Below are 55,866 nucleotides of genomic sequence, written 5' to 3' on the forward strand. Positions count from 1 at the left end.
GCCCCGCGCCATCGGCCGCGGGCTGGGCACGCGTGCATGGCGAGCGCTGGCGCGTCGCGAGCAGCGTGCCGCTCGCCGCGGGCTCCCGCGTGCGCGTCACCGGCCGCCAGGGATTGCTGCTCACCGTCTCACCGCTCTACGACGTGCCGGCTCAGGAACAACAACACCACGGAGAACCAACAAACGGGCGTTCCGGCTCAGGCGGCGATGGCTTGCCGGGCGGCCCGTCCCGGCTCGATTCCAAGTGCAGCAAACGTTTGCGGATCGATGTCGATCCAGCACGCGACAACCAGACGACCGTCCACCTGCTTCGGCGGCCCTGCCCGGTGCGCGTGCACGCCGATCCGGCGGAACAGCCGCTCCATGCTCGCGAACGTCACGCCGATCAGCTGCCGCGCGCCCAGCTGCGCCGCGCATTCGACGACCGCGGCGAGCATCGGGCGGACGGCCCACTCGGCATTGCCCGGACCGCCTTCGTCGCCGGTCGCCGCGAACCGCGACAGCTCCCAGACGGCAGCCGATTGCGGCAGCGGGACGCCTTCGGCGACCAGGTCGGCGAACAGCGACTTCAGCAGATACGGGCGGGTGGTCGGCAACAGGCGCGCACATCCGCACACGTCGCCGCCGGCGTTTCTCGCGAACACGTAGACGGTATCGTCGCGATCGAACTGATCGCGCTCGAAACTCTCGTTCGCCGACGGAAGCGCCCAACCGAGCTGTTCGACGAATACACGACGCCGATAGCGCCCTAAATCCGCTGCAAGTTCGTGCGGCAACCGCCCTTCCTCGTGAACGAAGGTTCGCATGGCCTTGGTTGACGGTTTTCTTGAGCTGGAACGCTCAAGTGGAAAATTGGAGTGGAGCGCCATCCTGCAGAAGATGGCGAGCGACCTTGGATTCTCGAAGATCCTGTTCGGCCTGTTGCCTAAGGACAGCCAGGACTACGAGAACGCCTTCATCGTCGGCAACTACCCGGCCGCCTGGCGCGAGCATTACGACCGGGCTGGCTACGCGCGGGTCGACCCGACGGTCAGTCACTGTACCCAGAGCGTACTGCCGATTTTCTGGGAACCGTCCATCTACCAGACGCGAAAGCAGCACGAGTTCTTCGAGGAAGCCTCGGCCGCCGGCCTGGTGTATGGGCTGACCATGCCGCTGCATGGTGCTCGCGGCGAACTCGGCGCGCTGAGCCTCAGCGTGGAAGCGGAAAACCGGGCCGAGGCCAACCGTTTCATAGAGTCGGTCCTGCCGACCCTGTGGATGCTCAAGGACTACGCACTGCAGAGCGGTGCCGGACTGGCCTTCGAACATCCGGTCAGCAAACCGGTGGTTCTGACCAGCCGGGAGAAGGAAGTGTTGCAGTGGTGCGCCATCGGCAAGACCAGTTGGGAGATATCGGTTATCTGCAACTGCTCGGAAGCCAATGTGAACTTCCATATGGGAAATATTCGGCGGAAGTTCGGTGTGACCTCCCGCCGCGTAGCGGCCATTATGGCCGTTAATTTGGGTCTTATTACTCTCTGAATGGGTGTCCTCGGATTGATCTTTGTATGCACGCATTACAGCGCGCGTCCCGAGGAGGCGGTAACTGGTAACTCTTACAGGTAGACGTGCGCCGACGCGATTCGACCGGTGGTAACGGTTTCTTGATCGGCGGGATTGAAATACGGGCGGCTTTTGCTTATAAAGAGCGCCAGTCTTGAGGAAATGTCAGAGGAAAGCGTGGCAGATTGTCACTGGAGCGTGGGACCGGCATGATAGGTGTCATTGCGGCCGAGCAGCGCCGATGCGACGGCGGCGGGCCAGTCGATGCCAGCGAGCCGCGCGACGAGCGCGGCGGCGGTGCGGAACATGCCGAGGTCGGCGCCGTTGGCGTCCACGGCCATGATGTTGCTGCGGACGTCGCCGCCCGCGATCACGAACGTGCCCGTTGCACGTTCGAGATACCAGTCCCAGCCGACCGTCAGGTATGCGACGCCGGCACTGGCCGGGCGGTGCCATTCGGTATAGCCGGCCAGGCGCGCGTCGATGGCGCTGTCGCGCAGTTCCGCGAGCAGCGATGCATCGAGGTCGCTGGCGACATGGTCGAGCGCGAGCGCGGCCAGTGCGTTTTCGGACAGCCGTACGTAGCCGTCCGGAGACGGGCCGCGGACCGGGTGCAACAAAGGTGAAGTCATGCGCGGAATGTATCAGCCCCGAACCGGCGCTGGCACCTGACAGGTATGACAGCGTGACGTTGTCGGAGAAATAATGGAATTACGCTGGCAGGATGCCTACCAACAATTCAGTGCCGCGGAAGACGAGCAGCAGCTCTTCCAGCGGATCGCTGCCTATTCTAAACGCCTCGGCTTCGAATATTGCTGTTACGGCATTCGCGTGCCGCTGCCCGTATCGAAGCCGGCCGTCGCGATCTTCAATACCTATCCGGACGGCTGGATGGCGCGCTACCAGGCGCAGAACTACATCGAGATCGATTCGACGGTTCGCGACGGCGCGATGAGCACCAACATGATCGTGTGGCCGGACGTCGACCGGATCGACCCGTGCCCGTTGTGGCAGGACGCGCGCGACTACGGGCTGTCGGTGGGCGTTGCGCAGTCGAGCTGGGCGGCGCGCGGCGCGTTCGGGCTGCTGAGCATCGCCCGTCATGCGGACCGGCTCACGCCGGCCGAGATCAACATGCTGACGCTGCAGACGAACTGGCTCGCGAACCTGTCGCATTCGCTGATGAGCCGCTTCATGCTGCCGAAGCTGTCGCCGGAGTCGAGCGTCACGCTGACCGCACGCGAGCGCGAGGTGCTGCGCTGGACGGCCGAAGGCAAGACCGCGTGCGAGATCGGCCAGATCCTCAGCATCTCGGAGCGCACGGTCAACTTCCACGTGAACAACATCCTCGAGAAGCTCGGCGCGACGAACAAGGTCCAGGCGGTCGTCAAGGCGATCGGGGCCGGACTCATCGACACGCCCTGACGCGGCACCGGCGGCGGGGCAGTCCCGCCGCCGGATCGCATGAACGGCCGCTGCCGCTCACTCCATCAGCGGCTCCGCTTCCTTCGCGGTCCAGCTCACGCTGGAAATGCTTTTCTCCATGCATGATGGGCTACACCTTCGGCTTCAGCAGCGTCCTGATCGTCTTCGTCGTGGTGCTCGTCGCGTCGTCGATCCGCATCTTCCGCGAGTACGAGCGCGGCGTGGTGTTCATGCTCGGCCGGTTCTGGAAAGTGAAGGGCCCGGGGCTCGTGCTGATCATCCCGATCGTCCAGCAGGTCGTGCGGATCGACCTGCGCACCGTCGTGTTCGACGTGCCGCCGCAGGACGTGATCACGCGCGACAACGTGTCGGTGAAGGTGAATGCGGTGGTGTATTTCCGCGTCGTCGATCCGGAGAAGGCCGTGATCCAGGTCGCGCGCTTCTTCGATGCAACGAGCCAGCTCTCGCAGACGACGCTGCGCTCGGTGCTCGGCAAGCACGAGCTCGATGCGCTGCTGGCCGAGCGCGAACAACTGAATGCCGACATCCAGAAGACGCTCGACGCGCAGACCGATGCGTGGGGGATCAAGGTATCGACGGTCGAGATCAAGCACGTCGACTTGAACGAGACGATGGTGCGCGCGATCGCGCGGCAGGCCGAGGCCGAGCGCGAGCGGCGCGCGAAGGTGATTCATGCGGAAGGCGAATTGCAGGCGTCCGAGAAGCTGCTGCAGGCCGCGCAGCGGCTCGCGCAGGAGCCGCAGGCGATGCAGCTGCGCTATCTGCAGACGCTGACGACGATCGCGGCGGACAAGAACTCGACGATCGTGTTCCCGCTGCCGATCGATCTGCTGGGGGCGCTGCTGGACCGCTTGGGCCCGCCGCGCGCGCGCTGAGACGCGCGTCTCCCGGCCCGCGCGACGCCGACACCGATCCCGACGGACGCCGGGCCGCGACGGCCCGGCGTCCGGCGTACGTCAAGCCAGCAGCTTGCGCTCGGTCTTGCCGTACTTGATCGACTTCTCGTCCGGGATCATCAGGCCCGTGTGCTCGTCGCGGCCCTGCAGCAGGAAGCGCGCGTCCGGCTTGCCGATCTGCTCGGCCGCGAGCTTGCTGTCCGCGCCGATTTCGCCCTTCTTCATCCGGTTGACGATCACGCCGGCCGCGGTGTCCTTGAAGTCGCGCAGCATCCACGCGTCGCCGTCGCTGTCGCCGAACACCAGCAGCGGGCCATAGCCCTTCTTCGATTCGAGGACATTGCGGATGCCGACCGTCTTGCCGGGGCCGTAGTTGAAGTGCCAGCCGTCCGGGTAGCGGCTTTCATACTTGCCATCGCGCATGTCGAGGCGCAGGCCGATCACGTTCCCGGGCGGCACGCCGTAGCCATAGTTCGGATTGCCGGCGAACACGCGCACGACATCGTCGAGCGACGCCGTGCTCACGTACACGTCGATGCCGTTCGCGCGCAGCGTGTGCATCACCGCGCGGATTTCCTCATGAATGCGGATGCCGTGGAAATGCGTGTCGGCCACTACACCGGCCTTGCCCGGCAGCGACTTCGGGCTTTCGTAGCGGACCTTGCGCAGCGCGTCGCCGATGCCGTAGTTGTTCGACGCTTCCGCCATCGCCTGCAGCTCGGCGGTCGTCATGTTCCTGTAGAAATAGATGATCCACTTGTAGCCGATCTCGAGCGGGTGCGTGTCGCAGATCGCGTCGTACATGAAGTACAGCTTCGCGCGGAAATCCTTGAACTGATCGGTCTCGCGAATCTCGTCGAGGCTCTTGCTGCCGCCGAATCCCTGGTAGTTCGCGTAGAGCCAGCGATAGTCGGATTCGACGTCGGCGGCGAGGTCTTCCATCGTCACCGGCTTGCCGTCGATCGTCGTGTAGTCCTTCACGAACGCGCCCTTCGGCACGTCCTTCCATATCACGTCGACGAATTCGTCCGGCGTCAGCTTGTACTGCAGATGGTTGATCTGGTACATCAGCAACGCCTCTTCGCAGTCGTTCATGATGCACGTGTTGTCCCAGTCGAACACCGCGTACGGGCGGCGCTTTTCGTCGTAGCGCGCGCTCGCGACGCCATGCCGGTCGAGCACCGCCTGCAGGCGCGCGGCGTTGAACGGCGACCAGCGGCCCGGGTCCAGCGCGTCCGGCGCGGTTGCGCTCTTCGCGCCGGCCGTGCCGGCCTTGAGCATCAGCGACGTCGCAGCGGTCGCCGCGGCAAGGGTATTCATGAACTTGCGGCGTTGCATGGTCTCTCTCCGTGGTGTGTCGAATCGGTTCCGGTCGCTACCCTGCGCGGCGCACCGCGCACCGGCTGCTCATCGGCGCGTCGAAGCCGGGACGGCTCCGAACTGGGGGCGGATGATGTGACGAAATTATTTCGGCAATATGACGGCGTCACGTCGCGACGCGACGGAGACTTGATCCGGCGCGACATGCCGGGCCGTCACATGCCGGGCCGTCGCCAAGGCGGCAGCACGCGCGACCATCCGGGCCGGCTCCGGAGCCGCTCGTGACAACCTCCGGCCGGCGCCCCCGATCCGTCCGCGTGCGCACCGGCGGCCATCCGGCCCCAACCTTCGGAAACCTAGAGTCCCCCCTCCATTTCGGCCCTTCATTAGGACAAATCCTCACCCCCGGGGGCTGGCGCGCCACGCCGAACCGGCTATCATCGTTACATTACTCAATGGCACATTTAATGCTGACTGAATAATTCGCGACGGGAACACCGGCGGATGCATTCCGGATCAGCGCCCCGCTTTGCACAGGACCGGAGCGCGCTTTGCGTGGGACCGGAGTCCGTGCCGAAGCACCAACACCGGTCGACAAGCGCTGAAGCGCCCGCTCTGGCCGACATATGGAGACGCATCATGGCCGACCACCACCCGCTGCCGGAAGTCCACCTCGACGAGCTGCCGCAATTCCGCGCGGTCCAGCAGCTTGCCTACCGCTGCGTCGAAACCGTCGGCGCGATGCTCTACCCCGGCATCACCGAGAAGGAAGCCGCGCGCCTGCTGACCGAATGGCTGCAGGACAACGGCGTGCACGACTGGCTGCACAAGCCGTTCGCGTGGTTCGGCGACCGCACCGCGTTCGAGGGCTTCTCGGGCCTCAAGCACATGGGCGGCTTCAATCTCGCATTCTTCCCGAGCAACCGGCAGCTTGAAACCGACATGCCGGTGATCCTCGACGTCGCGCCCGTGCTCGACGGCATCGTGGCCGACGTGGGCTACGCGCACTGCCTCGGCGAGAACCCGATCCTCGAACAGTTGCGGGACGACCTGATGGACCATCGCGACATGATCGTGCGGCTCGTGAAGGCGCGCCGATCGATGGCCGAGGTCGCGCAGGAAGTCGATGCGCTGTGCCGCCGCCAGGGCGTCGAGCCGCGCCACAAGGCCTATCCGTTCAAGGTGCTCGCGCATCGCGTCGCGAAGATCCACAAGCTGTCGAAGCCGCGCTTCGTCGCGCGTTTCGGGCTGAACGCGACGCGCAACCTGCTGCTCGACCAGGGCCGCGCGGCAAAGCAGCAGGGCTGGTCGCCGCTGTGGTCGATCGATCGCCGCTCCGAGCATGCGCCCGTGCCGGGCCTGTGGGCCGTCGAGCCGCACCTCGGCTTCGCCGGCGTCGGCGCGAAATTCGAAGAGCTGCTCGTGATCACCGACGACGACGCGTACTGGCTCGACGACGACCTGCCGCACGTGCGCCGCTGGCAGCGCCGCCAGGCCGAACGCGCGCGGGCCGCCGCCTGACGTGCCCGCGCCTTTCCTCCCGAATCCCTGAACGACGGACTCACGATGCAGCCTCTTTCCGACGAAGCGCCGCTGGCCCTGTTCGAATCGGTTCATAACGAGACGGCGGTCGCCTCGGGCGACCTGACGCTCGCGGTCAAAACCTGGGGCGACCCGGCCCGTTCGCCGGTCGTGCTCGTGCACGGTTATCCCGACGACAGCAGCGTCTGGCAGCACGTCGCACCGCTGCTCGCGCGCAAGCACTACGTGATCGCTTACGACGTGCGCGGCGCGGGCCTGTCCGGCGTGCCGAAGCGCACGGCCGACTATCACCTCGCGAAGCTGACCGACGATTTCATCGCGGTGATCGATGCACTCTGCCCCGGCCGCGCCGTCCATCTGATCGCGCACGACTGGGGCTCGATCCAGGGCTGGGAATTCGTCACCGATCCGCGCCTTTCCGGCCGCATCGCGTCGTACACGTCGTGCTCGGGGCCGTGCCTCGACCACGTCGGCTTCTGGCTGCGCGAACGCGTGCTGCGCCCGACGCCCGCGTCGCTGGCCAGGCTCGGCGGCCAGCTCGTGCGGTCGTGGTACGTGTACCTGTTCCACCTGCCGTTCATCCCCGAGCTCGGCTGGCGGCTGTGGCTCGGCCGCGCATGGCCGCGCCTGCTGCGCCGCCTCGAAAAAACGCCCGCCGCGCCGCGCCCGACGCAGGCCGACGACGGCGCGCGCGGCGTGCGCCTCTATCGCGCGAACTTCATCCGCTGCCTGTTCGCGCCGCGCGAACGCTACGCGCATGCGCCCGTGCAGACGATCGTGCCGCTCGGCGACAAATACGTGAGCCCCGCGCTGTCCGAGAATCTGTCGCGCTGGGTACCGCAGTACTACCGGCGCGAAGTTGCGGCCGGCCACTGGCTGCCGCTCGCCGATCCCGCGCGCTTCGCGGATCTCGCTGGGCAACTGATCGACGCGGTCGAATCGGGCCACGAACCTCCCGCGCTCGCGAACGCGCGGCGCCGCGCAACCAGCGGGCGCTTCAGCGGCAAGGTCGCGGTCGTCACCGGCGCGGGCAGCGGCATCGGCCGCTGCGCGGCCCTCGCGTTCGCCCGCGAAGGCGCGACGGTCGTCGCCTGCGACATCGATGTCGCGAGCGCGGAGCGCACCGCGCTGCTGATCGGGCTGACCGGCGCGCAGGCACACGCGAAGCGCGTCGACGTCGGGTCCGCCGACGAGATGGAAGCGCTCGCGGCGTGGGTCGGCAGCGAACTCGGCGGCGCGGACGTCGTGATCAACAACGCGGGCATCGGCATGGCCGGCGGCATCCTCGACACGAGCACGCGGCACTGGGAGCGCATCCTGCACGTGAACCTGTGGGGCGTGATCCACGGCTCGCGGCTGTTCGCGCGGCAGATGGCCGCGCGCGGCACCGGCGGCCACATCGTCAACACCGCGTCGGCCGCCGCGTTCGGGCCGTCGCGCGACCTGCCCGCGTATGCGACGACCAAGGCCGCCGTGCTGATGCTCAGCGAATGCATGCGCGCGGAACTCGCGGAAAAGGGCATCGGCGTGACGGCCGTGTGCCCCGGTTTCGCGGAAACCGGAATCATGGCGTCCACGCAATACGCGGGCGCCAACGCGCAGGACGAAGCGCGGCTGCGCAAGCGCGCGACGAAGCTGTATCAGATGCGCGGCCTGAAACCCGAAACCGTCGCGCGGGCGATGGTCGACGGCGTGCTGCGCAACCGCCCTGTCGTCGCGATCGGCGGCGAGGCGCACGCGATGCGCTTCGTCGGCCGCTTCATGCCGTGGCTCGGCCGGATGATCGCCCGCGTCAGCATGGCATCGCATTGACGGCGCATGACGCCGCACACGGAGACACCGATGACCGAACCCGCCGACTACCACAAGATCAAGGCCCGGCACGTGAAGTTCGACTTCAGCGACACGCCGATCACCTGGGTGCCGAACGATCCGGGCAGCACCCACATCATCAACACGCTGAACCTGCTGTTCCCGGAAGGCGAACTGTGGTTCTGCCGCGTGTACAACAAGGCGCTGCCGCTGATCACCGATGCACGCCTGCGCGACGAGGCCGAAGGCTTCCTGCGGCAGGAAGCCGTGCACTCGCGTTCGCACGGCGGCGTGCTCAAGCACTATTACGACCGGCACGGGATCGACACGAAACCGTTCACGCAGAAGCTCAACCGGTTGTTCACGCGCGTGCTCGGCGAACAGCCGCTCGGGCTGAAGATCGGCCATACGCGTTTCTGGCTGCGGCAGCAACTCGCCGTGATCGCGTCGCTCGAACACTTCTTCGGCTATCTCGGCAACTGGGTGCTCAACGCGCACGGGCTCGACGAGGGCTGTGCCGACCCGACGATGGTCGACCTGCTGCGCTGGCACGGCGCCGAGGAAGTCGAGCACCGCACCGTCGCGTTCGACATCTACCGGCACCTGGGCGGCACCTATCCGGAGCGCTGCGTGCACATGGCGTTCGTGATCCTGCTGCTGCTCTACTACATCACGACCGGCGCGAAGTTCATGTACAGGCGCGACCCGGACGCCGGCCGCTACCCGGGCTTCGTGCTCGCGTGGTGGCAGGGCTCGCGGCGCGGGCACCTGCCGTCGTTCTGGAAGGTGATCGGCGCGGCGCTGCGCTATTTCAAGCCGGGCTATACGCCGCATCACGAAGGCTCGACCGAGCAGGCGCTCGAATACCTCGCGCGCTCGCCGGCCGCCCAGGCGGCCGCGCACGGCGGCAACTGGGGCACCACGAAGGGTGCGTAACCGGGTTTCCGGCGGGCGCGGCGGGCGGCGCCCGCCGAAATGCGTACAATCGCGGCTTCATTTCCCGGAGGTGCCGCGATGGCCATGAAGAAAACCGATCTCGAAAAGAACAAGGCGCTCAAGCTGACGCATGCGATGAAGCAGTCGGGCGCCACCCGTTTCGGCAAGGGCGCCGAAGACGCGGCAAAGCTCGACCGCCGCGCGCAGCGCAAGCTCGACCAGGAACAGGGCCTCGTGCCGTTTGCGTGCAAGCTCAACGCCGAACTCGTCGAGCAGCTGAAGGCGCGCGCGGCCACGCATCCCGAAGGGATGACGGGCCTGCTGTCCGAATTGCTCGTGAACGGGCTCGCGCAACGCGACGCGTAACCGCCACGCATCTCGAAAATGTCGTTGACAGCGCCGCGCTGCCACGACAAACTCGTTCGCATGCCTACGTTCAAGCTCATCGCCATCGCGAAACATTGCCCGGTGAACATTCGAAAGAATGGATCACGGGAGGCGCTTGTGCGTTAGCAATCGAGCAGTACCGCATGTCACACAAGGCCTCGCCGGAAACGGATGAGGCCTTTTTGTTCTGGTGCGCGTCATCCGTCCGGCTCACTGAATGGAGAAGACGATGGACCAGGCAAGCCCGCTGTTTGACCGTCCCGACCGGCGCCGCGCCGGCACGATCGCGTTACCGACCGTCGTGATCCGTTTCGCGGTCGCGCCGCGCACGACGATGACCTGGCGCGCGCCGCAAGACGCGGAGATCCGCGCACACGGCGCGGCGCTATGGATCACGCGCCCGCCGAGCGTCGACGACTACTGGGTGCAGCCCGGCGACGTGCTGCGCATCGCACGCGGCGACCGCATCTGGATCGGCACCGATGCCGACCGATCGGCCGAAGCGTCGATCACGACCGCCTATGTGCGGCGCGGCGCGCGCTTCAGGCGCACGCTCGCGCAAGTGCAACGTTTGCTCGTCGGGGTATGGAGAAGGAGTGGATGATTGACGCGCCGTCACGCACGCGAGACGCGGAACGGCCGCAACCGCAAACAGACGCACCTGCAGCGCTAACCGCCGCAGGTGCGCATCGAATGACGCGGCACGCCAATGCGTGCCGCGAGCGATCGCGCGCCGTGCGCAGCAACCGGATGCAGCAGGTGCATCAGGTGCTGGCGGCGAGACGCGGGCCCGTGCTTCGGGGAGTCGAATCGAGCTCGGGGCGTAGCGCAGCCTGCGAGGTCACCCACGGATCGATGCCCTGCTTCTGCACCTCTTCGAGGAATGACACACGTGTACGCCAGTAATCCGCCTGTAATTTCGCATCGATGACGCGCTGTTCCGCAGTGAACAGTTCCATGCGCGCCGTCACGAGCATCGACGCAGCGGTTTTTTCCGGCGTGGGGGCGTGTCGCATCGCCCAACGGCTGATCCAGTTCAACATGCTGACCTCCGTGATTACGGACGAACCCGCATCGGGCAATCGCAATCGGCCATGCCTGCCCAAACGCGCAACGGCCTTGACCGCCATTCACCGCCTGGCCTGCACGGACTGCGACTCCCCCGCGTCGGCAATTACCGGCCGGCGTGTGCATGCGCGGTGTATCTATCCTAGAAAGACTTGCCGGTTTATGCGATGGGGTCTTGCAATCTTTTACACAGAAACCACAGTCGCCCACGCGTCGCGAAATGACAGTTGCGGGCGGAACGGCTTCGGCGCAGGATAGCTCGTTATCTGCAACCGCCTGGGCTGACGAATGGCCGCTGCACGCCGCAGCGCTCTCGCACCGGCCACGCACGCGCGTTCGCGCGCACGTCATGCCTGCACCGTATTCGTGCAGCATGCAGGCGCTCCGTTTCAGTCGAATGTCATCGCGTACCGGCCGCGCGCAATGTGGCCGGTGTGCCGTTGCGCACGCATCGGCCGCCCCCTGTTCGTCACGCTCCCGTTTTTACCCTTTCCGCCCGCCCGTTCCGACCGAACCGGTAAAATGCGCGCCTTCGTCGCGCGGCCGGGCTGCCAGACCGTTCGCGCACCGGCAGCCGATCGTGCCCTCCAACTATATCGTCCGAGCTATCCGCGCTATTACAATCCGCCGATAGCCGGGCAATAGTGGCTGGTTACATTAAGCCCGCCGCTGCCTTTACAACAATTCGGCACAACAAGCAACACGACAACCCGACCGGAGAAACGCCCTAATGGAATCCATCAAGCGGTATTTCGGCTTCGCTGAAGCCGGCACCGACTTCCGCACCGAAATACTCGCGGGCGTCACCACGTTCCTGACGATGGCCTACATCATCTTCGTCAACCCCGCGATCCTCGGCGACGCCGGCATGCCGAAGGAATCCGTGTTCGTCGCGACCTGCCTCGTCGCGGCGCTGGCTTCGATCATCATGGGGCTGTACGCGAACTACCCGATCGCGTGCGCGCCCGGCATGGGCCTGAACGCGTATTTCGCGTACACGGTCGTCAAGGGGATGGGCTTCACGTGGCAGGCCGCGCTCGGCGCGGTGTTCATCTCCGGCTGCCTGTTCCTGCTCGTCACGCTGTTCCGCGTGCGCGAGGCGATCGTCAACGGCATTCCGAAATCGCTGCGGATCTCGATCACGGCCGGCATCGGCCTGTTCCTCGGCATCATCTCGCTGAAGACGTCGGGCGTGATCGTCGGCAGCCCGGCCACGCTCGTCACGCTCGGCGACCTGCACAAGCACGACACGATCCTCGCGATCGTCGGCTTCTTCACGATCGTCACGCTCGACCACCTGCGCGTGCGCGGCGCGATCCTGATCGGCATCATCGGTGTCACGATCCTGTCGTTCTTCTTCGGCGACAACCAGTTCCACGGCGTGTTCTCCGCGCCGCCGTCGATCGACGCGACGCTGTTCAAGCTCGACATCCGCGCCGCGCTGTCGACCGGCATCATCAACGTGATCCTGGTGTTCTTCCTCGTCGAGCTGTTCGACGCGACGGGCACGCTGATGGGCGTCGCGAACCGCGCGGGCCTGCTCGTCGAAGGCAAGATGAACCGCCTGAACAAGGCGCTGCTCGCCGACAGCACGGCGATCGTCGCGGGCTCGCTGCTCGGCACGTCGTCGACCACCGCGTATATCGAAAGCGCATCGGGCGTGCAGGCCGGCGGCCGCACGGGCATGACGGCCATCACCGTCGCGGTGCTGTTCCTCGCGTGCCTGTTCATCGCGCCGCTCGCCGGCGTCGTGCCGGGCTACGCAACCGCTCCGGCGCTGCTGTACGTGTCGTGCCTGATGCTGCGCGAGATGGTCGACGTGCCCTGGGACGATGCGACGGAAGCCGTGCCGGCCGCGCTGACCGCGCTGCTGATGCCGTTCACGTACTCGATCGCGAACGGCGTCGCGTTCGGCTTCATCGCATACGGCGGCCTCAAGCTGCTGACGGGCCAGGCCCGCACGGTCAAGCCGATCGTGTGGATCATCGCGGCCGTGTTCCTGTTCCGCTACTTCTATCTCGGCAGCGAATGACGGACACGCTTCGGCGCGATGCATGATGGGAAACGCCGCCTTCGGGCGGCGTTTTTGTTCGGGCATGCGCCCGGCGCGAACGACGCCACGTCATGCATCCGCTTCCCCGAGCACCCAGCGTGCAAAGGTCTGCAGCGGCCCGTCGCCAAGATCCAGCGCTTCGGGCAACACGAGACAGAAGCGCTTGACCACGCCCCGACCATCCGGCCAGGGCGCGGCGAGCAACCCTTGCGCAATCTCGGTGTCGACATACAGCCGCGGCACCAGCGCGACGCCGAGCCCGGCCAGGGCTGCCGCGATCAGCATCGAGTAAAGATCGTAGCGTGCACCGGCGGCCGGATTGCTCACCGGCAACCCCGTTTCCTGCACGTACGCCGACCACGCGTCGGGCGTCTGGCGCTTGTGAAGGCGCGGCAGCCTGCCCAGCAACGCGTCCGGATGCCCGCTCGCGAGCAGCGACGGGTGGCAGACCGGCACCAGCACCTCCTCGCATAGCCGGTACGTATGCATGCCGGCCCAGGCAGGATGCTCGAAGTGAATCGCTGCGTCGAATCCGCTGCCGGCCAGCACGAACGGATCCGCGCGATCCGCGAAATGCACCGTGATGTTCGGATGCTGCGCCTGGAACCGCTTGAGCCGCGGAATCAGCCAGCGCGTCGCAAACGTCGGCGTCACGGCGATATCGACGCTGCCGCCGTCGCCGGGCTGCCCCATCATGTACTGGCTGTCGCGCTCGAGCCGGTCCAGCACTTCGCGAACCTGCGCCGCATAGCGCGCGCCGTTCGGCGCAACCCGAACGCGGTTGCCGACACGCTCGAACAGCGCCACGCCGAGAAACGTCTCCAGCCGGCCGATCTGCCGGCTGATCGCCCCTTCCGTCAATGCCAGTTCGTCGGCGGCGCGCGCGAAGCTGCCGTGCCGCGCCGCGGCCTCGAATGCCATCAATGCCGAATTGCTCGGAATCCTGCGTCGCGTCACGATTGCTCCCGGTCCGACGATCGTCGGTCAAAGCTTGATTAAATATCAATGAACGGTGACGAATTATCGTTTTTCGCCGCTACAACGCCTGATTATCATGACAAAAACTCAACCAGTCGAGCGACGATCGATCTCGAAAGCCGCTTGCTCCCCGTGGAGGCGTGATGATCTATACCGTTGAATGCAGCTTCGCCGACCGTGCCACCGAAGCCGAGTGGAACGATTTCTACAGCAGGATCAAACTTCCGGCGCTGATCTCCGTATCTGGCTTCCGCACGTCGCAACGCTTTCGCGCCCTCGGCGGCGACGGCCCCATCTACCTCGCGCTTCACACGATCGAGAGCCCCGACGTGCTGACGTCGGCCGAGTATCGCGACAAAGGCGGCGGCAATTTCGCGCGCTGGCAGCCGCATATCGTCGAGTGGAGACGCAACGTGTACGACGGCGCGGCACCCGCGCCGACCGTGTCCGGCCATCAGTGGCTGGCCGTGTGCGACGACGCTGCCCCATTCGCGCAAGCGGGCATCGCAGCCAGCGCGATTCGCGCGATCGCGCTGGACCGCCAGCCGGCCCATCGCTGGCTGGCCGTCCTGACACACGATCAGGCGCGGCTCGCGTCCGAGCCGTCCGACACCGCGATCCGGCTCTACGCGCCGATGGGCGACCAACTCGTCGGCGCGCCGGCGTCGACGTCCGCACGCTGACGGGAGCCCAGTCATGCCCAGCGTCACGATTTTCATCCCCGAGGCGAGCATGCCGTCGAACGCCGCACTCGACGCGCTCTCGTCGGCCTGCGCGACCCTCTGCACCGACGTGTTGCGGGCCGCACCCGGCACGGTCCATGTCGTTCATGTCCCGGTCAGGCACGGCTGCGGACATCCCGTCAGCGCGGAGATCTGCTATCGCCTCGAATCATTTCGCACCACTGAGTTAATGAACCGATTCATGACCGATCTGGATCGCGAAATTCTCCGCCACACCGGATTCGTCGCACGCATCCGCTGCTTTGGCTACGACACGATCCACCTTCACGCCCGACATTGATCCATGAGCGAACCACTTCCCTGCTTCCCGTTCCGCCGGATCGGCGATTTCTCGGTCACCGCGATAAGCGACGGCACGCTGACGGCCGGCCTCGACTTGCTTTCGAACATCGCGCTCGACGACGCGACCGGCATCATGCACCGGGCGGGCATCCACACGCCGTCCAGCGTGAACATCAACTGTTACGTGATACGCGGGAACGGCCGCACCGTGCTTGTCGATGCCGGCGCCGGCGGCATCCGGAACTGGGGCGGCCGCCTGATTCCGTCGCTGTCGCGAGCCGGCATCGATACGCGCGACATCGACACGATCCTGCTGACGCACGCGCATCCCGACCACATCGGCGGCCTGCTCGACGCGAGCGGGCAGCCGGCCTTTCCGGATGCGGAGGTGCTCATTCACGAACGGGAACGCTCGTTCTGGCTGGACGGTGAATCGTACGATCGAGCGAATGAGCGAGCTCGCGTCAATTTCCGGATCGCGCGGCACACTTTCGACGTCTATCGGGCAAAGCTGCGCACCATCGATGCAGGCGGCGTGCTGCCCGGCATCGTAGCCGTGCCGCTGCCGGGGCATACGCCCGGTCACACCGGCTATCGCATCGAATCGCGTGGCGAGTGCCTGCTGATCTGGGGCGATCTCGTGCATTTCGCGCCGATTCAGGTGGCTCGCCCGGACGTCTCGATCGCGTTCGATCACGATCCGTCGCAGGCGTTTGCGACGCGCTCGGCAACACTCGCCGAGGCCGCTTCGGACAACCTGCTGATTGCGGGAATGCACCTCGCCGAAGCCGGCTTCGCACGCATCGCGCGAACGAACGGCGAAACAGGCGGCGCGTATGCGCTCACCGGGGCGGACTGAGCGAAACGGAACAACGGGCACGCCATCGCGCCGCACGACGATCGGATCGGCCGCGCATCAGGCGGCGTCAGCGTGCGGTCGAACGAGCGTGCGCCGATACGACACGGGCGCCGGTATTCGGCGCCCGCTCAGTCGCTGTCCGGTCGTCCGGTTCAGCGCCAGTTCGCCTCGTAGAAGCGCACATAACCGCTGCGCAGCGTCACGCATTGCGCGCGCGTCTCCGACAGCAGGCGCCGTGCGGCCGCCTCGATGCGATCGCGGTGCTGGTCGAATGCGCCGACCATGTCCTCGAAGCGCGGCGATGCCGCGCCGAAGTGGTCTTCCAGCGCCTCGGCAGTGATCTGACACTGGACGCGCTCGCCATTGACCAGCGCGGTGAACCCCAGCATCAGGTCGCGCCCCGAATATTCAGGCTTCTCGTTCGTGAAATGGATCTGCATGAAGCCGCCTCGACCGGTAGAAAACGAATGACCGCGTGCGTCGTCCGCCACCGGCCGGACGAAATGTACGCGGGCTCGCCAGCGGAAGCACCGTCCGCGGGGTATGGCGCGGACAATGCCTGCTGGTTGCTTTCCACTTTAGACGGTTTCGCGCAGGAGACAAATTTTCCGGCATGCGTCGTTCCGACGCGCATTTCATCAGATCAGCGCGGCTTCCCGGCACCGTTTCGGAAACGGGCATCAGTGCGGATCGGTGGGCCAGACGTTGAGCGCGATCGCGGCCGTCGCGACGCCCACCGCAATCGCGGCCGCCCCGTATCGCACCGCATCGGTCAGATCGAACAGCAACCCGTGGATCGCCACGGCAATGCCGCCCAGCATGATGAAGGTGGCGATGGCCGCCAGCACGACTCTCAGTTCCGTCCGAACCATGATGCGTCTCCCGAACGGATGCATGTCGCGTCGCATGCATGTTGCAATGCGGAACACGGCGCGTGCGTGTTCCATTTCCATCATTGCATGCGGCCATTTAAAAGCAAGCGGATTTTGTTCGCGGTCGCATATCGCACGTGGCGCTTGTATGATGATGCGTACCCGGACAGTCGGCCTTCGTGCCCGATGGTGCGCCGCAAGCGAAACGCGGAATCCGCAGATGATTTCGGCGATATGGCTTCGGCAAGTACCACGGCACAGGATTGGCCGATCGAGGAGCATGGGGCCCGAGTAAGCGCTGAAGCGCTGACCGAGGCCGACCGCGAAGCATGGGGCCCCAGTAAGCGCTAAAACGCTAACTGGGGCCGACAGGAGACAAGTCATGCCGCAACCCTTCGTGCTGCCCGCCACCGCGGGTCGCACCGACCTGCTCGCGCAGGCGCATGCGCGTTCGACCGCGGTCGGCCTGCGCGCGCACGAGCGCCCCGATTTCTCGGCGCTGTCGCGTACCGCGCTGCGCGAACTGCTCGACACGAATCACGCACTGTTCTCGCACGCCCGCCCGGTGATGGAGAACCTCCACGCGCAAATCGCCGATACGCAAAGCCTCGTGCTGCTGACCGACGCCGACGGCGTGATCCTGCACAGCATCGGCGACGCGGACTTCATCGAGAAAGCCAACCGCGTCGCGCTGTGCACCGGCGTGTCGTGGGCCGAAGGCGCGCGCGGCACCAACGCGATCGGCACCGCGCTCGCATCGGGCCAGGCCGTCGCGGTGCACGGCGCCGAACACTTCCTGCGCGCCAATCACATCCTCACCTGCTCGTGCGCGCCGATCTTCGATCCGTTCGGCCGCACGCTCGGCACGCTCGACGTCAGCGGCGACCCGCGCGGCTCGAGCCCTCATACGCTCGCGCTCGTGCGGATGTCCGCACAGTTGATCGAAAACCACTTGTTCGCGAACCAGTGTGCGGAAGCGTTGCGGCTGCGCTTTCACGCGCACGAGGATTGCGTCGACTCGCTGTTTGCGGGGCTCGTCGCGTTCGGCCCCGACGGCGGGCTGATCGCCGCGAACCGCAGCGCACAATTCCAGCTCGGCGCGCCGTTCGATGCATTGCAGCATCAAGGCTGCGACGCGCTGTTCGGCATGCGCTTCGGCCAGCTCGCGCAGCAGGCGGCGCGCACGCCTGGCGCGACGTTCCGTCTCACGCTGTCGACCGGCGTACGCGTACTCGCGCGCTGCGAATTCGCGGAAGCGCAGCGCGCAACCGTCGCCGTGACGCCGCCCGCACCGGCCGCGCGCGTGCGCGCGCCGGACCCCGACGCGATCACGTTCGCGACGCTCGACACCGGCGACACGCGCATGGCCGCCGTACTCGAGCGCGTCGCGAAGATCCGCGGGCGCGACCTGCCGCTGCTGATCCTCGGCCAGACCGGCACCGGCAAGGAATGGCTCGCCCGCGCACTGCACCAGGCGTCGCCGCGCGCGGACGGCCCGTTCGTCGCGGTCAACTGCGCGGCACTGCCCGATTCGCTGATCGAGGCCGAATTGTTCGGCTATGAGGACGGCGCGTTCACGGGCGCGCGCAAACGCGGCAGCGCCGGCAAGATCGCGCAGGCCGACGGCGGCACGCTGTTTCTCGACGAGATCGGCGACATGCCGCTCGCGCAGCAGGTCAGGCTGATGCGCGTGCTCCAGGAACGCGCGGTGATGCCGCTCGGCGGCGCGCGCGCGGTGCCGGTCGACGTGCGCGTGGTCTGCGCGACCCATCGCGACCTGCGCGCGATGATCGCCGAAGGCACGTTCCGCGAAGACCTGTTCTACCGGATCAACGGGCTCGCGGTCACGCTGCCGGCGCTCGCCGCGCGTACCGACCTGCCCGCGCTCGTCGACCGGATTCTCGCGCGGCTCGCCCGCAGCGAGCCGATGCCGCGCCGCATCGCGGCCGACGTGCTCGACGCGTTCACGCGCCACCGCTGGCCCGGCAACCTGCGGCAGATGACCAACGTGCTGCGCACGGCCGGCATGCTCGCCGAAGACGAAGACGAAATCACGCTCGCGCATTTGCCCGACGACTTCTGGCTCGACTGCGACGATGCGACGGCGGCACCTGCTGCTGCGGCCGCGGCAGCACCGGCCGACCCGCGCGAAGGAACGACGCTGCAAAGCCATCAGGCCGCGGTGATCGACGCGGTTCTCGCGCGGCACGGCGGCAACGTGTCGGCGGCCGCGCGCGAGCTCGGCCTCGCGCGCAATACCGTGTACCGGTACCTGCGCCGGCACTGATACCCGCGGCCGGCGGGGGCCGGCCGCAGGCGGCTTCGGGTATGCTTGGCGCGTTGCCGCCAATCCGCCGCCCGCTTCCCATGACCACCCCGGAACACCCTCCCCTCGTGCGCATCGAGCCGCTCGGCACGACCTTCGATGCGCCCGACTCGCTGACGCTGCTCGAGGCCGCCGCGTTCGCGCGCGTGTCGCTGCCGCGCTCGTGCCGCAACGGCACGTGCCGAAGCTGCCTTTGCCGGATCGTCAGCGGCAGCGTACGCTATACGATCGAATGGCCGGGGTTGAGCCGCGAGGAAAAGGCCGACGGCTATACGCTGCCGTGCGTGGCCATCGCAGCGTCCGACCTCGTGCTCGACGTGCCCGACGCGGTCATGCTCGACTAGACATGGCGCGCGGTCGCGCGCGCCGTCCTGCAACGGTTGATCCTGCATGGAGAACGTGATGACCCAGCAAACCGATCGCATCGAAAAGCAGACCCTGCTCGCGGCATCACTCGACCGCGCGTGGGAAGCCGTCAGCAATTCCGGGGAATTCGGCCACTGGTTCGGCGTCACGTTCGACGGGCCGTTCGCGGCCGACCAGCCGCTGTTCGGCCGCATCACGCCGACGCGCGTCGACGACGACATCGCCAAGGCACAGGAGCCCTATGCGGGCACCGTGTTCGAAATCGTCGTCGACCGCATCGAGCCGAAGCAACTGTTCTCGTTTCGCTGGCATCCGTTCGCGATCGATCCGAACTTCGATTACACGTCCGAGCCGATGACGCTCGTCACGTTCACGCTCGCCGCACAGGCCGGCGGCACGCTGCTGACGGTCACCGAAACGGGTTTCGACCAGTTGATCGAAGCGCGTCGCGCGAAGGCGCGCGAGATGAACGATCAGGGCTGGGCCGCGCAGATGATGCTGATCACGAAATATCTGGCGAAGCACGCATAACGCGCCGCGATGCCGCACGCCCCTGCCGACATGCGAATCGACGTGCGTGGCATAATCCGCTCCATCGTCGCCCATACGCCGCCGCGCATCGCATGCTGAGTCGTCGTCTCCGGAAGATCGGCAGTCTGATCGTGATGCTCGCCATCCTGATGACGGCGCTCGCGCCGACGATCTCGCAGGCGCTGACGACGAAAGGCCGCGTCGATGCATTGCTGGCCGGCTACTGTACGGCCGCGCCGACCACCGGCGACCGCTCCGCCGATTCGTCGTCGAAGAGCCTGCAGGCCCACCTCCAGGCATGCGGCTACTGCAGCCTGCTTGCCCATACACCCGCACTGCCCGCGCCCGAACTGACGTTCGCGGCCAACGTGCGCGTCATCCAGCACTGCGAAGCGACCCGCTTCGACAGCCTGCGCCGCGCGCTGCCGCTCACGGCCGCGCAGCCGCGCGCCCCTCCGCTCGCGCCCTGAACCGTCGTCGTCACGCGTGATGCCGTAGCGCATCGCGCGGTCCGCGCACGCCACCGGCGTGCGTGGCGTGTCACGTTTCGAAGGACGATCATGTGTCACCGTGTTGCGCGCGGCGTCGTGCGTGCGGTCGGCCGCTTCCGGTGCGTACTGTCGCGCCGACCGCAGCCGGCATCGGTGCCGCTGCGATGCCGCTCGCGCATCCGTCCGTCGAATCCGTGTGTCCATCCGATTCGCCACTCGCACAACCAGCCATGAAAACCACCCCGTTCGTTCGCGGCGCACTCGCCGCACTCGGCTTCGTCGTCATCCAGGCCGCCCAGGCCCACGCGCTCCCGAAGACGCAGGAACCGGCCGCCGGCGCCACGCTCTCGAACGCGCCGCACGCGGTCACGATCGATTTCAGCGAAGCGCTCGAGCCGGCCTTCAGCTCGATCGCCGTCACCGACAGCCACGGGCAGTCGGTCGCCGACGGGAAATCGGCCGTCGACGCCGGCAACCGGAAGCGGATGCACGTCGCGCTGGCCAGCCTGACGGCCGGCACATACACGGTCGCGTGGATCGCCGTAGCCAGCGACGGCCATCGCACGAAAGGCCGCTACACGTTCACGCTGAAGTGATGCATGCGATGCGCATCGGCGTTCCGCGCCGATCGCATTGCCATCGATGCCCCATGCAGCACACCCGATAAGGAGAACAAACGATGAAACGCTCGATTCCGACCGGCCTGCTCTTCGCGCTGCTGGCGCTGCAAGCCCCCGCCACGTTCGCCGCACCGGCCGTGCAGGCCGACAACTGCTGGATCCGCGCGATGCCGGCGACGGTGCCGTCGTCCGGTTACTTCACGCTTAAGAACGACGGCGATGCGCCCGCCAGGCTGACAGGCATCGACACCCCCGCGTACGGGATGGCGATGGTGCATGAAACGCAGACGAACGGCAGCACCGCGAAGATGGTTCATGTCGACGCGGTCGAGGTGCCCGCGCACGGCGCCGTGACGTTCAAGCCGAAGAGCTATCACGTGATGCTGGAGCAACCGCGCCAGCCCGTCGCGCCCGGCGCGAAGGTGCCGTTCCGGCTGCATTTCGCGGACGGCTCGACGGTGTCCGTGACCTGCGACGCGAAGGCGCCGGCGTACACCGGCCAGTAACGTTGCATGCGCAACTACCGATGGAGACGAACATGAAGAACCGCCTGCCGCTGGCCGACCTGATCGTCCGCTACCGGACGCCGCTGAATGTCGCCGTCCTGATCGCCTGCGGGTTATGGGCCGCGTGGATCGCATGGATGACGCGGCCCGCCGCGATCGATACGCCACCGTCGATCCCAGCGTACTGCATGCGCGACGCGCGCTGACGCACCGCGCCGGTTCCGGCGGATGTATGCGCCATTTTGGCGTGGCATCATCGCTTCACCCCGACCGCCGGAACCGCCTTTCGGAGCGACGCATGGCCATTCAGACCTGGATGCTGTTTGCCGCAGCCTATCTCGCCACGACGCTGTCGCCGGGGCCCAACGTGCTGCTCGTCATCCGCAACACGGTGCGCTACGGCACGCGCGGCACCGCCGCGACGATCGCAGGCAACCTCGTCGCGCAGGGCGTGGTCGTGCTGCTCGTCGCGCTCGGCGTCGGCGCGGTGCTCGCCGCGATGCCGCCGCTGTTCGTCGCGATGAAGGTCGTCGGCGCCGCGTACCTGATGGTGCTGGGTGTCCGGCAACTGCGCGGCGACCGCAAGGCCGCCGGGGCGACCGGCGCAGCGGAGGTCGCCGTGCCCGACCGCGGGAAGCTGTTCCGCGAAGCGCTGTTCGTGTCGGGCAGCAATCCGAAGACGATGATCTTCCTGTCGGCGTTCATGCCGCAGTTCATCGTGCACGACCGCCCGCTCGCGCTGCAGTTCGTCGTGATGTACGTGACGATCGCATGCACCGTCGTGGTCGTTCACGGCGTCTATTCGGCCGGCGTGCGCCGGTTCCATCGCGGCTTCGGCATGAGCCGCGCGGTGCGTACGCTCAAGCGCGTCAGCGGGCTGCTGTTCGTCGGGCTCGGGATCAAGCTGCTGACTGCACGGCAGGTCTAATAAGCGTACGCACGCCGGGCAACGGACGGCACGGCGGGCAGCCCATCCCCGTCAGACCTTCCACGCGGCCAGCGCGTCGACGATCCCGTCGAACGACGGCCGGGTGTCGATGTCCTCGCTCACGCACGCCGCCGCGAGCGCTTTCAGGTCACTCGCCCCACCCCATGTGTGCGGCGCGCAGTGCGCGAGCAATTCGCCGAGCAGATGGCCGAACGCGCGGACTTCCAGCCGTTCGAGCCGGGCGCCATGCCGCACGTCGCTCGCGTCGTAGAACGATGCCGCACCGAAATCGCCCAGCAGCGCGCCGCCTTCACCGTCGTGCAGGATGTTGTGCGCATACAGGTCGCCATGCATGATGCCGCGCGCGTGCAGATGGCGTGCGGCCGACGCGATGCCGTGCGCGATCCGCACGGCCTCTTCCGGCTCGAATCGCGCATCGGCCGCATACACGTCGCGCGTGCAGGTTGCGAAGCTCGGCGGCCCGGCCAGGTTCGCGAGCGCAGGGTCGACCAGTTCCATCACGAGGCCGTGCGTGCCGTCCGGATGACCGCGCACCTTGCCGATCACCGGAATCACGTTCGGGTGGCGGCCGGCGTGCAGGCACGCGGCCATTTCACAATCGGGCAGCCCATCGCTCGTCACCGCGCCCTTGAACAGCTTGACCGCGACCGCGCGCGGCGCATGACCGTCCGCACGCCATTGCGCGCGGTAAATGACGCCCGACGCGCCTTCGCCCAGTTTCTGCTCGCACGAGAGCGACGCCCAGTCGACGTCCGCGACCTCCGGCCCGGCCGATGCCGCGGCTTCCGGCGCGGCGCTGAACGGATTGCCGGAGTAGGCGAGCCACGCAAGGCGCGGCAGGCGCGGCAACCAGCCGGGCAGTTCGTCCAGCCGGTTCGCCGACAGACGCACCAGTTCGAGCGCACGGCATGCGGCCATTTCGGCAGGCAGCGCGCGCAGCCGGTTGCCCGCGAGCATCAGCTTCTGCAATCGCGAGCAGTCGCCGATCTCGGCGGGCAGCGCATCGATTTCGTTGTCGGTGAGGATCAGCCAGCGCAGCGCACGCGGCAGCGATCCGCGCGGCACCGTGCGGATCCGGTTCGCCTTGAAGCCGATCATGTCGAGTTGCGCGCACGCGCCGAGCACCTCGGGGAAGACGGTGAAGCGGTTGCCGGACGCGAACAGGATGCGCAGGCGGTGCAGCCGCGACAGGTCATCCGGCAGCGCGGCGAGTGCGTTGCCGGACAGGTCGAGCACTTCGAGCGTGTCGGCCAGATCGAAAATCTCGCGCGGAAACTCGGTCAGCCCGCACGCGAGCTTGAGTTCCCGGGCGCCCGACAGTTGTCCGGCCTGCAGTTGTTCGAGGGTGGTGGTCACGGGGAGAAAGCGGATGGCAGTAGCGATGGTCGTCGGACCGATCGCACGAATTCTACCGGGATCGCCCTCAGGCACACCGCAATCGTGTCACACCCCCTTCACAAACGCGCAATGTGACGCTAGAATTGCGCCCCTTGCAGTGCAGTGCCGACGTGGTGAAATTGGTAGACACGCTATCTTGAGGGGGTAGTGGCGAAAGCTGTGCGAGTTCGAGTCTCGCCGTCGGCACCAGATGCGGTTTCTCCGCGTTTCGAGCATTTTCAACAACCCGCGACAGCGCATGGCCTCGCGGGTTTTTTGTTTTTATCGCGTTCGACGACACGATGCCGATGCAATCCCGGCGCGCACGGGAAGACTCAAGCGCGGAACGGATCTACCCCAACCCCAAGCATCTCGGCACCCCCGCTAAGCCAGCAAAAGAAAATTGCGAACGACCGCCGACGGCTCGTCGCATCGCGACGCAATGGCCAGCCTTGCACGAAGCGCATTACCCGCGAACGGCCGATAGACGACCCCGGCAACCTGCACCTGCGTAATCGCCTTCGGCACGACCGACACGCCCAGCCCGGCCGCGACCAGCGTCACCGCGGACGTGATTTGCGGCGCGGGTTGCGCCATGCGCGGCTCGAATCCGGCGGCATTGCATGCGGCGACGATGTCGTCGAACAGCGCGCTGCCGGCCTCCCGCGGCACCTGCACGAACGACTCGTCGGCCAGCTCGGCCAGATCGATGCGCCGACGCTGCGCCAGCCGATGCGCGACGGGCAGCGCGACGAACATCGGTTCCTCGTCCCAGTCGAATACCCGCAACGTCGCGGCGACACGACGTTCCGGCCGCACGATCGCGACGTCGAGATGCCCGGCATCCAGCGCCTCCAGCAGGACGCGCGACGTCGCTTCCTGCAACGTCAGCTCCGCATCCGGAAACGCCTCCCGAAAGCGGCGAATCAGATCCGACACTTTCGAATTGAACGCCGCCGTCCCGGTGAAGCCCACCCGCAGATGCCCGGTTTCTCCGCGTGCGGCCCGCCTTGCCGCCCGCGCCGCCCGCTCGGCATCGTCGAGCACGCGGCGCGCCTCTTCCGCGAAGACCTCGCCCGCCAGCGTCAGCTCGGCACCGCGAGCGGTCCGCTTGAACAGCTCCACGCCGAGTTCGCTCTCGAGCGCCTTGATCTGCTGGCTCAACGGCGGCTGACCGATGCCGAGCGTTTCAGCGGCCTTGGTGAAATTCGACGTGGCCGCCACGGCCAGAAAGTATCGGAAATGCCTGAGTTCCATTCGCTACATGACCTCACGGTGAGCCGGGCCGGCTCGTCAGCCAGTGGTTAAACATATCGCTACGGTTTCTTTCATATATTGGACATATACATGACGGTGCGCAAGAATTCAGGCATTCCAACGCACATCGAGTGCACCCATGTCCTCCGCTTCGATTTCCCGATCCATGCCCGGTACGCAGAACGCCGCGCCCGATGCGCTGCCTGCCGGCGTTTCCCCGCGCTCGGCCGCGTACAAGCGCATCGCGCTGGCGCTCTTCCTCGCCGGCTTTTCCACCTTCTCGCTGCTGTACTGCGTCCAGCCGCTGCTTCCCGCGTTCGCACGGGAGTTCGGGCTGGGCGCGGCGTCGAGTTCGCTGTCGTTGTCGCTGTCGACCGGGATGCTGGCGGTCTCGATTTTATGTGCCGGCGCACTGTCCGAACGCGTCGGACGACGCGGGCTGATGTTCGCGTCGATGACGCTGGCCGCCCTGTTCAATGTGCTCGCCGCGCTGTCGCCCAACTGGAACCTGCTGCTGGTCTGGCGTGCGCTCGAAGGTTTCGCGCTGGGCGGCGTCCCGGCGGTCGCAATGGCCTATCTCGCCGAAGAAATCGCGTCCGACGGGCTCGGTTTCTCGATGGGGCTCTATGTCGGCGGAACCGCGTTCGGCGGCATGGTCGGACGGATCGGCATGAGCGCGCTGGAAGAGCACTTCTCGTGGCGGACGGCGATGCTGACGATCGGCGTCGTCGATCTCGTCGCGGCAGTTGCCTTCGTGATGCTGCTGCCGCAATCGCGACGCTTCGTGAAGCGCACCGATCTGACGCTGCGTCACCATTTGCGGCTGTGGAACGCGCAACTGCATCACGCCCGGCTCCCGTTCGTGTTCGCGATCGGCTTCCTGGTGATGGGCGCGTTCGTGACGATCTACAACTATGCGGGGTTCCGGCTCACCGCGGCCCCCTTCAATCTGAGCTCGACCGAGTGCGGCCTGATCTTCGGCGCCTACCTGTTCGGGATGGTGTCTTCATCGAGCGCCGGCGCGCTCGCCGACCGTGTCGGACGGGCCCCGGTGCTGGTCAGCGGCATGCTCGTATTCGCGGCGGGCCTCGCGCTGACGCTGTCGCATTCGCTCGTCGCGATCGTCGTCGGCATCGTGCTCGTCACGATCGGCTTCTTCGTCGCCCATGCGGTCGCGAGCGGCTGGGTCGGCCATCTCGCGGGATCGGCGAAAGGGCACGCCGCATCGCTGTACCTGCTTGCGTACTATCTCGGGTCGAGCGTGCTCGGCTCGGTCGGCGGGTCGTTCTGGCAACACGGCGCGTGGGCGGGCGTCGCCGCGTATGTCGCGGTGCTGCTCGCCGTCGGGTTGCTGGCTGCACGGCGATTGACCCGCGCGTAACGGGTGCGGCGGACGCCCCGCGTTTTTCGGTCAATCACCGTCTGCCGCATCGTCGCCGATTCCGATCCGGTCAATCAATATCAGGAAACCGAACTAAATCTGCCGGACATGCGGGCGAAGATCCGGATGCGTGATGCGGTAGTGGATATGCATGGCCGCGCGCCGGCACAAACCTCGTCGATGGTCGACTGATTCGAAGCCGCGACAAACGGCGGCGCGGCGGTCATACGCGCAGGCGCCAATCGCCGTGCGTCGCCCATCACAACAGCGGCAGCGTCAGCCGGATATGCTCGGCGAACGCCGCCGTCAGATGCGACGGCCGTTTCCGGTCGAACCTCAGCGTGATACCCACGGCCGGCAACGGCGGCAACCGCGGATCGCCGTTGACGATCGCCAGGTCGGCCGGCACCGCCGTCTGCGTCATCACCGCGAACGCCTGCCCCGAGCGCACCAGCGCGATCAGCCCCGCGAGACTGCTGCTCGCATACGCGACGCGGTAAGCGCGGCCGGCGCGATGCAACGCTTCGCAAGCCGCGATGTGATCGAGCGTATCGCGATCGGAAAGCGCGAGCGGCAGCGGATCGAAATGCGCGGGTTCGAGCCCCGGGTAGCCGATCCAGACCAGTTGCTCGCGGCGAATGATGTCGTCGTTCGCCCCGTCGTCCGGCAGCGAAATCATCGCGAGATCGACCGCGCGTTTCTCGAGCTGTTCGAGCAGCCGCGGCGTCGGCCCGCATACGATTTCAACGATCGCCTGCGGATGCTGGCTCGAAAACTGCCTCAGCAGCGACGGCAAAAACACCTCCGCGTAGTCGTCCGGGCACCCGAACCGGATGGTCCCCGACAACCCCGTGCCGCACAGGTCGGCCATCGCCTCGTCGTGCAGTCGCAGGATGCGCTGCGCATGCACGAGCAGCCGCTCGCCCGGGTGGGTCAGCACCACGCCGCGGCCGGTGCGCTGGAACAGCGGCTGGTCGACGATATCCTCGAGCCGCTTCATCTGCTGGCTGAGCGCGGACTGGGTCCGGCCGACGCGCGCGGCCGCGCGGCTGAGCGCGCGCACCTCGGCGATCACGACGAACGAACGCAGCAGGTCGATGTCGAGCGAAAGTCCCAAGGTATTAGCTCCTTTTCTACCTTGCATAAGAACTATTCGTTTCCATCAAACCAGACGCGCGCCTAGACTGCAAGCGATCCCTGCCCCCTTTGCCCGGAGAAGCCCGATGTCCCTGAACGACGACGCAACCTTCTGGCGCAACGCCAGGCAGCATCTGGTCCGCTACGGCGGCACGTTCGAGCCGATGATCATCGAGCGCGCGAAAGGCAGCTTCGTCTACGACGCGGACGGCCGCGCGATCCTCGATTTCACGTCGGGGCAGATGAGCGCGGTGCTCGGCCACTGCCATCCGGAGATCGTCTCCGTCATCGGCGAATACGCGGGCAAGCTCGACCATCTGTTCAGCGGGATGCTGTCGCGGCCCGTCGTCGATCTCGCGACGCGCCTCGCCGACATCACGCCCGACGGGCTCGACCGCGCGCTGCTGCTCAGCACCGGCGCGGAATCGAACGAAGCGGCGATCCGGATGGCGAAGCTCGTCACCGGCAAGTACGAGATCGTCGGCTTCGCGCAGTCGTGGCACGGGATGACGGGCGCGGCCGCATCGGCCACGTACAGCGCGGGCCGCAAGGGCGTCGGCCCGGCCGCCGTCGGCTCGTTCGCGATTCCGGCGCCGTTCACGTACCGGCCGCGCTTCGAGCGCAACGGCGCCTACGACCATCTCGCCGAACTCGACTACGCGTTCGACCTGATCGATCGCCAGTCGAGCGGCAACCTCGCCGCATTCATCGCGGAGCCGATCCTCAGTTCGGGCGGGATCATCGAACTGCCGGAAGGCTATATGGCGGCGCTCAAGCGCAAGTGCGAGGAGCGCGGGATGCTGCTGATCCTCGACGAGGCGCAGACGGGCGTCGGGCGCACCGGCACGATGTTCGCGTGCCAGCGCGACGGCGTGACGCCCGACATCCTGACGCTGTCGAAAACGCTCGGCGCCGGGCTGCCGCTCGCGGCCATCGTGACGTCCGCGGCGATCGAGGAACGCGCACACGAACTCGGCTACCTGTTCTACACGACGCACGTGTCCGACCCGCTGCCCGCGGCCGTCGGCCTGCGCGTGCTCGATGGAATTAGGGCAGCAGTTGGGATGGGATGCGTACTTTTATAGTATCTTTGCGCGAACCATGGATATGCAGGAGTTTACGGCTGTCGCGTTGAGGGCCTTGCGCGAACTACGGTTTGATTTTTTTGCCTACGGCATGTGCAGCGTGACTCCGTTCATGCGGCCCAGGACTTATATGTATGGCAATTATCCCGAGGACTGGGTGCAGCGATATCAGGCGGCTAACTACGCGGTGATCGATCCCACGGTGAAACACAGCAAAGTATCGTCGTCCCCCATTTTGTGGAGCAATGAGTTGTTCCGTGGGTGCCCGGATCTGTGGTCCGAAGCCAACGACTCGAATTTACGCCACGGCCTGGCACAGCCCTCGTTCAACACCCAGGGGAGGGTTGGGGTGTTAAGCCTGGCGCGCAAGGATAATCCCATCAGTCTTCAGGAATTTGAGGCGTTGAAGGTGGTGACCAAGGCGTTTGCCGCAGCGGTCCACGAGAAGATTTCCGAGCTGGAGAGCGACGTGCGTGTGTTCAATACGGATGTGGAGTTCAGCGGTAGGGAATGTGATGTGCTGCGCTGGACGGCCGACGGCAAGACCTCGGAGGAAATCGGCGTGATCATGGGGGTGTGCACCGATACGGTGAATTACCACCACCGCAACATCCAACGCAAAATCGGCGCCAGTAACCGCGTGCAGGCAGTCTCTTACGCCGTCGCGATGGGCTATATCTGAATGTGGTGCAGCGCGACGGGCTCGTCGCACGCGCGAACGTGATGGGCGACCGGCTCAGGCGCGGCCTGCTCGACCTGATGGAACGGTTCGACTGCATCGGCGACGTGCGCGGACGCGGGTTGCTGCTCGGCGTCGAGATCGTCAAGGATCGCCGGACGAAAGAACCGGCGGACGGGCTCGGCGCGAAAATCACGCGCGAGTGCATGAACCTCGGGCTCAGCATGAACATCGTGCAGTTGCCCGGGATGGAGCTGCGCTGGCAGGACGCCTACCATCAATTCAGCGCCGCGGAGAACGAGCAGCAGCTCTTCCAGCGGATCGCCGCGTATTCGAAGCGCCTGGGCTTCGAATACTGCTGTTACGGAATCCGGGTGCCGCTGCCCGTGTCGAAATCGGCCGTCGCGATCTTCGACACCTATCCGGACGGCTGGATGGCGCACTATCAGGCGCAGGACTACATCAAGATCGATTCGACGGTCCGCGACGGTGCGCTCACCACCAACATGATCGTCTGGCCGGACGTCGACGAGGTCGCGCCATGCCCGTTGTGGGAAGATGCGCGCGAGGCCGGGTTGTCGGTCGGCATCGCGCAGTCGAGCTGGGCCGCGCGCGGCGCGTTCGGCCTGCTGAGCATCGCGCGCCATGCGGATCGCCTCACGCCTGCCGAAATCGACATGCTCACGCTGCAGACCCACTGGCTCGCGAACCTGTCACATTCGCTGATGAGCGGCTTCATGGTGCCGAAGCTCGCGCCAGCGGCAAGCGTCGTGCTGACGGCGCGGGAACGCGAAGTGCTGTGCTGGACCGCCGAAGGCAAGACGGCATGCGAGATCGGTCAGATCCTCGGCATCGCGGAGCGGACGGTGACTTTTCACGTCAACAACGTCCTCGTGAAGCTTGGCGCGACCAACAAGGTGCAGGCGGTCGTCAAGGCGGTCTCGGCGGGGCTCATCGATATGTTCTGAATGGGCGGCGTGTTCCGGATCGCACCGCCACTGACCGTCAGCGAGGAAGAGATCGATCTTGGCTTGTCGCTACTCGGACAGGCGATCGAACGCGCGGTGTAACGCCGCCGCGCGGTAACGCCCTTCATCGCATCGTGCGATCCGTCGCGCCGGGTCGACCGACCGGCGCGACGCATTCCCGATCGATCAACTCGTTTCGGCCGCCCACGCTTCGGCGTCCGCGCCTGCCGGAATGTGCATCGGGCTCGACGGATCCGTCGCCGCGCGCCACACGGCTTCGGCAACATCCTGCGCATGGGTGATCGGCCCCGACGCATCGAGCATCCTCGCGACGGCCTTTCCGACGAATTCCGCATAAGCCTCGTGTTCGAAGCCATGCATGTGCGCACGCGCGTTGTCGCCGAAACGCGTGTCGGGCGCACGGCCCGGCAGCACGAGATGCGCGCGCACGCCGAACGGTTCGAGTTCGACCGCCATCGATTCGGTGAACGCATTGACCGCCGCCTTGCTGGCCCGGTACGCGCCGACCAGCGGCAACACCTTCAGCGTGACGCTCGACGTGACGTTCACGATCACGCCGGCCCCACGCCGGCGAAACTGCGGCAGCACGGCCTGCGTAACCGCAATCGTGCCGATCGTGTTGGTTTCGAACAGCGCACGCACCGTGTCGAGCGGCGTGAGCTCCGCCGGCGCGGCCGCGCCGAAGCCTGCGTTATTGACGAGCACGTCGATCGGGCCGGCCGCGTCGATGGCAGCGCGGATGCTGTCGGCGTTCGTCACGTCGAGCGCCAGTACGCGCAGGCGTTCCGACGGCGGCAGCACGTCCTCGCGCGGCGTGCGCATCGTCGCGACGACCTGCCAGTCGCGGGCCAGGAAATGGCGGGCAATCTCGAGGCCGAAGCCGGAGGAACAGCCGGTGATCAGTACGGTCTTCATGCGAACTCCTGGGTTGTGTTGGGCACGTGTCCGTACGATAGATGGATGGATCCGTATTCGCTACAATCGAAAATCCGTTTTTCTTTTGCGAGAGTCCGACGATGATCGACCCGTTGACCGAAGTCGTGACGCTGCTGCAACCGGGTGCGCGATACTCCAAGTCCGTTCACGGTGCGAGCCCGTGGTCGATCAACCGCACGGTCGCCGGCGAGCCGTTCTATTGCGCGATCCTCGACGGCGGATGCCGGATCGCGATCGACGGGCACGCGCCGATCGAGCTGCTGCCCGGCGATTTCGTGCTGATTCCGGCGGCCTACGGCGTCGCGATGTCCAGCCTCGAACCGCCGCCGCCGGGCGTCGAAACCGCGCCGCCGGTCGCACTCGACAACGGCGAATACCGGATCGGCGATCCGGGCAACCCGGTCGACACGCGGATGATGGCCGGCAACTGCAGCTTCGGTTCGCCGGATGCAGCGCTGCTGGTGTCGCTGCTGCCGCAATTCGTGCATGTGCGCGGCGAACCCCGGCTGACCACGCTCGTGCAACTGGTGCGCGACGAATCGCGCGCGCAGCGGCCCGCTCGCGAGATCGTGCTGGCGCGCCTGCTCGAGGTGCTGCTGATCGAGGCATTGCGGTTCACGGCCGAAACGAACGCGTCGCCCGGCCTCGTGCGCGGGCTCGCCGACAATCGACTGGCGGCCGCGATCCGTGGAATGCACGCCCGCCCTGCCTATCCGTGGACGGTCGTCGAACTCGCGAAGGAAGCGGCACTGTCGCGCTCGACGTTCTTCGAACGCTTCAGCCGCGCGGTCGGCGTCGCGCCGATGGAATACCTGCTCACGTGGCGCATGGCGCTCGCGAAGGACCTGCTCCGCCGCAACGAAAGTCGCATCGCAGAGATCGCGGGGCGCGTCGGCTACAGTTCCGCGAGCACGTTCAGCGTCGCGTTCACGCGGCATGTCGGGCGGCCGCCCGCGCAGTATGCGCGTGACGAACAGGCGGTGGCGAACGAGGAATGAACCGCGCATGCCCGCCACTGCGCGTATCGCGATGCGCGCCGGGGTCTCGCCCCGCTTCTCGCGCGATCGCCGGACGAACGGCCCGCGATTGCCACCAGCATCACGCGATCTGCGTACACTGCCCGACACGCAACAACGACGCGCGAGGCATTCGATGACGACAACGGGCAAGGACATCGGTACGACCGACCACTGGCTCGTCGCGCGCCGCGATCCGGAAACCGGCATCGAAAGCCTGCATGCGCATTTCAACGGCCATGCGTACGACGCGCACGATCACGACGACATGCTGGTCGGCTTCACCGAACAGGGCGTGCAGCAGTTCCAGTGCCACCGGTCGCTGCATACGAGCGTGCCGGGCCGCGCGATCCTGATCGAGCCGGGTGCGATGCACGACGGCCATGCGCCCGAAGCGAGCGGCTTCACCTACGGGATGCTGTACCTGCCGCAAGCATGGGTCGAGCGCGCGGCGCGCCGGCTGGATTTGCCGGGCCTCGGCGGCGTCGAAGCCGCATTCGGCCATACGCTCGTCGACGACCGCGGCCTCGTCGACGCGATCCGGCAAGCGTTTCTGGCGATCCACGGCAACGAAGGCAGGCTCGCGCGCGACCAGACGCTCGACCGTCTGCTGACGCGGCTCGGCGGCGAACTGCGCGGCCCGCTCGTGCTGGAAAGCGGCGTCGTGCCGCCCGCGATCGCGCGCGTGCGCGATCTGCTGCATGCGCAGATGGACGGCAACATCGGGCTCGACGAACTCGCCAGCGTCGCCGGGATCGACCGGTTCCGGCTGACGCGGCTGTTCCAGCGCGCGTTCGGCACGTCGCCGCACGCGTATCTGGTGCGCTTGCGGCTGCGCGCCGCGCGCCGGCTGCTGGCGGCCGGTCGTACGCCTGCGCAGGCGGCCGCGGACGTCGGCTTCGCCGACCAGAGCCATCTGGGCCGCTGGTTTCGCCGCGCGTACCGGATCACGCCGGCTGCGTACCGGCAAATGTGCACAAACGTTCCAGACTGATCGCGCGCGACATCCGATCATGAGTGCTTCAACGAGGAGCAAGCATGTTCGATACGAAAGTGGCACTGATCGTGCGCGACGATCTCGCGGCGTGGCAGAAACTCAATGTCGTCGCGTTTCTCGCGACGGGCGTCGCGGCCGGCGCGCCCGAAGCGCTCGGCGAGCCTTATGAGGATGCGGCCGGAAATCGCTACGGCCGGATGCTCGGCCAACCGATGCTGGTGTTCGCGGCCGATTTGAACGGCCTGCAGGCCGCGCACCGGCAGGCGCTGTCGCGCGAACTCCGGATCGTGCCGTACGTGCGAGCGATGTTTTCGACCGGGCACGACGCGGCCAACCGCGAGGTGTTTCGCGCCGAGGACGCGGCGAATCCCGATTTGGTCGGACTGGCGTTGCACGGGCCGAAGAAGGCCGTGGACAAGGCGGTGAAGGGGCTGGCGTTGCATGCGTGAACGCCGGTGCTGGTTCGTCGTTTCGGGTCAGCGATGCGCCAGCACGTTGACGAGCTTGCCGAACGGATCTCGCACGTAAAAACGCCGGACGCCCCACGACTCGTCGGCCGGGCCGTATTCGACGGGAATGCCCGCTGCATGAACACGCGCGAGCGCTTCGTCGAGATCGTCGACTTCGATCGACAGGTCGGGCGTCGGCGTGCCCGACCCGCCATGCGAAGCAAAGCTGATCTGCACATCCATCTGCTCGGCGTTACCGTAGGTTGCGATCCAGCCGTGATCCATCAGCAGATCGAGACCGAAGATCTGTTGATAGAAACGCTTCGCGTCGTCGACCGATTGCGTGTCGATATTGGCGACGATTCGTTTGACTTTCATGGGTTGTCTCCGCAGTGCGATTGAGATTCGACGCGGCAATGGCCATCTATTTGCGTCGATCCAGGCAGACCACCGAGATGTAGCCGATTCGGCTACGATCGAAGCCAAATCGGCTACCTATTTCCTGCAGACCAGCGTGCCGGAGCGTCGCAAGATGGAGACCGCAGCAAGCAGGTCGGCACCGCCGCCGGCCCATTGCAGGCCGACGGCTTTCCTCATCAACCGCCGAGGTATGCCTGCTTGATCCGGTCGTTCGCGAGCAGATTCGCGCCCGTATCGGCAAGCACCACACGCCCGGTTTCGAGCACATATCCACGATCAGCCACACCCAGCGCCTTGTTCGCATTCTGCTCGACGAGGAACACCGTGACGCCTTCGTCGCGAATCGTCCGGATGATGTCGAAGATCTGCGCGATCACGAGCGGCGCGAGGCCGAGCGTCGGTTCATCGAGCAGCAACAAACGCGGCTTGCTCATCAGCGCACGGCCGATCGCGAGCATCTGCTGCTCGCCGCCCGACATCGTGCCGGCCCGCTGCGTCGCACGCTCCTTCAAGCGCGGAAACAGCTTGAACACATGCTCGATGCCGTCGTCGATCTCGTGACGGCTCGCGAAGAACCCGCCCATCTTCAGGTTCTCGAGCACCGTCAGGCTCGGAAACACGCGCCGCCCTTCCGGCGAGATCGCCATTCCCTGCCGCATGATCTGGTGCGTCGACATCGCGGTGATGTCGTTGCCCTCGAACAGCACGCGGCCCGACGATGCGCGCGGCGTGCCGCACACGGTCATCATCAACGTCGTCTTGCCGGCGCCGTTGCTGCCGATCAGCGTGACGATCTCGCCCTTGTTCACCTCGATCGACACGCCCGCGAGCGCCTCGACCGCGCCGTAGTGCGTATGGACCTGTTCCAGCTTCAGCATCACTCTTCCCCCAGATACGCCTTGATCACGCGCGGGTCGTTGCGGACCGCTTCCGGCGTGCCGATCACGATCGGCCGGCCGTGCTCCATCACGAGGATGCGGTCCGACACGCCCATCACGAGGCTCATGTCGTGTTCGATCAGCAGCACCGACACGCCGAACTCGCGGCGCAGCTTGTCGATCAGGTGCTGCAGCTCGATCTTTTCCTGCGGGTTGAGACCGGCCGCCGGCTCGTCGAGCATCAGCAAACGCGGCTCGGTGATCATGCAGCGCGCGATCTCCAGACGCCGCTGGTGCCCGTACGATAGCGTGCCGGCCGGCCGGTTGGCGACCGACGTCAGCCCCATCCGTTCGAGCCACACGGCCGCGCGCTCCAGCGCTTCCTTCTCGGCGCGGCGATACGCGGGCGTCGAGAACAGGCCGGGCAGCAGCCCCGCCTTCACCTTGCGATGCTGCGCGACGAGCAGGTTCTCGACCACCGTCAGCGACTTGAACAGGCGGATGTTCTGGAACGTGCGCACGAGGCCCTTCACCGCGATCTTGTGGCTCGGCAGCCCGGCGATCGGGTGGCCGTCGAGTTCGACCGCGCCGGAGGTCGGCTTGTAGAAGCCGCCGACACAGTTGAACACTGTGGTCTTGCCCGCGCCGTTCGGCCCGATGATCGCGAACACCTCATCGCGGCGCACGTCGAAATCGATGCCGTCCACCGCGAGCAACCCGCCGAAGCGCATCTGCAGCCCGGCGACCTTCAACAGTTCTGCATTCGTGCTCATTGCGGCAGCTCCACGTGCGGACGGCTCGCGGGCAGCAGGCCCTGCGGACGCCACATCATCATCAACACCATCACCAGACCGAAGATCAGCATCCGGTACTCGGCGAAGCCACGCGCGACTTCCGGCAGCACGGTCAGCAGGATCGCCGCGAGAATCACGCCGAGCTGCGAACCCATTCCGCCGAGCACGACGATCGCGAGGATCAGCGCCGATTCGATGAAGGTGAACGATTCAGGATTCACGAGGCCCTGGCGCGCCGCGAAGAACGCGCCGCCGATGCCCGCGAACGCCGCGCCGAGCGTGAACGCCGACAGCTTGATGCGCGTCGGGTTCAGGCCCAGCGACCGGCACGCGATCTCGTCGTCGCGCAGCGCTTCCCACGCGCGGCCCATCGGCATGCGGATCAGGCGGCTCGTCACGAACAGCGTGAAGCCGACCAGCACCAGCGCGATCAGGTACAGGAAGATCACCATGTGCTCGCCGCTGTATTCCAGCCCGATCAGCTCATGGAAAGTCTTCGCGCCTTCGACGCTCGCCGAGCGCGCCATCTCGAAACCGAACACCGTCGGCTTCGCGATGCCCGAGATGCCGTCCGGGCCGCCGGTGAGGCTCGTCAGGTTGTTCGCGAGCAGGCGGATGATTTCGCCGAAGCCGAGCGTGACGATCGCGAGATAGTCGCCGCGCAGCCGCAGCACCGGGAAGCCGAGCAGGAAGCCGAACGTCGCCGCCGCGATCGCGGCGAGCGGCAGGCATTCCCAGAACAACAGCCCGAAGTACTGGTTCAGCATCGCGTACGTATAGCCGCCGACCGCGTAGAACCCGACATAGCCGAGATCGAGCAGCCCCGCGAAACCCACCACGATGTTCAGCCCGAGGCCGAGAATCACGTAGATCAGCGCGAGCGTCGCGACGTCCACCGCGCCGCGCGAGCCGAAGAACGGCCACACGAGCCCGACCGCGAGCAGCACCCACACGACCACGCGCTGCTGCTGCGCGCCCATCGCGGGCAGCGCCGGCAGCTTCACCGCCGATTTCGCGCGCACGAGCCAAGGCTTGAACAACTGGAACAGGAACACGGCCGCGACCGCGATCCACACCGGCCGCCAGTGCGGCGTGAGCACGACCTGATAGCCGTCGAGCTTCAGCTGCAGCCCGAGTACGGGGATCGTGAGAATCGCCGTCAGGAACGCGGCGGCCATGGCATTCTTCAGCGCCTGGCCGAACGACGCGTCGGCGGCCGGGCGGCGAACGGAAATGACTGTACTCATCTGCGTCTCCCTTAAACCTTTTCGATGTCCGACTTGCCGAGCAGGCCGGTCGGGCGGAAGAGCAGGATCAGCACGAGCAGGCCGAATGCGACGACGTCCTTGTACTCGGCCGGCATATAGCCTGCGGCGAAGGTTTCGGCAAGGCCGAGCAGCACGCCGCCGAGCATCGCGCCCGGGATGCTGCCGATCCCGCCGAGCACCGCGGCGGTAAACGCCTTGATGCCCGCGACGAAGCCGATATACGGATTCAGCTTGCCGATCGTCAGCCCGATCAGCACGCCGCCGACGGCGGCCAGCATCGCGCCGAGCACGAACGTGAACGAGATCACGCGGTTCGTATCGATGCCGAGCAGGTTCGCCATCTTCATGTCCTCGGCGCACGCGCGGCACGCACGGCCCATCCGCGAATGCGAGATGAACAGCGTGAGCGCGATCATCAGCACGACCGTCACGCAGACGATCATCAGGCGCGAATACGGGATGGTCACGTCGAAGTCGCCGCCGAGGTGGATGTCGAACGCGCCGGAGATCAGCACCGGCACGGACACGTCGCGCGCGCCCTGGCCGATCTGCACGTAGTTCTGCAGGAAGATCGACATGCCGATCGCGGAGATCAGCGGCACGAGGCGCGGGCCGCCGCGCAGCGGCCGATACGCGACGCGCTCGACCGCGAAGCCGTACAGGCCCGTGACGATCACCGACACGATCAGGGCGGCGCCGAGCACGAGCGGCAGCGGATAACCGGCGGAAACGCCGATCGCAGTCAGGGTCACGAGGCCCACGTACGCGCCGATCATATAGATCTCGCCGTGGGCGAAGTTGATCATGCCGATGATGCCGTAGACCATCGAATAGCCGATGGCGATCAGCGCATAGATCGCACCCAGCGTCAGGCCGTTGACCAGCTGCTGGGCGAATTGCGGAAAGAAGTCAGTCATGTGCGGGAAGCTCCCGTTGGCGCTGTGCAGCTCGCCACGGCCGGATCACGGCTGCGGCCGCGCGCAACGCACGGTGTCGTCTCGGGCCGCCCGTTGGCCGCGGAACGGCCAAATGCGCACGCGCTCCGCCCGGGTGACGGGCAGAGCGGGTGCGCGGGGCGGGTACTCCGTATTACTTGGCGGCGGTCTTCGTCGCGTCCTTGTGCCACGTGTACACGACGAACTTGAACGCCTTCAGGTCGCCCTGTGCGTCATACGCGACCTTGCCGATCGGCGTGTCGAACGTCGTCTTGTGCATGTACGCGGCGACCTTGGTCGGATCGGTCGTCTTCGCTCCCGCGATCGAGTCGGCGATGATCTTCACCGCTGCGTACGCGGGCATCTGGAACGGGCCGTTCGGGTCGCGCTTCTTGTCCGCGAACGCCTTCACGAGCGCTGCGTTGGCCGGGTCGGCCGAGAAATCGGCCGGCAGCGTGACGAGCATGCCTTCCGAAGCCGGGCCGGCGATGGCCGTCACGTCCTTGTTGCCCACGCCTTCAGGGCCCATGAACGTTGCCTTCACGCCCTGCTCGCGCGCCTGGCGCATCAGCAGGCCCATTTCCGGGTGATAGCCGCCGAAGTAGACGAAATCGACGCCTTGCGACTTCAGCTTCGTGATGATCGCCGAGTAGTCGGAATCGCCGGCGTTGACGCCTTCGAACAGCACGACCGGGATCTTCGCGGCTTCGAGATCCTTCTTCACCGACGACGCGATGCCCTGGCCGTACGATTGCTTGTCGTGCAGGACGGCGACCTTCTTCGGCTTCACGTTGTTGATGATGTAATGCGCGGCGGCCGGGCCTTGCTGGTCGTCGCGGCCGATCGTGCGGAAGATGAAGTGGCGCTTCTTGCCTTCGGTCAGCTGCGGCGCGGTGGCCGACGGCGTGACCATCACGATGCCTTCGTTCTCGTAGATGTCCGACGCGGGAATCGTCGAACCCGAGCATACGTGGCCGATCACGTACTTGATCTTCTGGCTGACGATCTTGTTGGCGACGGCGACGGCCTGCTTCGGTTCGCATGCGTCGTCCATCATCACCACTTCGAACTTGTTGCCGCCCGCGCCGCCTGCCGCGTTGATCTGCTCGATCGCGGTCAGCGCGCCGGCCTTCACCATGTCGCCATACTGGGCGACCGAGCCGCTCATCGGACCAGCGATGGCGATCTTCACGGTTTCCGCTTGCGCGGCGGCGGCGCCCGCGGCGAACAGCACGGCGGCGACGGAAATGGACGTAAGACGGGACAGCGTCATCTGGGAGCTCCTCGATGTTGTTTAGTCATACGGGCAAAGGCGGCATGACTTGCGCAATCGAACAGCACCCGGGGCGAGGACATGGGACACGCCCGAGACACATAGAAGACGGAACTCCGGCGGAATGTTGCGTAGCGGGGCCCGGCTCTTGCAGTCCCCGAAGGGGACGTCTGGTTCGGAAAGACATCGTGATGCGTCTTGCATTGCGCAAGCGTTTCGCCTGCCCCGCTTGCCAAACCGCTTGATCGGAGGGATGGTCCGACAGCCGTTGGCAAGGCAGCCGAAATTATATGGGCGTTTTTAAATCGTCTGTCAAAAATGCCGGTCGAGTGAGGGAAAACACGTAGGGATGGGGTGGCGGTCGGTAGCAATGACGGCGCAACCTTTTGGTGTCGACAGCGTTTGCTGGCGGTGCAATCTGGTTGCTATCGGGGTGGGTTTTCTGGCGCTGTGCCTTGTCTGGATTGAGATTGGGGGATAGGCGAGCTTGCGCGGCTTGTGCCGAGGTGGGTAAAGGGTCGCATCGTCGTGGTTCAATCGACTGATGATTGGTTTGGTGGGCACCATCGCCGTGCGTCGGGTGGAGCGTCTCAAACATTCTGTTTGCCGACGGTTATCGCTGCCACGAAAGGCAATTGTTAATATTGTGAAATAATACGGATTCGCCTCCGCAATCCAGCCAGCCTTCCTCCGAGCCGCGTCCGCCGCGCCTCGTAGCCGCTTCAGAGCCGCTTCGACGGCCGTCCGTTGCTCAGCCGCCAGCCAGTGATCTGCCGTTTTTTTTCATTGCACATCACCTGATTTGGATCGCTGATGAATCATCCCTTCCGTCTTTCTTCCGCCGCCGCGTTTGCTTGTGCGCTTTCTGTTTCCACCGCCGATGCGTCGGGCCGCGATACGCTGGCCGATCGGTCGGCCGGGGCCAATGTGTTTCGCTCGGAGCGGCGTGCTGCTGCTCGTGATGATGGGCATGCGGCACGTATGAGCCGACGCCGCGTGCAGTACGCCGCGCCCGTGGAACGAAGCCCGTTCGATACGCCGGATACGCGGCCGCTGCGTGTGTCGGGCGATAGGCTTGAGGCACCGCCACCTTCGTCGGAGCATGAACCCGATTTGGTGCTGCCCGCGAATCGCGTCGCGCTCGGCGCGGGTGGCAGCGATAGTCTTGGTCGCGCGTTGCCTGGATACGAACAGCGCGAGCAGAACTGGAATGAATACCTGCGGGCTAACGGATCGCGACCGGCCGGAAGTGGCGGCTCGTATGCGCCGGCTCGTCCGTACGATGCTGCGCGTGGCCCGCATGGTGCGCCCAATCCGTTTGATCCGTCGGTGCCGCAACCCGAGACGCGCACGTTTTATGACAACGGCGCGGGCACGCATTGCACGGCAACGGGCGGTGCGAGGACGTCACGGTCTTCTTGCAATATCGCGTGGTGATACGCTGGGGGTGGCTGATAGCCATTGCCCTACCCGGCGCGCTGCGCGACGTCGCGCAGCGCGGCCGCATCTTGCGGCGTTGCCTTTTACAACTGCGTGATGATCAGCCTGCCAGGCTCAATATCGATTCGCGCCTTTCTGCCCGGGACAAAACACGCATCGCTGATCAGCCACATTCCACCAATCTTCATGTACGGGTAGAACTTCTCCGGCTTGAGGTCCGTTTTCGGCGTACCCCACATTTCCTGGATCGTTACGAAACGTTCCGTCTTCGGTGGTCGTGCTTTATGATTCGCCTTAGCCATGGGCAACTCCTTGGAAGTTGGCTGTGGTTAGCGGGTCGTGAGTGTTGGTAGCACTTGCGGCCCGCGCTCGTTTACTGCGGCGTTTTGATGGTTCGGATTCCTCCTTTGTTGGTGGTTCGGTGGAAATGGGGATTCGACGTGTGGATCAGGACGTGCAACGTATCCATCCGCGCGCGCGATCATCATCGCTGGACATTGCTCATTAGACAGTGTTTGTCGCTTGGGCACACGTTAGCCGTTAGTTATAGGCACGCAACGAGGTCAATGCTCACGGCCGTTGCGAGCGCTGATGGCGAACGTCGATCTGTCACAGTAAGCGATTGATCAGAACTTGACGATTCGAAACAGTTCGATTGGATCGGACGCAATGTATAAGTTCGTCTCGATACGGATGCGACTGCTACCCAATCTTTGTTGTCGTTCGGGGGCACCAGAAATAGCTTGCGGGTGACGTCCGATTTCGGCATCTCACTCAAACCGATCTCGACCCACTTCTGCCTCTCGACTCTCGGTACGCCCAGCGTCTCTCGATTAACCCTTTTCTGCCGTCCGGGTCTTCGCGTCCGAAGTCGCGACGCATGGCGTCATAGCCAAATGCAGGTCTCGTGGCTGATCTGTGTCAGACTTCCTGGCTGGCTTCACGAGACCAACATTTCTTAGACGTTGCGCTAGGGCGATGATCACCGAACAGGATATTGCTGACTTCATCAACTGTGTTGACAAGGCTAAAAAATTTGAGCCTTTTCAACCAAACGGTGAATTTCAGCAGGACATTTGGACCCGCATACACGAGACGATTTGCGTCCCCGAGGGACGGCCGGCAGGCGATATGAGAGCTCTTGGGCGAACCCTGTTTCGCCGAACTCAACTCGACCCTGAGCTGAACGTATACGCCAGCCCAGCACTCCACTTTATGTACGGTACGTCGAACGGTGAGAAGCTTCGGGACTTTTCGGAGGTAGATAAGTGGTGTGAAGTAATTCGATATTTGGACCTTCTGCGCAAGTTGCCTGGTCACGGGTTTGATCCTTCCAGCACCGTCGGAATGGAGCGGGACTTGGCTGTTACCGGTGCCATCATCAGACTTCAAGGTGAAGGCTATCGGTTCGTGGCGAAGGATGAACGCATCAAATTCGAAGAAGGAGAACTGGAGCGTTGCGCGGCTGATATTTTTGACATGTTCCGCAATGTTGACGGTTTCCGGATCTCGTATTTATTGTTTAAGCATCTTCAGAATAACAAGCGTTTCAAGGGTGGCCGCTATTTGACAGGGCGGATTTCTCGGCCAACGACCGAAAGAAATCCACAGCCAGCACCCCCGCTAGGATATTTGCTGAACCTTTCTGCGGCTAATCTTTCCACGGAGCGCGTCAAGGGTTTCTCGGATGAGTCCGCAAGGAAAATACTGCAGAGGGCGTCCGATATAGTGGCGGCGCTCGATGTTGAAACGTATTCGACATATGCCCATATGGGCACCTCGCATGAGCGGTTGCCAATCTATCTTCAGGAGATTTTGATAGCCGATCATGTACTGGCATTCCGCCAGATTCATCCTGCGGATGCAATTGAAATGATGTCGGGACTATTCAACTGGGTCGATAACGAAGCCATGCGCTCGAAGCTCGGCTGGGCCATTGATGATTTGCAATCATTGATGCAATGGTTGTTCCAGTATGTGCCAGCTGAGTCGATTAACTCGACGCTTAGTCGTGAAACATTTGCGAAATCTGAAATTCCCGGAACGCGACTAGAAAGGTTGTTGTTAGATATTTCGCACGATCCGTCAACTGTGAATGAATCATATCGCACTCCACTCGATGCGACAAAGGCGGATGTAGGCATGAAACCGTTGTTTGCGACAAACGACGGGCGGTATTTTCTGTTTTCTCCATCTTTCAGTTCGATAGGCTTTTACGAAATCGCTGCAACGAAGCTCAGAACGGCATTTGGATCGGGTGTAGATCAGGATATAGGAAACGCGATCGAACCGATGGTCGCCGGTATGTTTCGCTCCCGAGGGATAGCGCCGGCGATCGTGTCGCGAAAATACGATATGTACGGAACGATAGGCGAGTGCGATATCGTCATTGAATCGGATCAGGCGGTAATTCTCATTGAGTTGAAAAAGAAATCGATGACACGAGCAGCTCAGGCGGGGGATTCGTATAGTGGCTTTTTCGATCTCTTTGGTGGGGTCCTGAGTGCTCAGGAACAACTCGGGCAACATGAAGTGCTGCTGCGAGAGTTTGGGCACATTAAGTTCGTCGACGGCAGTCAGATCAATCTTAATGGTCGTCGTATCGAGAGGTTGGCTGTAACTCTCCTGGACTGGGGTGGGACTCAGGACGGCATGGTACTCAGAGCCATCATGTCAACGTTGGTCGGTGCATCACTTAACTATTCAGCGGCTACCGTTAAGCAATCCAATCAACTCGCGAAATTAAACAGTACGTTGGGCGCGCTCGGTACACAACATACTAAGCTCCTGACTCTTGTGGGTGATCCGCGAGACTTGCTAACGAACTGGTGGTTCATGAGCGTTCCGCAGCTTATGGCGTTAGTAAGAGGTGCGCATGATGCAAACGGATTTTATGGCGCGCTGAGACGTATCGGCTCGGTCACGACAGGGTCTCTGGATTTCTATCAGGAGTTTGAATGGCGGTCCGCTTTGGGGGCATGATGTAATGTGCCTGCCAAGGCATGTAAGCATCGGGACCGGAGAAAGCACGAATGAAGAACTGAATCGACTTTGCGGTATTGATATTGTCGTCGGCGGGAGTGATTCGCGATCCTGCAGCGCTTGAGGGCGCGCTCACCTCTCTGAATCCAATGACCGTTTGCTGGTGCGGAGCCGACGTCCGTATGTCGGGCGATAACGCTGCCAAACGGCAGCAGTTCGCCGCACTGCGCCATCGATGCCATCGCACCGCTGCAGTGGGCACGACGACATCCGTGCGGCAAGTCCCGACCCTGAGGTGCCACTTGACGCCGGGCCATGTCGATCGCGATTTTCGCGTGTACAACGGCCATTCGCGCAGGGGTCCTCGAGCATTGGCCCTAGCGATGTACGTCGATTCGAATTTACCGTGCCGGGGCTGATCGACTAGGCGTTATGCGCCATGTTTCTTGATCAGACATCCAGTTCGCCAAGGAAACCAAGTGTCGGCCCTTGCAAGCCGATACCTTTCTTTGGCTCAAGCGCATATTGTATGGGGGGCGACCAAAAAACCATTTAAAATCAATTGGCTAGGAAGGTCATGAGGCGCTTTGGCACCCCGTTGGAGCGCTGACACACTTGGGGTACGCCACAACCTTAACGCAGTTTTAGCCTCTTCGCCGCGACAGAGACCGGGTGATCCACCTTGCGGTAATCCGGTTGAACCGTGTACCTTTTCGTCAGTCCTTGCGCTGCGCCCCCCCCCAAAAAACGAAAAGGAAATCTCGTGGCTGAAAACGTTCCGTTTTACAGCGATGTCCGGTTCTGGCAGTTCCTGATCGCGGCTGTTGCGTTGACCCTTTCACAACTCCCACCCGTCAGACTTTGGTTTAAGCGCGCGAGATTGTCGGTCGACGTATTCGATCGTGCGGCGCTTGATGAGGAACTGGGCCTACCACACGCACAGATACACATTACGATTTCCAACTCTGGCGGTCGGGAGATCAAAATCAATAAAATCACTGCAACGATCACACGCGGCAATGAGTCACGGGTTCTGATCGCCAGAGGGTATTTTGAAAAATTCTCGGATCAACGTCCAACGTTGCTCACTCCCTTTCGCGTAAAACCCGGTCAGGAGTGGGGACATAACGTGAACTTTCCGCTTCCTGTTGCTTGGAATGACCGTAACCAAGTAAGTGCAATGTCGAAAGCCTTGAGGGACAACATTAAGGCTAAACGTACCGCGCTGGGTGAACCCAAAGAAGATGTTCCGGCAGATCAGAATTTGGTCGATCCCTTGGCCCATCGCTTCGATACTCATTTTTTCTGGAAGGCCGGCGAGTATACGGTCAATCTGAAGATAGAGACGGAGGACGGGCGCGCCGATGTAAATAGTGTTTACCGCTTTATTATATTTGAGTCAGAGAGCGATCTTCTTCGTTCTCACAAGGATCAAATCAAGTTTGGCAATGGCGTCCATTACCGACTGCCTCCAATTGAGCCATTAATAATTGAATTGCATCGCGAAAATGAAGGTCGACGTTAATTTTATTGAAAGCTCACAACAATACTTCGGACATGCAATGTCGATATTGGTCGATTTGTTGAAAGATTTGATGCTCGCCTGGCGTATCCGGTATGGCTTTGTGTGACTGGACGAAGGTCCGCTGTCTCCTTCAGAGCCGACGCCTGAGTGTCCGCCTCAGCGCTCGGGCGAGCGGCCGCAACTGGCCGGCTGCAGCCCAACGTGATCGCCCGAGTCGACCCGAAGCGGACCTTCGCCGGGCAGAATTCGGCGCCTGGAAGCGGCCGTTCGGAGCCGAAGATCACAAAAGAGTAGACCTTTTCGCGTGCGGGTGAACCGTGTTAACGCGTGAAAAACCACTCCATAAATTCTTCGGCAATCTCCGGCGTCATTTCGAGAGTTGCCTCAGCTAGCTTCGGTTGTCCCTTTGCAACGGCTACGCGACACCGAACCTCATACTTGAGTCGCGTTGCGAGCCCAAAATTCGGTGCTTCTGAAGTTCCCCAGGCCAATGGAGTCAAATAGATCGACGGCCCCATCCACTGAAACAACACCTAGCTTTCTGAGTGCTGCATTGATTGCTCGTTCCCCAAGCGCGAGCCCCGGGTCATCTGTTGAGGATTGACGGGGAGGTAGTATTAGTTCCCCTCGCTCCCAAACGGCTGATGATTGAGCACCCACTCCTCCGAAATAGTCCGTTTCGACATACGCTATTTTTCCGGCCTTCGAAAAGACGGAAAGCACATCTGCCACCAAAGTAGATAGTCGTTCGAACGGCTGGACATGGCTTGTGGTTTTTCCGGCAACAATCGAGTCATACAGCAAATCAGTCAGGGGAATTAGCGCAAGACCCTGCAACATCCGCACTACACGAGCCTCGCGATACTGAATTGCCAAGTCGGATAAAATCACTTCCCGTCCAATGATTGCATGAATACAGTGAGGCATAGCGATAAATTATCAGGTTAGTGGAGTCGGGATTAATTTCTACGCAGCCGAAACCGTGTCAAATTGGCGTTGGTAAATGTGAGATTGCCTCGCCCTCAAACTCATGCCTCATGGGGCACCAAGGCTCAATAACCATTCGTGATATTTAACTCTCCCACTGTCCCTAACCTCTCCACTCCCAAGATCAACAATGAATTCCATTTGTGCACGAATTTCCGAATCCACTGGATTCTTGACATCGTCCGGAAGCAACCCGAACCCCTCAAGATAGTCAATCCTATTTATGACCTGCTCCGCACAGTTTGCAAGATCAATCATGTAATGAGAGCGCATCCATTCATACAGAAAAGATAGCGCCGCCAATAGATCAGACGCACCTTGCGCATCTGAATCTTCACTCATACTGATTTCACCTACATTCCATTCTTGGATCTTAAAATCCAAACAATCACACCCTGACTCACTCCCCTCCCAAATACGATCAAGTTTTTTAATGATACGCGCATGAATGTCCGGCGCTGACAAGTCAGAGTAACGAGACAGAAAGTCAAATACAGATCTTGCTCCGGTGAGCGCGAAACAACACCACGCAGCAAACTTCAATTGATTCGCCGAGTCGAGCTTGGTAAGTTCTCTGGCCAAGTTCTCTTTATGTTCGGAAATTGTAGTCATTCGGAACCTTTGTCGAAAACTCTGTCGGCCTCGACGGTCGCCCCATTGGAGCGACACGTTTGATGGGCACCGTCGGCCATCGTAATCTCCGGGACACGATCAGTTGCATTCGCCTCACACACTATGACTTTCCCCGCTACATCGGTCACACTCGCGGGCACACCGTGCACCTCATACGCAAACGTGTGGTCTTGCCGAAGCAGTCGGTGTATGCAGCCAGCTATCCGCGGCCACTCCACTCAGCACGCCCAATCTGGCGCTTCAAAAAAACCATTATTTCAACCATCCCTCATCAAACTCACTCGTCAACCTCACCCAAAACACTCTTTCAGAATATTTTCGTCAAACGACTTATTCCCGGAGACCTTCTTCCCCAGCAAATAATCAACATCGAGCCCATCCAACCCAACACCATTTCTCTTCGCCGCGAAAATAATGGTCAGAAACGGGTAAGAATAGTAACCTGGATTATCCATTACATCCCGAATCAATCCAGACTTGATTTCCACAACATTGATCACCCTCGGCAAATAAATACTTACCACCTTTTCGCATATCCATCGACATGTCGACTCAATCTCCATATCATTCCGTGGCAAATCAACTGCCCCACCGATATTCGGAGAAAACGACTTTACTACCTCCATGGACGTATTCATCGCAAGAACCAGACCCGTCGGTATCTTCGGCCTGTACGGTGGATTGCTGCTTTTATAAAAATCCTGAAGATCAGGGGAATCAGCGGCAGCAGAAAGAATATAGCCGTTTGCATTTTTCAGGAATCTGAATCCGATGCGCCCATTACCGATACCTTCCCGACCGACAAGAATCTCGCCCCTTGATACTTTGATGCCACTCTCACTTATATTTTCCTTGAGAGTTTCCTGCAATCTCTTTTCAAATATCTTCTTTAATTCCGCACTCATCTTGCACACCTCAATATTTCAGCACATGGAATGTTGCATCGTACGAAGTACCACGCGCACCAAGCACCTCGCCTATATCTCTATTGCCAGTTGCGATCTCGAACTGCCCAGTTTTTCCCGCTGACGGTGTAATTACCCCACCACCAATGCCATCGACGGTATTCGATGGACTCGTCATGTCGAATACACCAGATGCGCTTTGATTCTTCGTCAGACGTCCTGACCCATGTTTGGCTTCGAAAACGTGATAGTTCCCGTGGCTGTCCGTCGCAACGAAGTCGGCCCGAATTCGCTTGCCATTCACCTTCATTGTCACCTCTTCGGCAACGACGTTGAAACCGTTTCGCTCCAAGTCATACATCGATTTTTCACGACCGCGCTTTCCGCTCCATTGACTCAGGCACGTCAGCCCCCATGGATCAATCCAAGCCAGCGGATTCGGCCCATATCGATACTGATTCAACCCGCCCGCCAACCCGATCGGGTCCGGCGTGATAAACCGACCGATGTCCGGATCGTAGAATCGAAAGGTGTTGTAGTGCAGCCCGGTTTCACGATCCAGATACTGCCCCTGGAAACGCAGATTCTGTGGTCGCGGCACGTGAGTTGGTGCCGGCGCCGACGCTTGCACATTTCCCCACTCCGGTGTTGGCAACTGCGGCGCCCGCGCGATCCACTCCTCCTGCACCGCGTTACCCCAAACCTTGTAGCGGGCCTGCCAGATCAACTCTCCGTCCGCGTCGGTCAGTTCCTCCGGCAACCCTGACACATCGTTGTGGAAATAGTAGACCGCATCCCTTCCATCGGCATCGTTAGCCGCCGGCTTGCACTGATCGATCCGCGCAAGCGGCACATAACTATTGGCCTCGTACAAATACGTCAGCGCTTCCTCACCCTGGCGATCGTGATACGTCTCCTGCACCAGCCGCATGCCGTCCCACAGGAAATCCGTGCTCGCGTAACCGCCATTGAGCTTACGAATCCGACGGCCGAACGCGTCGTATTCGAAATGCGTTGTCGCGATGCCAAGGCGGTCCTTCGTCACGACGGTCTTCAACTGACTCCAATCGTCGTATTCAAGAACCAGCTCTTTCGCAGGCCCGTGACCGCTCAGCTTGCGAACCAGCCGTCCATACGAGTCGTACTCGAAGCGCTTGTCCTCGAACATCTTGAGCCGGTTGTGCTCGACGTAGCCGCCCGGATGATCGCTCGACACCAGGTTGGCCGCCGCGTCCCAGCGAAACACTTCCGACGGCAATCCCGGCCCCGCCGCCTGTTCAATGCGACCAGTCGGGTCATATTGATAGCTCGTCGTGCCATGCCGCTGATCTCGTTTCTGGATCACGTCGCCCGCTGCATCGTATTGCCACTGCTTCGCAAGCAGATCGTCGGCCGCCCGGCCTCGCTGCGCAGCGTGCCGCGCACGACGGCCAACCGCGTCATATCCGAAATGACTGGTCAGCTTGCCCTGCGTTCGTAGCACCTCCCGATGCAGATCATCGCGTTCTATGTCGGCAACTGCAGCACCGTCGAAACGGATCTGGTGCACGTGTCCCGAGCCGTAATGCAGCCAGTCGATCGTGCGCTCGCCCGAGATTGTGGTGCTGACACGGTTGCCAAGCTCGTCGTACGTATGCGCGAGCCAGCCGGTCGGCGTGTATTCCTCGAGAACCGCTCCGCGCGCGTCGTATTTCAAGCTGACCCGATTCTTCAGCGACGGGCCACGAGCTGCCAGCGTGTACAACTCGGCAGATGCGATTCGGCTCGCCTTGTCGTACAGATACTCACAACGCTCATGCGTAGCTTGCTTCGCCGTCAGTCGCCCGATTGCGTCGCGCTCGTATCGCGTCTCGATCTGCCCATCCCGTACGATCGTGCCTTGGCCGCACACATCGTATTCGTACGTGCGCTTGTGGCCATCGAGGCCGATCTGCGCAGAAACCAGATCGCGACGGTCATACTGGAAGCGATACGCCTCGCGATTTTCGTTGGTCAGGCTCGCGAGCCTGAACGCGTCGTCGTAACCGAACCGCACGACACGATTAGCCGCGTCCGTCCGCGAAAGCAGCAATCCACGTGCATTGATCTCGTAACGCGTGCTGCGCTGATTCGCGTCAACGACCTCGACAAGACGCCCTGCCGCATCGTATCGGAACATCTGACGCGCGCCATCGGCCGTTCCGATCCCTGTGACCCGCCCCATTGCATCCGCTTCGTACACGGTAGACTGGCCCGCCGCATCGGTCACACGAGCAAGCGCGCCACGTGCGTCATACCCGAATCGCGTGACCTTGCCGGAACAATCTGTATATGAGGTCAGCTGCGCACGGCCATTCCATTCGAGGAACTTGTAACCGCCCCGCGCATCGCGGATCGTGTGCACAAGCCCGCGTTCGTCCCGGTGATACTCGGTCGCGAAGCCGGCCGGATCGCGCGTCATCGTCAGGTTGCCGCGATCGTCGTAGCGGTAGATCCAGCGCGAGTTGGCCGGATCGGTTTCCGCAACAGGCAGATCGTAGTAAGCGTTCCACTCTGTCCGCTCAACCTGCCCGAGCGCATCGATACGCTGCGTCTGGCGCCCCCGCTCGTCATATTCGAAGCGGGTCGTATGCCCGGCCGGATCGGTCGTACTGACCAACTGCCGCATCGCGTTCCACTCGAATTGCCAAACGTGGCCATCGGCATCCGTATGGCTCGTCGGCTGCTGATCCTCGTTCCACGTCCACTGCGTCACGCGACCGATCTGGTCGGTGATCGTCACCGTACGCTGAACAAGGTCCGCATTGAACGTGTATGCCTCACCGTCATCGGTCCAATGGCGCACGACACGCGCGTCGCGGCCAACGCCCTGCCACGCATAAAAGCACTGCAGGCCGCCGCGCAACGTGTGCTGGACCATCAGTCCGTGTTCGTATGCGAAGCGTCGCCCGGTGTGGCCACTGCGATCGGTAACGGCCACCAGCTCGCCGGCATCGTTGTACGCATAACGCACCAGCGTGTCGGGTTGCTCCCCGTCCACGCCACGAGTCAGATCGATCGCGGCAATGCGTCGAGGGTGCGATCTATCGTAGGCCAGCGTCAGCATGCGCCCGGCGCTGTCATGCAGCCGCGCAGGCCGCACAACCTCACCAGCCGCTTCTTGCTCCACCTCGATCCAGTTACCGTTGCGATCCTCAAGACGCCACAGCTTGAGCGTCTCGCTGTCCACATCGGTGCGGGCACGACCGAAATCGCGATACATACCGTCGACCGTCTCGACCACGTAGTGACCGCCGGCAGTACAGATCAGGTAAATGCCTTCGGGAACGCTGAAATGGCTCTCGCCCGGCGGCACGGCCGGGAACACGATGTCGCGGCCTTGCTCGTCCCAATACGTGATCGATGTGACCTCGCCATGTTCACGCGCAATCCGCAACTCGACACTGATCGGCACGCTCCAGCCCGGCCCGAACAAACTGTCAGCACGATCATCATGGCTGCTGTAAAAACGTCGCCACACGATAGGCAACGGGCCGGGCAATGTGAAGTCGGTATCGTCCGTGCCATCGAGAAACTTGCCGCCAGTAATGACGTTGACCGGGTGACCGGCTGACGGCCTCGCCAAACTGCCTAGCCAAGTACCGAAGGCACCGGCCGCAAAATTGATCGCAAGGCAAGGCAGCTTGCCTTTCAGAAACTGCCCCCAACTCATCTTCCCGCGGCCACAGACCGCCAGCGCAATCCCAAGCGCCGCACCCAACCACCCGAGCCGGCTCGCCGACTTGACGTCCCTTACCCGCTGCGTACCACCGCCGATGAAAACGTTATCGGAACCCTCAGCAATCGTCCCGTCGCAAGTCGTCTTGTCGCCGACGCGCGCGGCCGGATGATCGTTGATGTAAACGCTCCCCGACCCATCGGCAATCATCTGCGGGCTGGAGTGATCCGTACACGCGACGGTATCGAGATCCCCCGGCCGGGCCGCCCGCGCAGCGGCCTTGTTATTGACATAAACGTTCCCCGATCCGCTGGCGATCTTGCCTTTGATCTCGGGCGGCGCGATCGAGTCGGCCAGCGCCTTGGCGCCGTCGTCGATGGCTTCGTTCATCCCGCTCGCTTCCATCAGCGCGCCCGAGCCGACCGCCACGCCCACACCGATCGCAATCACGAGCGGCGTCGCCAGCCCTGCCGTGCCGATTTCGAGCGCGGCCAGGCCGACGAACACAAGCCCCTCCATCGCCTCCGCCACCAATGCGCCGACAACGGCACCGCCGATCACCGACCCGACCGTGCCTGCAAGCTCCCCCCAGAACGACGTGTGCTGGATCGGGTCTTCGAAGCGCGCGGCCGCGAAGTGTTCCGCGCTCACGACGCGTCACCCGGTCCGAGCAGGGTCGGTCGAGCCGCGCGCGGCTGGAAACTGGCGAGCATGCGATCGGCGATCGCCTGCTGCTCTTCGGTCAGCGGTGCCGCGCTGGTCAACGTCATCACCAGCACGCGGCCGGCGTCGTCCGACGGAAACATGGTCTGCAGTTGATGCCAGAGCCTGCCGTCCCGCTCGAGCGTGGAATCGATCTGGATGCCCGAACGGCCAGCCACCGTCATAGCCCGGCGCGCCTTCTCGGTGAGCATCTTCGCATCGCGCGACGCCACTTCCCATTCGCGCGCGACAAACGCGTCGATATCTTCCCCGTCGCGCAGCCGCCCACGGGCGATCACGAGGTTGAGGCCGCCGGGGCCGGCGTTCATCACGAGGATGTTGACGGTGCGGTCGAGCGCCGCGTCCGGCAGTTCGAAGGTGCCTTCGTGGATAGCGTAGTGCATGGTTTTGTTCGTGTTATTTGTTGAGATCGATGCGCTGGCCGTTGACCATCACGCCGTCGTCGGTCATCAGGATCACGGAGCCCTTGTGCTCGAGGCGAATGCCTTCGGGCGCGAGCGAGATCGAGCTGTCCTGCACCTTCAGCAGGATGCCGCGCTCGGCCACGTAGACCTGCGTGCCGCCGCCCCCGTCCTTGGCAGGCGTCGTCACCTCGACGGTGGTCGCGGTCGTACTGCGCTTCTCGGCGATCGTCTCGGTCAGGTTGCCCTGCGGAATCTGCTTTTCTTCGCTACCGGTCGCCACCAGGACGGTACGCATCGGCCCGAGCACCTTGTGCGTCTCGTTGTTCTCGACGACGGTGTTCATGTCCTTCTGCGCGTGCATGAAGAATTCCTGCATGCCGTTCGTGTCGGTCATGCGGATCTCGTTCGACCCCTGCCCCTTGTGCGTCTGGCTCTTGATCCCCATCGTCTGGCCGGCGGCCCCGTGGTACGGGTTGCCCTGCTCGCCGTTGAACACGCGGCCGACGATCACGGGGTTGTCCGGATCGCCCTGATTGAACGCGACGAGCACTTCCTGCTTGATCCGCGGAATCGCGGCCGCCCCCCAACCATCGCCCGCCCACGGTTGCGACACGCGCACCCACATCGAGTCGGAGCCATCCTTCTTGCCGCGCCGGTCCCACGGGAAGTTCACCTTCACCGCGCTCCCGTTGGTGTAGATTTCCTCGCCCTTGGGACCGACGACGATCGCCGACTGCGTGCCATGAATCACCGGCTTCGGCGTCCCGCGCGGCGCACGATACGGAATCTTCTTCGGCAGCAACGCGAAGCTGTTGCGGTACGGCAGTTTTGCGCTGTGCTGCGTGTAGTCGTTCACCGCCTCGTGACGCACGTGCAGGATCACGTATTCCTGGTTGTTCTCGAGGACCGGGTGATTCGCCACGTTGACGGCGCCGGCGGTGGTCATGCGCCACGCGTAGCCGCCGCCGGTATAGCGATGGGCCTGCGCCTCCTCGGCCTCCATCGCGAAACGCGCATAGCGGTTGCCGTCGTCGCCGTGGTCGTACAGCGACTGGTGCTCGAACCGCTCGGTCGAGTCGAGCCGCGCGTGCTTGAGGTTCTGCGGGCCGGCTTCCACCAGCATCAGCGGCGACGACGGATTCTGATGATTGAAGTCGCGGAACGTAACCTTGCCGACGCCAAACCGCCGGCCTTCGTGCAACTGATCGATGCCGCTGTCCTCGCTCGCCTCGGTGGCGGCGAACGGCACGGTTGCCAGCCCGTCGATCGGGCGGAACAGCAAATTCGTGTCGCCGATCACGAGAAAGTGCTTGTCCTTCTCGTAGCGGTGCGTCCAGACCAGCCCTTCCTGCTCCATCAACCGCGCGCAGAAGTTGTAGTAGCTCTCCTGGTACATCACCACGTATTCGAGCGGTTTCTGGCTCGTCCGGATGTCGAACACGAAATCCGAAAATCCGTGCTCCTGGAAAATCTCGGTGAGGATGTCCTGCGCGGTCTTGTTCTGGAAAATTCGGCAGTCGGTCGAGCGCGTCAGGAACCAGAACCACGGCACGGCCGTCAGGTGGTACTGCGTGACATTGCCGGGATTGCCGGCCCGGTCGAACGACGCGACGTAGCCGTCGAAGTAACGGTCGTTCTCGCCGGCGCCCGATGCAACGACGCGTTCGAGCGTCGACATGCGCGCCTGCTGATCGAACCGGATCTTGACCTGCTGGCCGATCAGGTCGTCGGGGCGCAGGTCATGGCGATGCGACAGCAGGTCGAGGTGGATTTCCGGCAACCGGTTCACATACTCGTCGACGACGGCGGCGCTGACCAGGAGCACGTCCGGGCCAAGCGGCGTGTCGAGCGTGACGTAGCGATTGAGCTGGGTCAGGCGCGCGGGGTTGGCGGCGCCGTTGATCGCCTCGGCAACCGCGCCGGGCGTCTTGTCCATCAGCGAGAAGCCGGTCTGCGCGAGCTGCATCGCACGCTGGACGGTGTCGACGTGCCCGGCCAGGCCCGCGAGCGGCCCGAGGCTCCCGGCAACACTCGAGGCGACCGGGCCTGCCAGGCCGCCGAGCGCGCTCAAGGAGCCGAGCGCGCTGCCGCCCAAACCATTGGGAATACCCCCGTTCGGAGCGAAACTCATTCTTGTTCCTTGCGTGTGATCTCAGGTTCCGTGGGCCGGCTGGCCGGCCCGAAGCCCCGTTAATGTAGGACAAAATCCGACCGCGCGAAAGACGCCCGCAAACGTTTCCGTTCGAGCCCCGAAAATCGAAAAACTAGGCCAGCGGCTGGACGCCGGAGCAGGGTTGGCCGCGACGAAGCAATGCACCGGTATGCGCTGAAAACAGCACAATCTGCACGAAACTTGTTACAGGCACGTGCGGTGCGAAGCATCTCTCCATGACGTGCGCGAGCCCGCCAAGACTGAAGCCGGCGAAACGCTGCTCATCGACCACCAACCGCACTTCGAGCCCCTGTACGAACGCCGACGCAGGCTTGCCGGGCAGCCAGCGCCGAACGCGCGCGGTCGACAACGAGACGAGCGCATCGAAGCGCCGCCCGGCGTCGACCGAGGATTCCGCCCAGCGGGCGCAGAGCCGCGTCAGTTGGGCCAGACCGCCGTTGTCCAGGCGAATCGCCTGCGGCACGAGCAAAGACAATACATTCCACAGCTCTCCGTAGCGGAAAGCGGGCGGCCGGCTCCGGGTCGGCCGGTTCAGCAGCGCGATCGTCCCCACCGGATCGCCCGCGCACAACGCCAGTTCGCGTTCCCGCATTCCGGACAGGTCGCCCTGGGTACAGGACAGCCGGATCGCCAGTTTGCGACGCCCGGGATCGGCAGGTTGGCCGTCCCGGTCGATCAGTCCCAGTTCGACGCCATGGAGGAGGTCGGCAATCTCGTCCGGGGACGGTTTCTTGCCCGACTCTTTGGCCTGGGGATCGACGGGCTTCTTCGGCGCCCGCCGAGCCTCGTCGCGCAACACGGTCCAGTACAGCCCCGGATGGGTGCCCATGCCGTGCTGCAGCGAATGGAACGGTGCCAGGATCGACGTGTCCGCGTCGGAAGTCTGACGAACCGTGTCGATCGACCAGATGTTCGTCTGCGACGCGTTTTTCTGCGCAAGCGGCTTCACCGGGTAATACGCGCAACCGAGACGAGTCTCGATCGGCTCGGCGGCATCC

54 protein-coding genes, 1 tRNA gene and 3 pseudogenes (1 of these 58 only partly in view) are annotated in these 55,866 nt (G+C 63.9%); 33 read left to right on the plus strand and 25 right to left on the minus strand.

What is annotated here, in order from left to right:
• A pseudogene (locus ACNQQL_RS00005) lies at positions 1-182 on the plus strand (NfeD family protein); the annotation flags it as partial.
• A gap of 15 nt (positions 183-197) precedes the next feature.
• Here ACNQQL_RS00005 and ACNQQL_RS00010 read toward each other — a convergent pair.
• Positions 198-806: an acyl-homoserine-lactone synthase gene (locus ACNQQL_RS00010; protein ID WP_126225651.1), complete on the minus strand. Its 609-nt coding sequence runs from the start codon at positions 804-806 to the stop codon at positions 198-200.
• On the opposite strand from ACNQQL_RS00010, the gene lasR reads away from it, so the two are divergent.
• Positions 805-1,524 carry a transcriptional regulator LasR gene (gene lasR / locus ACNQQL_RS00015; protein WP_347032980.1) on the plus strand — a complete coding sequence of 240 codons (720 nt, stop codon included), beginning with the start codon at positions 805-807 and terminating at the stop codon, positions 1,522-1,524. The genes ACNQQL_RS00010 and lasR overlap by 2 nt on opposite strands.
• Before the next feature lie 209 nt (positions 1,525-1,733).
• Here the strand turns inward: lasR and ACNQQL_RS00020 are convergent, their stop codons facing one another.
• On the minus strand, positions 1,734-2,177 hold the full coding sequence (locus tag ACNQQL_RS00020) for a DUF4902 domain-containing protein (protein ID WP_006762267.1): 444 nt from the start codon (positions 2,175-2,177) through the stop codon (positions 1,734-1,736).
• Positions 2,178-2,250: 73 nt separating this feature from the next.
• Here ACNQQL_RS00020 and ACNQQL_RS00025 point away from each other — a divergent pair, with 73 nt between their 5' ends.
• Positions 2,251-2,970, plus strand: a complete 720-nt coding sequence (locus ACNQQL_RS00025) for an autoinducer binding domain-containing protein (RefSeq protein WP_011659109.1) — start codon at positions 2,251-2,253, stop codon at positions 2,968-2,970.
• Between the two features lie 122 nt (positions 2,971-3,092).
• On the plus strand, positions 3,093-3,866 hold the full coding sequence (locus ACNQQL_RS00030) for a slipin family protein (RefSeq protein ID WP_072441817.1): 774 nt from the start codon (positions 3,093-3,095) through the stop codon (positions 3,864-3,866).
• Positions 3,867-3,947: 81 nt separating this feature from the next.
• Here the strand turns inward: ACNQQL_RS00030 and ACNQQL_RS00035 are convergent, their stop codons facing one another.
• The gene (locus tag ACNQQL_RS00035; protein WP_347062779.1) at positions 3,948-5,225 is read right to left on the minus strand and encodes an HAD family hydrolase; all 1,278 of its coding nucleotides are present in this window, start codon (positions 5,223-5,225) and stop codon (positions 3,948-3,950) included.
• A 621-nt stretch (positions 5,226-5,846) separates the two neighbouring features.
• On the opposite strand from ACNQQL_RS00035, the gene ACNQQL_RS00040 reads away from it, so the two are divergent.
• The 5 genes from ACNQQL_RS00040 (at position 5,847) to ACNQQL_RS00060 (ending at position 10,488) form a co-directional block, all read left to right on the plus strand.
• Positions 5,847-6,728: a M24 family metallopeptidase gene (locus ACNQQL_RS00040; RefSeq protein WP_204421741.1), complete on the plus strand. Its 882-nt coding sequence runs from the start codon at positions 5,847-5,849 to the stop codon at positions 6,726-6,728.
• Positions 6,729-6,773: 45 nt separating this feature from the next.
• Positions 6,774-8,561, plus strand: a complete 1,788-nt coding sequence (locus tag ACNQQL_RS00045) for an SDR family oxidoreductase (protein ID WP_347062780.1) — start codon at positions 6,774-6,776, stop codon at positions 8,559-8,561.
• Between the two features lie 30 nt (positions 8,562-8,591).
• The gene (locus ACNQQL_RS00050; protein ID WP_347062781.1) at positions 8,592-9,497 is read left to right on the plus strand and encodes a metal-dependent hydrolase; all 906 of its coding nucleotides are present in this window, start codon (positions 8,592-8,594) and stop codon (positions 9,495-9,497) included.
• A gap of 78 nt (positions 9,498-9,575) precedes the next feature.
• Positions 9,576-9,863 carry a hypothetical protein gene (locus ACNQQL_RS00055; RefSeq protein WP_034180641.1) on the plus strand — a complete coding sequence of 96 codons (288 nt, stop codon included), beginning with the start codon at positions 9,576-9,578 and terminating at the stop codon, positions 9,861-9,863.
• A gap of 250 nt (positions 9,864-10,113) precedes the next feature.
• Complete coding sequence (locus ACNQQL_RS00060; RefSeq protein WP_072442059.1) at positions 10,114-10,488, plus strand: DUF2917 domain-containing protein; 375 nt, start codon at positions 10,114-10,116, stop codon at positions 10,486-10,488.
• Between the two features lie 160 nt (positions 10,489-10,648).
• On the opposite strand, the gene ACNQQL_RS00065 is transcribed toward ACNQQL_RS00060, so the two are convergent.
• On the minus strand, positions 10,649-10,927 hold the full coding sequence (locus tag ACNQQL_RS00065) for a hypothetical protein (protein ID WP_072441829.1): 279 nt from the start codon (positions 10,925-10,927) through the stop codon (positions 10,649-10,651).
• Positions 10,928-11,682: 755 nt separating this feature from the next.
• Between ACNQQL_RS00065 and ACNQQL_RS00070 the strand changes: the two genes are divergently transcribed.
• The gene (locus tag ACNQQL_RS00070) at positions 11,683-12,984 is read left to right on the plus strand and encodes an NCS2 family permease (RefSeq protein ID WP_347062782.1); all 1,302 of its coding nucleotides are present in this window, start codon (positions 11,683-11,685) and stop codon (positions 12,982-12,984) included.
• Between the two features lie 90 nt (positions 12,985-13,074).
• Here the strand turns inward: ACNQQL_RS00070 and ACNQQL_RS00075 are convergent, their stop codons facing one another.
• Positions 13,075-13,926 carry a LysR substrate-binding domain-containing protein gene (locus ACNQQL_RS00075; RefSeq protein ID WP_204421745.1) on the minus strand — a complete coding sequence of 284 codons (852 nt, stop codon included), beginning with the start codon at positions 13,924-13,926 and terminating at the stop codon, positions 13,075-13,077.
• A gap of 200 nt (positions 13,927-14,126) precedes the next feature.
• On the opposite strand from ACNQQL_RS00075, the gene ACNQQL_RS00080 reads away from it, so the two are divergent.
• From ACNQQL_RS00080 to ACNQQL_RS00090, 3 genes are read left to right on the plus strand one after another with little or no spacing between them, the layout of a single operon-like run.
• Positions 14,127-14,666 (plus strand): sugar ABC transporter, encoded by a 540-nt coding sequence (locus ACNQQL_RS00080; protein ID WP_347062783.1) that lies wholly within the window; start codon positions 14,127-14,129, stop codon positions 14,664-14,666.
• 13 nt (positions 14,667-14,679) lie between these two features.
• Positions 14,680-15,006 (plus strand): hypothetical protein, encoded by a 327-nt coding sequence (locus ACNQQL_RS00085; protein WP_347062784.1) that lies wholly within the window; start codon positions 14,680-14,682, stop codon positions 15,004-15,006.
• 3 nt (positions 15,007-15,009) lie between these two features.
• A complete protein-coding gene (locus tag ACNQQL_RS00090; protein ID WP_347062785.1) occupies positions 15,010-15,867 on the plus strand; it encodes an MBL fold metallo-hydrolase in 858 nt (285 codons plus the stop codon).
• Between the two features lie 152 nt (positions 15,868-16,019).
• On the opposite strand, the gene ACNQQL_RS00095 is transcribed toward ACNQQL_RS00090, so the two are convergent.
• Entirely contained in the window at positions 16,020-16,307 is a 288-nt protein-coding gene (locus ACNQQL_RS00095; protein ID WP_034180648.1) for a DUF1488 domain-containing protein, read from the minus strand.
• Positions 16,308-16,547: 240 nt separating this feature from the next.
• Positions 16,548-16,823, minus strand: coding sequence for a DUF2964 family protein (locus ACNQQL_RS00100; protein WP_239483216.1), 276 nt, complete (start codon positions 16,821-16,823; stop codon positions 16,548-16,550).
• Between the two features lie 298 nt (positions 16,824-17,121).
• Between ACNQQL_RS00100 and ACNQQL_RS00105 the strand changes: the two genes are divergently transcribed.
• The 8 genes from ACNQQL_RS00105 to ACNQQL_RS00140 all read left to right on the plus strand — a co-directional run bounded on the left by ACNQQL_RS00105 (position 17,122) and on the right by ACNQQL_RS00140 (position 22,507).
• Complete coding sequence (locus ACNQQL_RS00105) at positions 17,122-19,026, plus strand: sigma-54-dependent Fis family transcriptional regulator (protein WP_347062786.1); 1,905 nt, start codon at positions 17,122-17,124, stop codon at positions 19,024-19,026.
• Positions 19,027-19,106: 80 nt separating this feature from the next.
• The gene (locus tag ACNQQL_RS00110) at positions 19,107-19,409 is read left to right on the plus strand and encodes a 2Fe-2S iron-sulfur cluster-binding protein (RefSeq protein ID WP_347062787.1); all 303 of its coding nucleotides are present in this window, start codon (positions 19,107-19,109) and stop codon (positions 19,407-19,409) included.
• 58 nt (positions 19,410-19,467) lie between these two features.
• On the plus strand, positions 19,468-19,962 hold the full coding sequence (locus ACNQQL_RS00115; RefSeq protein WP_347062788.1) for an SRPBCC family protein: 495 nt from the start codon (positions 19,468-19,470) through the stop codon (positions 19,960-19,962).
• Between the two features lie 92 nt (positions 19,963-20,054).
• A complete protein-coding gene (locus tag ACNQQL_RS00120; protein WP_347062789.1) occupies positions 20,055-20,432 on the plus strand; it encodes a DUF2946 domain-containing protein in 378 nt (125 codons plus the stop codon).
• Positions 20,433-20,683: 251 nt separating this feature from the next.
• Positions 20,684-21,049, plus strand: a complete 366-nt coding sequence (copC, locus tag ACNQQL_RS00125; protein ID WP_347062790.1) for a copper homeostasis periplasmic binding protein CopC — start codon at positions 20,684-20,686, stop codon at positions 21,047-21,049.
• 83 nt (positions 21,050-21,132) lie between these two features.
• Positions 21,133-21,579, plus strand: coding sequence for a copper chaperone PCu(A)C (locus ACNQQL_RS00130; protein WP_072441851.1), 447 nt, complete (start codon positions 21,133-21,135; stop codon positions 21,577-21,579).
• Between the two features lie 32 nt (positions 21,580-21,611).
• Complete coding sequence (locus tag ACNQQL_RS00135) at positions 21,612-21,785, plus strand: hypothetical protein (protein WP_165948044.1); 174 nt, start codon at positions 21,612-21,614, stop codon at positions 21,783-21,785.
• A 92-nt stretch (positions 21,786-21,877) separates the two neighbouring features.
• The gene (locus ACNQQL_RS00140) at positions 21,878-22,507 is read left to right on the plus strand and encodes a LysE family translocator (RefSeq protein ID WP_347062791.1); all 630 of its coding nucleotides are present in this window, start codon (positions 21,878-21,880) and stop codon (positions 22,505-22,507) included.
• A gap of 51 nt (positions 22,508-22,558) precedes the next feature.
• Here ACNQQL_RS00140 and ACNQQL_RS00145 read toward each other — a convergent pair whose 3' ends face one another.
• Positions 22,559-23,884 carry a protein kinase gene (locus ACNQQL_RS00145; RefSeq protein WP_347062792.1) on the minus strand — a complete coding sequence of 442 codons (1,326 nt, stop codon included), beginning with the start codon at positions 23,882-23,884 and terminating at the stop codon, positions 22,559-22,561.
• A gap of 146 nt (positions 23,885-24,030) precedes the next feature.
• Here ACNQQL_RS00145 and ACNQQL_RS00150 point away from each other — a divergent pair.
• Positions 24,031-24,115, plus strand: a tRNA-Leu gene (locus tag ACNQQL_RS00150).
• A gap of 174 nt (positions 24,116-24,289) precedes the next feature.
• Here the strand turns inward: ACNQQL_RS00150 and ACNQQL_RS00155 are convergent.
• Positions 24,290-25,162, minus strand: a complete 873-nt coding sequence (locus ACNQQL_RS00155; RefSeq protein WP_347062793.1) for a LysR family transcriptional regulator — start codon at positions 25,160-25,162, stop codon at positions 24,290-24,292.
• A 139-nt stretch (positions 25,163-25,301) separates the two neighbouring features.
• On the opposite strand from ACNQQL_RS00155, the gene ACNQQL_RS00160 reads away from it, so the two are divergent.
• Entirely contained in the window at positions 25,302-26,543 is a 1,242-nt protein-coding gene (locus ACNQQL_RS00160) for an MFS transporter (protein WP_347062794.1), read from the plus strand.
• Positions 26,544-26,802: 259 nt separating this feature from the next.
• Here the strand turns inward: ACNQQL_RS00160 and ACNQQL_RS00165 are convergent, their stop codons facing one another.
• On the minus strand, positions 26,803-27,687 hold the full coding sequence (locus ACNQQL_RS00165) for a LysR family transcriptional regulator (protein ID WP_204421758.1): 885 nt from the start codon (positions 27,685-27,687) through the stop codon (positions 26,803-26,805).
• 79 nt (positions 27,688-27,766) lie between these two features.
• Between ACNQQL_RS00165 and ACNQQL_RS00170 the strand changes: the two are divergent.
• The 4 genes and pseudogenes from ACNQQL_RS00170 to ACNQQL_RS00185 form a co-directional block, all read left to right on the plus strand.
• Positions 27,767-28,732 (plus strand): annotated as a pseudogene (locus ACNQQL_RS00170) (aspartate aminotransferase family protein); the annotation flags it as partial.
• 55 nt (positions 28,733-28,787) lie between these two features.
• Positions 28,788-29,447 (plus strand): autoinducer binding domain-containing protein, encoded by a 660-nt coding sequence (locus ACNQQL_RS00175; protein ID WP_347062961.1) that lies wholly within the window; start codon positions 28,788-28,790, stop codon positions 29,445-29,447.
• Positions 29,444-29,695, plus strand: a pseudogene (locus ACNQQL_RS00180) (aminotransferase class III-fold pyridoxal phosphate-dependent enzyme); the annotation flags it as partial. The gene ACNQQL_RS00175 and the pseudogene ACNQQL_RS00180, both read left to right, overlap by 4 nt.
• On the plus strand, positions 29,693-30,412 hold the full coding sequence (locus ACNQQL_RS00185) for an autoinducer binding domain-containing protein (RefSeq protein ID WP_243567400.1): 720 nt from the start codon (positions 29,693-29,695) through the stop codon (positions 30,410-30,412). The pseudogene ACNQQL_RS00180 and the gene ACNQQL_RS00185, both read left to right, overlap by 3 nt.
• Before the next feature lie 186 nt (positions 30,413-30,598).
• On the opposite strand, the gene ACNQQL_RS00190 is transcribed toward ACNQQL_RS00185, so the two are convergent.
• The gene (locus tag ACNQQL_RS00190; RefSeq protein ID WP_347062795.1) at positions 30,599-31,348 is read right to left on the minus strand and encodes an SDR family oxidoreductase; all 750 of its coding nucleotides are present in this window, start codon (positions 31,346-31,348) and stop codon (positions 30,599-30,601) included.
• Positions 31,349-31,389: 41 nt separating this feature from the next.
• On the opposite strand from ACNQQL_RS00190, the gene ACNQQL_RS00195 reads away from it, so the two are divergent.
• From ACNQQL_RS00195 to ACNQQL_RS00205, 3 genes are all read left to right on the plus strand, one after another.
• A complete protein-coding gene (locus ACNQQL_RS00195; protein ID WP_347062796.1) occupies positions 31,390-32,367 on the plus strand; it encodes an AraC family transcriptional regulator in 978 nt (325 codons plus the stop codon).
• Between the two features lie 154 nt (positions 32,368-32,521).
• Entirely contained in the window at positions 32,522-33,379 is an 858-nt protein-coding gene (locus ACNQQL_RS00200; RefSeq protein WP_347062797.1) for an AraC family transcriptional regulator, read from the plus strand.
• Positions 33,380-33,423: 44 nt separating this feature from the next.
• Positions 33,424-33,831, plus strand: coding sequence for a DUF2000 domain-containing protein (locus ACNQQL_RS00205; RefSeq protein ID WP_347062798.1), 408 nt, complete (start codon positions 33,424-33,426; stop codon positions 33,829-33,831).
• Between the two features lie 27 nt (positions 33,832-33,858).
• Here the strand turns inward: ACNQQL_RS00205 and ACNQQL_RS00210 are convergent, their stop codons facing one another.
• The 6 genes from ACNQQL_RS00210 to ACNQQL_RS00235 all read right to left on the minus strand — a co-directional run bounded on the left by ACNQQL_RS00210 (position 33,859) and on the right by ACNQQL_RS00235 (position 39,399).
• Complete coding sequence (locus ACNQQL_RS00210) at positions 33,859-34,209, minus strand: VOC family protein (RefSeq protein WP_347062799.1); 351 nt, start codon at positions 34,207-34,209, stop codon at positions 33,859-33,861.
• A 218-nt stretch (positions 34,210-34,427) separates the two neighbouring features.
• Positions 34,428-35,129, minus strand: a complete 702-nt coding sequence (locus ACNQQL_RS00215) for an ABC transporter ATP-binding protein (RefSeq protein WP_011694813.1) — start codon at positions 35,127-35,129, stop codon at positions 34,428-34,430.
• The gene (livG, locus tag ACNQQL_RS00220; protein ID WP_347062800.1) at positions 35,129-35,902 is read right to left on the minus strand and encodes a high-affinity branched-chain amino acid ABC transporter ATP-binding protein LivG; all 774 of its coding nucleotides are present in this window, start codon (positions 35,900-35,902) and stop codon (positions 35,129-35,131) included. The genes ACNQQL_RS00215 and livG overlap by 1 nt, the downstream gene beginning before the upstream one ends.
• Positions 35,899-37,170: a high-affinity branched-chain amino acid ABC transporter permease LivM gene (locus tag ACNQQL_RS00225; protein WP_347062801.1), complete on the minus strand. Its 1,272-nt coding sequence runs from the start codon at positions 37,168-37,170 to the stop codon at positions 35,899-35,901. Before ACNQQL_RS00225 ends, livG begins: the two co-directional genes overlap by 4 nt.
• An 11-nt stretch (positions 37,171-37,181) precedes the next feature.
• The gene (gene livH / locus ACNQQL_RS00230) at positions 37,182-38,108 is read right to left on the minus strand and encodes a high-affinity branched-chain amino acid ABC transporter permease LivH (protein WP_072441879.1); all 927 of its coding nucleotides are present in this window, start codon (positions 38,106-38,108) and stop codon (positions 37,182-37,184) included.
• Positions 38,109-38,280: 172 nt separating this feature from the next.
• The gene (locus ACNQQL_RS00235) at positions 38,281-39,399 is read right to left on the minus strand and encodes a branched-chain amino acid ABC transporter substrate-binding protein (RefSeq protein WP_072441880.1); all 1,119 of its coding nucleotides are present in this window, start codon (positions 39,397-39,399) and stop codon (positions 38,281-38,283) included.
• 813 nt (positions 39,400-40,212) lie between these two features.
• Between ACNQQL_RS00235 and ACNQQL_RS00240 the strand changes: the two genes are divergently transcribed.
• The gene (locus ACNQQL_RS00240; protein WP_347062802.1) at positions 40,213-40,836 is read left to right on the plus strand and encodes a hypothetical protein; all 624 of its coding nucleotides are present in this window, start codon (positions 40,213-40,215) and stop codon (positions 40,834-40,836) included.
• A gap of 86 nt (positions 40,837-40,922) precedes the next feature.
• On the opposite strand, the gene ACNQQL_RS00245 is transcribed toward ACNQQL_RS00240, so the two are convergent.
• Positions 40,923-41,141, minus strand: coding sequence for a hypothetical protein (locus tag ACNQQL_RS00245; RefSeq protein ID WP_051983704.1), 219 nt, complete (start codon positions 41,139-41,141; stop codon positions 40,923-40,925).
• 676 nt (positions 41,142-41,817) lie between these two features.
• Between ACNQQL_RS00245 and ACNQQL_RS00250 the strand changes: the two genes are divergently transcribed.
• Together ACNQQL_RS00250 and ACNQQL_RS00255 are read left to right on the plus strand one after the other, a co-directional pair.
• Positions 41,818-43,821 (plus strand): hypothetical protein, encoded by a 2,004-nt coding sequence (locus ACNQQL_RS00250; RefSeq protein WP_347062803.1) that lies wholly within the window; start codon positions 41,818-41,820, stop codon positions 43,819-43,821.
• 763 nt (positions 43,822-44,584) lie between these two features.
• Entirely contained in the window at positions 44,585-45,346 is a 762-nt protein-coding gene (locus tag ACNQQL_RS00255; RefSeq protein WP_347062804.1) for a hypothetical protein, read from the plus strand.
• 432 nt (positions 45,347-45,778) lie between these two features.
• On the opposite strand, the gene ACNQQL_RS00260 is transcribed toward ACNQQL_RS00255, so the two are convergent.
• The 7 genes from ACNQQL_RS00260 to tssF all read right to left on the minus strand — a co-directional run.
• Positions 45,779-46,237: a hypothetical protein gene (locus ACNQQL_RS00260; protein ID WP_347062805.1), complete on the minus strand. Its 459-nt coding sequence runs from the start codon at positions 46,235-46,237 to the stop codon at positions 45,779-45,781.
• 144 nt (positions 46,238-46,381) lie between these two features.
• The gene (locus ACNQQL_RS00265; protein WP_347062806.1) at positions 46,382-46,945 is read right to left on the minus strand and encodes a hypothetical protein; all 564 of its coding nucleotides are present in this window, start codon (positions 46,943-46,945) and stop codon (positions 46,382-46,384) included.
• A gap of 311 nt (positions 46,946-47,256) precedes the next feature.
• On the minus strand, positions 47,257-47,871 hold the full coding sequence (locus tag ACNQQL_RS00270) for a hypothetical protein (protein ID WP_347062807.1): 615 nt from the start codon (positions 47,869-47,871) through the stop codon (positions 47,257-47,259).
• Positions 47,872-47,881: 10 nt separating this feature from the next.
• Positions 47,882-52,219, minus strand: coding sequence for an RHS repeat-associated core domain-containing protein (locus ACNQQL_RS00275; protein ID WP_347062808.1), 4,338 nt, complete (start codon positions 52,217-52,219; stop codon positions 47,882-47,884).
• Positions 52,216-52,674: a DUF1795 domain-containing protein gene (locus ACNQQL_RS00280; protein ID WP_347062809.1), complete on the minus strand. Its 459-nt coding sequence runs from the start codon at positions 52,672-52,674 to the stop codon at positions 52,216-52,218. Before ACNQQL_RS00280 ends, ACNQQL_RS00275 begins: the two co-directional genes overlap by 4 nt.
• A 13-nt stretch (positions 52,675-52,687) precedes the next feature.
• Positions 52,688-54,826: a type VI secretion system Vgr family protein gene (locus ACNQQL_RS00285; protein WP_347062810.1), complete on the minus strand. Its 2,139-nt coding sequence runs from the start codon at positions 54,824-54,826 to the stop codon at positions 52,688-52,690.
• A 133-nt stretch (positions 54,827-54,959) separates the two neighbouring features.
• Positions 54,960-55,866 carry the end of a type VI secretion system baseplate subunit TssF gene (gene tssF / locus ACNQQL_RS00290; protein ID WP_347062811.1) on the minus strand. The gene runs 968 nt beyond the window's last position, so 907 of the gene's 1,875 nt are visible here — the last part of the coding sequence; its start codon lies beyond the right edge, outside the window — the gene reads right to left on this strand; it ends in the stop codon at positions 54,960-54,962.

Source organism: Burkholderia sp. LFS061 (assembly GCF_047978125.1).
GTDB classification, from domain to species: Bacteria; Pseudomonadota; Gammaproteobacteria; order Burkholderiales; family Burkholderiaceae; genus Burkholderia; species Burkholderia pyrrocinia_C.

Coding starts and splice junctions, on each gene's coding strand:
- ACNQQL_RS00095 (WP_034180648.1), bottom strand. CDS start 16,307: ATGCAGATCCATTTCACGAACGAGAAGCCTGAATATTCGGGGCGCGAC.
- ACNQQL_RS00240 (WP_347062802.1), top strand. CDS start 40,213: ATGAATCATCCCTTCCGTCTTTCTTCCGCCGCCGCGTTTGCTTGTGCG.
- copC (WP_347062790.1), top strand. CDS start 20,684: ATGAAAACCACCCCGTTCGTTCGCGGCGCACTCGCCGCACTCGGCTTC.
- ACNQQL_RS00140 (WP_347062791.1), top strand. CDS start 21,878: ATGGCCATTCAGACCTGGATGCTGTTTGCCGCAGCCTATCTCGCCACG.
- ACNQQL_RS00210 (WP_347062799.1), bottom strand. CDS start 34,209: ATGAAAGTCAAACGAATCGTCGCCAATATCGACACGCAATCGGTCGAC.
- ACNQQL_RS00040 (WP_204421741.1), top strand. CDS start 5,847: ATGGCCGACCACCACCCGCTGCCGGAAGTCCACCTCGACGAGCTGCCG.
- ACNQQL_RS00175 (WP_347062961.1), top strand. CDS start 28,788: ATGCAGGAGTTTACGGCTGTCGCGTTGAGGGCCTTGCGCGAACTACGG.
- ACNQQL_RS00205 (WP_347062798.1), top strand. CDS start 33,424: ATGTTCGATACGAAAGTGGCACTGATCGTGCGCGACGATCTCGCGGCG.
- ACNQQL_RS00185 (WP_243567400.1), top strand. CDS start 29,693: ATGGAGCTGCGCTGGCAGGACGCCTACCATCAATTCAGCGCCGCGGAG.
- ACNQQL_RS00075 (WP_204421745.1), bottom strand. CDS start 13,926: ATGGCATTCGAGGCCGCGGCGCGGCACGGCAGCTTCGCGCGCGCCGCC.
- ACNQQL_RS00165 (WP_204421758.1), bottom strand. CDS start 27,687: ATGCAAGGTAGAAAAGGAGCTAATACCTTGGGACTTTCGCTCGACATC.
- ACNQQL_RS00195 (WP_347062796.1), top strand. CDS start 31,390: ATGGATGGATCCGTATTCGCTACAATCGAAAATCCGTTTTTCTTTTGC.
- ACNQQL_RS00065 (WP_072441829.1), bottom strand. CDS start 10,927: ATGTTGAACTGGATCAGCCGTTGGGCGATGCGACACGCCCCCACGCCG.
- ACNQQL_RS00010 (WP_126225651.1), bottom strand. CDS start 806: ATGCGAACCTTCGTTCACGAGGAAGGGCGGTTGCCGCACGAACTTGCA.
- ACNQQL_RS00160 (WP_347062794.1), top strand. CDS start 25,302: ATGTCCTCCGCTTCGATTTCCCGATCCATGCCCGGTACGCAGAACGCC.
- ACNQQL_RS00050 (WP_347062781.1), top strand. CDS start 8,592: ATGACCGAACCCGCCGACTACCACAAGATCAAGGCCCGGCACGTGAAG.
- livH (WP_072441879.1), bottom strand. CDS start 38,108: ATGACTGACTTCTTTCCGCAATTCGCCCAGCAGCTGGTCAACGGCCTG.
- ACNQQL_RS00105 (WP_347062786.1), top strand. CDS start 17,122: ATGCCGCAACCCTTCGTGCTGCCCGCCACCGCGGGTCGCACCGACCTG.
- ACNQQL_RS00190 (WP_347062795.1), bottom strand. CDS start 31,348: ATGAAGACCGTACTGATCACCGGCTGTTCCTCCGGCTTCGGCCTCGAG.
- ACNQQL_RS00250 (WP_347062803.1), top strand. CDS start 41,818: ATGATCACCGAACAGGATATTGCTGACTTCATCAACTGTGTTGACAAG.
- ACNQQL_RS00085 (WP_347062784.1), top strand. CDS start 14,680: ATGCCCAGCGTCACGATTTTCATCCCCGAGGCGAGCATGCCGTCGAAC.
- ACNQQL_RS00130 (WP_072441851.1), top strand. CDS start 21,133: ATGAAACGCTCGATTCCGACCGGCCTGCTCTTCGCGCTGCTGGCGCTG.
- lasR (WP_347032980.1), top strand. CDS start 805: ATGGCCTTGGTTGACGGTTTTCTTGAGCTGGAACGCTCAAGTGGAAAA.
- ACNQQL_RS00280 (WP_347062809.1), bottom strand. CDS start 52,674: ATGCACTACGCTATCCACGAAGGCACCTTCGAACTGCCGGACGCGGCG.
- ACNQQL_RS00265 (WP_347062806.1), bottom strand. CDS start 46,945: ATGACTACAATTTCCGAACATAAAGAGAACTTGGCCAGAGAACTTACC.
- ACNQQL_RS00055 (WP_034180641.1), top strand. CDS start 9,576: ATGGCCATGAAGAAAACCGATCTCGAAAAGAACAAGGCGCTCAAGCTG.
- ACNQQL_RS00235 (WP_072441880.1), bottom strand. CDS start 39,399: ATGACGCTGTCCCGTCTTACGTCCATTTCCGTCGCCGCCGTGCTGTTC.
- ACNQQL_RS00070 (WP_347062782.1), top strand. CDS start 11,683: ATGGAATCCATCAAGCGGTATTTCGGCTTCGCTGAAGCCGGCACCGAC.
- ACNQQL_RS00215 (WP_011694813.1), bottom strand. CDS start 35,129: ATGCTGAAGCTGGAACAGGTCCATACGCACTACGGCGCGGTCGAGGCG.
- ACNQQL_RS00080 (WP_347062783.1), top strand. CDS start 14,127: ATGATCTATACCGTTGAATGCAGCTTCGCCGACCGTGCCACCGAAGCC.
- ACNQQL_RS00025 (WP_011659109.1), top strand. CDS start 2,251: ATGGAATTACGCTGGCAGGATGCCTACCAACAATTCAGTGCCGCGGAA.
- ACNQQL_RS00155 (WP_347062793.1), bottom strand. CDS start 25,162: ATGGAACTCAGGCATTTCCGATACTTTCTGGCCGTGGCGGCCACGTCG.
- ACNQQL_RS00110 (WP_347062787.1), top strand. CDS start 19,107: ATGACCACCCCGGAACACCCTCCCCTCGTGCGCATCGAGCCGCTCGGC.
- ACNQQL_RS00035 (WP_347062779.1), bottom strand. CDS start 5,225: ATGCAACGCCGCAAGTTCATGAATACCCTTGCCGCGGCGACCGCTGCG.
- ACNQQL_RS00045 (WP_347062780.1), top strand. CDS start 6,774: ATGCAGCCTCTTTCCGACGAAGCGCCGCTGGCCCTGTTCGAATCGGTT.
- ACNQQL_RS00115 (WP_347062788.1), top strand. CDS start 19,468: ATGACCCAGCAAACCGATCGCATCGAAAAGCAGACCCTGCTCGCGGCA.
- ACNQQL_RS00200 (WP_347062797.1), top strand. CDS start 32,522: ATGACGACAACGGGCAAGGACATCGGTACGACCGACCACTGGCTCGTC.
- ACNQQL_RS00030 (WP_072441817.1), top strand. CDS start 3,093: ATGATGGGCTACACCTTCGGCTTCAGCAGCGTCCTGATCGTCTTCGTC.
- ACNQQL_RS00225 (WP_347062801.1), bottom strand. CDS start 37,170: ATGAGTACAGTCATTTCCGTTCGCCGCCCGGCCGCCGACGCGTCGTTC.
- ACNQQL_RS00285 (WP_347062810.1), bottom strand. CDS start 54,826: ATGAGTTTCGCTCCGAACGGGGGTATTCCCAATGGTTTGGGCGGCAGC.
- ACNQQL_RS00120 (WP_347062789.1), top strand. CDS start 20,055: ATGCTGAGTCGTCGTCTCCGGAAGATCGGCAGTCTGATCGTGATGCTC.
- ACNQQL_RS00060 (WP_072442059.1), top strand. CDS start 10,114: ATGGACCAGGCAAGCCCGCTGTTTGACCGTCCCGACCGGCGCCGCGCC.
- ACNQQL_RS00100 (WP_239483216.1), bottom strand. CDS start 16,823: ATGATGGAAATGGAACACGCACGCGCCGTGTTCCGCATTGCAACATGC.
- ACNQQL_RS00090 (WP_347062785.1), top strand. CDS start 15,010: ATGAGCGAACCACTTCCCTGCTTCCCGTTCCGCCGGATCGGCGATTTC.
- livG (WP_347062800.1), bottom strand. CDS start 35,902: ATGAGCACGAATGCAGAACTGTTGAAGGTCGCCGGGCTGCAGATGCGC.
- ACNQQL_RS00270 (WP_347062807.1), bottom strand. CDS start 47,871: ATGAGTGCGGAATTAAAGAAGATATTTGAAAAGAGATTGCAGGAAACT.
- ACNQQL_RS00245 (WP_051983704.1), bottom strand. CDS start 41,141: ATGGCTAAGGCGAATCATAAAGCACGACCACCGAAGACGGAACGTTTC.
- ACNQQL_RS00020 (WP_006762267.1), bottom strand. CDS start 2,177: ATGACTTCACCTTTGTTGCACCCGGTCCGCGGCCCGTCTCCGGACGGC.
- ACNQQL_RS00135 (WP_165948044.1), top strand. CDS start 21,612: ATGAAGAACCGCCTGCCGCTGGCCGACCTGATCGTCCGCTACCGGACG.